This window comes from Streptomyces sp. GESEQ-35 (assembly GCF_017948485.1).
In the GTDB taxonomy this organism is placed as follows: domain Bacteria; phylum Actinomycetota; class Actinomycetes; order Streptomycetales; family Streptomycetaceae; genus Streptomyces.
On record NZ_JAFFSX010000026.1, the window covers coordinates 1 to 57,163 of the forward strand.

The following is a 57,163-nucleotide window of genomic DNA, read 5'->3' on the forward strand; positions in this document are numbered from 1 at the left end:
GAGCGGCTTTGGGCTGGAGCTGCTTTGGCGCGAGTGATCATGGCCCAATAAGCTTGCGGCGAGTCGGGCAGTCTGTGGACCTGCCCGGTAAAGCACGACGTTGGGGCCATGATCTTCGAGGCTCGCCCCAAAGTGGCTGCCTAAAGCCGCGGAGCCGACCGCCCCAGCCACGACGTACCCCCTTCGACGCCTACTCGGCGGCGCAGGCATCTCCCCGCGCGTGGCACGGCCCCCGGCCGGCCTGCGCTCCTGTCTCCGCCCCGCTTCAGCCCGGCCGCCGTCCTCCGCGTCATCCGTCTCCATGACGCTCGGCACAGCGACCCTTCTCACGGCGGCCGGGGTCGCGCCCCGTGTCGTGATGGAGATCCTCGGGCACAGCCAGATCAGCATCACCATGGACGTCTACACGCACGTCGTGCAGGACACCCAGCGCGAAGCCATGAGCCACATGGACCGGCTACTGCGAAAGCGGCGCCCCGGTCGTCAGTGACCGACCCCGTGGATGTCAGAAGTAGATGTCAAAGGCCCCGAACCATGATCGGTCCGGGGCCTTTTGGCTGGTGCCCCCGGCAGGATTCGAACCTGCGACACCCGCTTTAGGTCACCGGCTGGGACGTCCGGCCGGTGAACTGGGGCTTCAGTACATGCCGCGGCACCCTGCAACTGGACCACAGGACGCCCTCATTGACCGTGGCTGTCCTCTGTTCTGGCACGGCCTTGGCAGGAACCTCAGGCGACGACAGTCAGCCACGACAGCGGGTCCGCCGGCCGACCACGCACGCGTATGCCTCGCTGTACCCCCACCGGCCCCAGCCCCGTTGCCTTGGATCGTCGACCAGAGCAAGCCGCGACGTCCTACCCTTCACGATCGCTGACACCTGACGCAGGCTCACCAACGGTCCGAGGACAGGTAGACCTGCCCCTAAGGGGAACGTCAAGAGCCTCCGGAGGCTTGTCTGCGCACCGAGGCGCCCAAATTTCATGGTTCGCCCTCACCTGCGAGGCTTGCGGCCTTAACATGCTATGCAGACTTCCACGTACGGGCGAGGAACCATATGCGAATCAGTCGCGTTCTCATCGAGAACTACCGCAACTTTCGACGCTTGGAAATCGACCCGTTTCCTCCTGCGGCGGTAATTGTGGGAGAGAACGGAGTAGGTAAATCAAACTTCCTGCGCGCTCTGCGACTCGTACTCGACCCGGACCTCCCCGACTCTGCACGATCATTGCGACCAGAAGACATCTGTGACTTCTCTGAAGAATCCTATGAGACCGGAATCACAGTAAAGATCGAGGTCGACATCACAGACTTTGCCGGAAACCAAAAGGCTGAAGCTGCCTTTGATGGATGCTTTTCTGAACGGAAACCCCTGACAGCTCGACTGACGTACCTTTTCGAGCCGCTGGTTAAGACGGATGGGCAGAGCGCGGATAGCCTTACGCCTGATGACTATACCTGGGATATCTGGGCCGGGATCAAAGCCGACCGGGATGGAAAGCGTATCAGGCGAGACGTGAACTTTACGGTGCTTCCTGCGATGCGCGACGCAGTCAGCGATCTTTCACGATGGCGAGACTCTCCCTTGCAAGAGTTGCTGGATGCTCGAAAGCCGAACAAGGTGGCCCTTGTAGACACGGCAAAACGGGTGTCCGTTGCAATGGATCTCCTAGCCGGCGAGCCGGAGATCGCACAACTTGCTAGTGACCTTTCAGGACGGCTGATTGCCATGGCCGGTTCTCGCGTTGACATTAACCCGAAACTCGGGTTTGCATCTAGTGATCCTGACCGCCTCTTGCGTTCTATCCGGGTGTTCGTAGATCAGAAACGCACCCGCAGCGTAGCGGACGCCTCGACGGGGAACGCGAATATTCTTTACTTGGCATTGCTCCTTGAGAGAGCAGCGTCGAGAAGAAATTCCGATGCCGTTTTGGATACCATTCTCGGAGTAGAAGAACCAGAAGCGCACCTTCATCCGGTTCTTCAGCGGCAGGTGTTCAGTTATCTTTTGCGCAACGAGTCTTCATTGATGGTTACGACCCATAGCCCTCATATTGCTGCTGTCTCACGCCTGGATTCACTGGTACTGCTGAGGCCGAGTAAGGACGGCGCTACGGAAGTGACCTTCACGGCGGGCTCAAATTTCGATCCAAAGCTGAAGGCGGACCTTGAACGGTATCTCGATGTAAGTCGCGCTGAACTCCTTTTCTGCTCGGGCGCAATTTTAGTAGAGGGAATCGCTGAGGTATACCTTGTCCCTGCTCTGGCGAAGGCACTGGGATTTGATCTGGATGCGCACGGCGTGGTCGTAGCAAATATTACAGGCACGGACTTCCATCCGTTCAGACAGCTACTCGGACCGGATGCTCTCACTGTCCCTCACGTAATCATTACTGACGGAGACCCTACCAATAAGGAAGGGAAGTATATCCATCTCGGATTGCGCCGTGCGGCGAAATTGATGGAGTCGGTTAAGGCGATGGATTTTTCACGCCGCGTGGATGAAGTGCTCGCAGTGGGAGAGCAAGCAAACACCTCAACCCTCAGAGCCGAAGCCGTAGACGTTGGTGTATTCATCGGCCCGAAGACTCTGGAGGTTGACCTAGCCCCATTGCTCGTAGAGTTGATGATTGCTGCCCATTCTGACTTCGATGTGTCAGACCCCCTTAAGGCTGCCTTTGAGCAAGCTACGCGTGGACTCGTTAGCGGCGACCAAACACACTGCGAGGAGTTTCTCAGGCGTATTGACTCCGTAAGCAAGGGAAGATTCGCTCAGCGTCTGTCCTCGTACGTGGAGAAAGCTGATTTCTCGCACTTCATCTCTCAGATGGAGGCGAGTGTCGCATCTATCATGTCTTCTCCTTCTGTGGATGATAAGGAACGGCTTGTAACGATGAGTCTGTTCTCACAGTCCACCTTCGGACACCTAATTAGTGCACTGGACAGCATTTCTAGAGCTGTCCGGCAGCATGGTCTTTTTGATGCTAAGCCAGCGGAGGGTGAGGTTTCATGACTTCCCGTCCCCTTATGCGCCGCGTTCTGGCTGCGGAAATTGAGGAGCTGAACGATGAGCAAAGGGAGGCTGTTACATATAGAGGAAACCTGGTAGCCCTTGCTGGCCCCGGTTCTGGGAAAACTCGAACTCTGGTCGCCCGCGTCGGTTATCTCCTTGAAACGCAGGTGGAATCCCATAGGGGGGTGGCTGCAATTACCTATACTAATCACGCCGCCCGTGAAATTGTGGATCGCCTCGGCCGGTTGGGAATCAAACCGGGAAATCGCTTGGCATCGAATACACTCCACTCCTGGTGTCTCGCTCATGTTCTTCGACCCTACTCGGCACTTGTCGGCCGTACTTCCCCCGACGATCTAATCATCGTTGATGACAAGACGAAGGAATGGATAGGGATCCTGGAGCAGAGCTTTGCGCGCGCCGGGGTTATGGCCATTCCCAGGTATGAGAAGCCAGCATTTACAAGAGCGAGGCGCCGGCATGCTGTGGGTGACACCGGTGAGCTGCGCGATCCAATGATCGACGCGTCTGCAGTTTTTGATCAACTGATGGATGAGAGGGGCTGGATCGATTTTGATATGATGATTTCTCGTTCACTGTCCCTTCTTCAAGATTTTCCTGATATTGCAAGCCTCGTTGCATCGAAATTCCCGCATGTCGTGGTGGACGAGTATCAGGACCTGGGGCCAGTACTGCACTCGTTGGTTAAAGTCCTGGCTGGTAGCGCACATGTTAGTATTTCTGCATTCGGTGATCCTGATCAGACCGTGATGGGTTTTACCGGGGCGGATCCCAAGTATCTGCAAGAGTTGAGGGAAACATTCCATAATGTTTCCCTCAAGGTGAACTATCGAAGCGGTCAGGCCATCATTGCTGCCAGTCACGCCGTGCTAAAAGAGACGCGCGATCACGAAGCGCGTCCGGGGCGGGACGATGCAGGGGTTATTGAGCCCATCTATGTTGACAGTGGTCTACGGGCACATGCAGAGGTTGTGGCGCGGAAAATCCTTCAGCTGGTAGTTAGTGGAATCCCTGCTCACGAAATCGCAGTATTGTACCCACGTAAAGGCCCTCTGCTTACATCTCTCCTGTCCGCCTTTACTGAATATGGGCTCGATTTCGTTCACGAAAAGGATGAGAAGCTTCCCGAAGGGGAGATGGCCGACTTCATCCGCGCTTGTGCCGCTAGGACCGTGTCAGGCTACCAGCCTCCTGAGATTGATTCGAGTGCAGATGAGGTGCGGACACTCAGTGACTTGTCCCGTCAATATGCGAACATGCGGCGCGAGGCTGGATTGCTTGAACTTCCTGGCCGAGAAGCTGATGCCGCTTTGGCTAGGCTTCTTCAGTCGGAGTCTGATGGACGTCAACGAGATTTGCTGACCTGGTTTGATGAGCTGGTCAACGATCTTGAACTTGATTTGGTGGCCCAGCGAAGCCCCCGGCGACTTGACGCGGAATCTGTTGTTGATTTTCGTGAATGCTGCGTAAATCATGATCTCGAACTAGCCGATATTGTTGTGGGTGCTCTTCGTACTGGACGATTCACTCTGACCACTTATCATGCAGCGAAGGGGAGGGAGTGGCAGGTAGTGATTCTTCCGGGTCTCGTGGACGGCATCATGCCTGGTCGTTTCTGGGACAGGAAACGGAGAACATTCCCGGAGCCCCCGCCTGACAGATTGGCTCAAGATCGCCTTGCATTTTATGTAGGCTTGACGCGAGCTAAAGCGGCTGCTGTCTTGGTTTATGGAGGATTCTGGGAGACCGACTGGGGGACGAGAAACACCTTGGGCGTGTCAAGGTTCATGCTGGATGTCCTCGCGCACTTGTCACCTGGAAAATGAACCGGATCTTCGAAGTGATCGCGGTGTGAACGATTGCCTCATCTGTAACTATCCCTGGCATTAACGACTCATCGCTGAGCGCGTGGCACGGGCGCCGGCCGGGCTGGAGCGGGGCGGAGACAGGAGCGCAGGCCCGGTCGGCGCCCGTGCCACGCGCGGCGAGCGGAGTGAGCCGCCTTGAACCAGTAGAGAAAGTTGTAACTCAGTCGGGTGTGTGGGGCTGTGCAACTTCGCTTGATGCTTGACGCGTTGACGTCACTTGATGCTTGACGGTTCCGTCCTCGGTTTGCTGTCTGCGACTGCTGTCGTGGAGGCGGGCGAGGCCGGTGTTAGTGGAGCTGAGCGTGGTCGAGCAGCGGTATCACGCGGTCATGGAGGTGCTGGCCGCCGGCGCGTCCAAGACGGAGGTCGCGGCCTGGTATGGGGTCTCGCGGCAGTCGGTGCACTCCTGGGTGCGCCGCTATCAGCAGGGCCGACTGGCCGGTCTTGCGGACCGGTCGCATCGTCCCGGGTCGCATCCGTGGCAGATGCCGCCTGAGGTGGAGTCGGCGGGGCTGGAGCTGCGGCGACTGCATCCCAGATGAGGACAGCGCCGGTTGCGTCATGAACTGCAGCGTCGGGGTGTTGAGCCGGTGTCGTCGGAGGCGTCGGTGTATCGGATCCTGGTGCGGCACCAGTTGATCGTGCCGGTGAAGCGGCGCAGACGCCGGGAGGATTACCGGCGGTGGGAACGGCCGGGGCCGATGCAGTTGTGGCAGCTGGACGTGATGGGCGGTTTCTGGCTGGCCGATGGTCGCGAGCTGAAGCTGGTGACCGGGGTGGACGACCATTCCCGGTTTTGCGTGATCGCGTCGGTGGTGGAGCGGGCGACCGGCAGGGCGGTGTGTGCGCCGCATTCGCCGCCGCGTTGGTGGCATTCGGCTGTCCGGAGGAGGTGCTGACCGACAACGGCAAGCAGTTCACCGGCCGGTTCGGCACTCCGGGCCCGTTGACGGAAGTGCTGTTCGACCGGATCTGCCGGACCAACGGCATCAAACACCGGCTGACCAAGCCACGGTCACCGACGACCACGGGGAAGATCGAGCGGTTCCATCAGTCGCTGCGGCGTGAACTCCTCGATGACCATGGGCCGTTCACTGACCGGGCCGCGGCGCAGGCCACCATCGACGACTGGCGCGAGGACTACAACACCATCCGTCCGCATCAGTCACTGGATATGGGCACCCCGGCCAGCCGGTTCCAGTCTGCGCCGGCCGACGGGATGCCTTTGCGGCTTCCGGCCCAGCTGGCCATCCCACCGGCTGCTGGTGGTCGTGAGGTGCGAGAGGTCGAACCCGCCCGGGAGGCGGTGCTGGGCTCCCCGGAGGCGGTGGAGGTGGACCGGGTCGTGCCGCCCAGCGGGAATCTCGCGGTGGCCGGTCAGCAGTTCTGGTTCGGGCCGAAGCATGCGGGCGCCGGGGTGACGCTGTGGATGGACAGCACCACCGTCCACGTCAGCTTGGACGGCAAGCGCATCAAGACCGTTCCCTCCCGGCTGAGCACTGCTGACCTGGCCCGGCTGCGGGCATCCGGCGCCCGCCGGGCCGGTCCCGCCCCGGCAAGCCGGGCCCCGGGCCCGCTCGCGGCCCGCCTGCCGATCGAGGTGGCCCGCACCGTGAATGCCTCCGGAGTGGTGGGCCTGGCCGGACGACAGATCACCGTCGGCGTCCCGCTGGCCGGGCAGCGGGTGACGCTGCGGCTGGATGGGCCGCTGATGCAGGTGGTCGCCGACGGGATGCTGGTCCACACCCTGCCCTGTCCCATTCCGCCCCAGCGCAGGGCCTACATCAGCGACGCCCAGCTCAGCCCGCTGCCGCCCAAAGCCCCGCAGGATGCGGTCCGGGTCGGGCGCAAGGTCTCCGCCCGCGGCAGCATCCAGGTCTGCGGCCAGCAGGTCCAGGTCGGCATGGCGCATGCCCGCACCGTGGTCACCGTCGAGGTCACCGACACCACCCTGCACGTCTTCGACCACGACGGACACTGCCTGCGTACGCTGCCCCGCACCAGCAGCAAGGAGGTGACCCGCTTCAAGGCCTACGGCACAAAGAACTGCACAACAGGCTAGGAGCCGGAAAGCATCAACCGACACACAACCGTCAAAGCTCAACTGAACCTAGACATCGGTCGAGTGGGGCTTGAAGTCGTAAGCGCAGGGTGGGAGTTCGATACCTTGGCGGCGTGCGAGCGGTAGGAAGAGCACGGGCCGGATCGTCCAGGTGATGAGCGTGTTGGCTTGGGTCACCGACACCGTGCACGGCTCGAACCGCAGGAGCGCTCGCCTGGTCCTGATACGGCCGAAGTACAGCCAATGCCATGCTTCGTCGGAGGCGTCCGGGTCCAGTGCTGGCGTGATGGTGCGGAGCGTGGTCGCAACCCATCTGTCTGCCTGGGGTGCTGAGTAGGCGTCGAAGGATGCCCGGAGTGCCGGCTGTCCTGGGGTGTCGGTGAGGTCTTCGATCGTCCCGCATCTGGGTACGAAGCGGCTCGACAAGCTGACCGTCCGGGATGTCCGTGAGTGGCTGACCAAGCTGGCCGGCATCTGCCAGTGCTGTGCGCAGGGCAAGGACGCCAAGCGGTCCCAGGAACGGCGGCGTTGCTGCGCCATCGGGGAGTGCTGCGAGGCGTACCCCTCCCGCCGTGTGATCCAGGCCGCGCGCGACGCACTGCGCGCCGCACTCACCCACGCCTTGGCCGAGGAGGAGATCAACAAGAACGTGGCCTCCCTGGTCAAGGTCCCCAAGCCGCGCCGTCGTCGGGTCAAGCCGTGGTCCGTCATCGAAGCGAGCCGCTTCCTTGCCGATGGCTTGGCGCGCGAAGATCCGCTCTTCGCAGCATGGGTGCTGGTCCTCTGTCTGGGGCTGCGCCGAGGTGAAGTCCTGGGCTTCACCTGGAAGTCGATCTACTTCGACACGGGTGAGCTGCACGTGGATCACCAGATCCAGCGGGCGGGGCGTCAGATCCTCCACCGGGAGACGAAGACGGAGGAGTCGGACGACTTTCTGCCCCTACCGGACTTCTGCCTCAAGGCACTCCGCATGCGCCGCGCTCAGCAGACTGGAGACCGTAAGGCGGCCGGTGATCTCTGGCAGGACATCCGCGGCCTGGTCTTCACGACGAAGTACGGGACGCCCATCGAGCCGGGGAACCTCACCCGCATGTTCGCCCTGCGCGCTCGCCGCGCCGGCCTCCGCGTCATCCCGCTCCGGAACACGCGGCACACATGAAGCTCGCTGTTGGTTGCGCTGAAGGTGCACCCCAAGGTGGCTCAGCGCATCCTCCGGCACTCACAGATCGCCATGACGATGGAGGTCTACGCCGAAGCGAGCGAGGAGGAGGTACGCGCGGCGCTCGGCAAGCTGTCAGCTGCGATGGGCGGCACGCAGACGGCAACCGGCTGACATCAGTCGCTGACATCAACGGTTGCTGTACTTCACTGCTGTACGCCCCTGAAACGCCAAAGACCCCGGAGTGATCCGGGGCCTTCGACCTGTGTGCACTCGGCAGGATTCGAACCTGCAACCTTCTGATCCGTAGTCAGATGCTCTATCCGTTAAGCTACGAGTGCTTGTCTTCTTTTGTTTTTGTCGCCGTTTCCGCCCTTCCGGGCTGCTCGCGGCGACAGGAAGAACATTACATGACTGCCGCCGCCATGTGAAATCCGTTAGCCATACCCCTTGTGAGCTGGGGAAACGGCCTTCAGAGGTGCCGGAACGACCGAAGCCCCGATCGTGTGGACCAGGGCTTCGGTGATCTTGCGCGGAGGCGGAGGGATTTGAACCCTCGATGGGATTGAAGTCCCAAACCGCATTAGCAGTGCGGCGCCATAGACCGGACTAGGCGACGCCTCCCGCACAACCGCCCGCGCGAGCGCGGGTGGTGCGTGCAGATGATGACACAGTCGAGCGTGGTGTCACCAATCGCCCCCCACGGTACTAGGCAGGCAGGCCACAGGGCAAAGGGCTTCGGGTGCGGTGGGGCGGGGCGCAACCGTGGGGGCCGTACGGCGTTAGTCAGGTCATGTTGCAGGTCACCCGGATTCTCCTTACTGCCGTCGTCTCTGTCGCCGCGGCCGGTTCGCTGGCGGCGCCGTCGTCCGCCGCCAGTCATGTCGAGGCCGCTCCGCCGCCCGTCCGCGACGAGGACCGGGGCGGCGATCACCTCACGGTCACGGTCCGGCACGCGGGCGGCGGTGCGGACGGGACGTATGAGCTGTACTGCCATCCCGACGGAGGCAGCCATCCCGAGGCGGGGGGCGCGTGTGCGGCCGTCGACCGGAACACGCGGTGGGGGACGGAGACCTTCGCTCCCGTGCCCGACGGCACCATCTGCACCATGCAGTACGGCGGCGCCGCCACCGCGCATGTCACCGGGACCTGGGGCGGGCGGCCCGTCGACGCGACGTACGGCCGCAGTGACGGGTGCGAGATCGCCCGGTGGGATCGGCTCGTGCCGCTGTTGCCCGACCTCACTCGGGTCTGAGGTCAATTCCGAGGCCCGCCTCAGAACCAAAGGGACCGTAAAAGTCCCGCGAAGGTCTCGCGAGGTGCGGGCGGAGCGAAAACGCGCGGTCACGCGTGCGGCAACGCGGTCCGCGTCACGTCGTCGTCACTTCGTCGTGCGACCTCCCTCTCATCCGGCGTCGCGAGCGCAACCTCAGCCCTTAGACTCCCTCGCGTGACACACCGCGGGCAGGTTGGCAAGATGGCCGGAGCGGTGGGCAAGGTGCGGTAACAGGGAGGAAGCGTCTCGTGAGCAGCAGGCCATCCCGAGGCGCTGCTCGCCTCGCAGCCATACTGGACGCGCTTCCCGATGCGTTGGTGCTGGTCAACGCCAATGGGACCGTCGTGAATGCCAACACCATCGCGCTGGAGGCCTTCGAGGCGCCGGGGACCGCGCTCGTCGGGCGCGGGCTGCTCGACCTGCTTCCGGAGTTCGACTCCAGGCTGATTCCTGGATCGATGCGGCGGCCCGACCACATGGATCCGCGCGGGCAGACCAAGCCGACCCGGATGATGGCGCGCAGGACGGACGGGAGCGAGTTTCCCGTCGAGGTCACCAGCGCGAACCTCGAGAACGGGCAGCAGGCCTACGACAACCACGGCTACGCCTCCGACGAGCTGCTGATGCTCGTCGTACGGGACCTGTCCGGGACCGTCGACACCGAGGCCGAGCTGGCACGGTCCCAGCGGCAGACCGAGATGATCCTGCGGGCCGCGTCCGAGGGTGTGGTGGGGACCGATACCGACGGGCGGATCGTGCTCGTCAATCCGGCTGCCGCTCAGATACTGGGTTATCGGGCCAGTGATCTGGGCGGGCGCGAACTGCACGACCTGATGCTGCACTCGCGCGCCGACGGCACGCCGTTCCCGTACGAGGAGTCCCCGCTCGCCGACACCCTGCGCTCCGGGCGCAAGCACCGGGTGCGCGGGCAGGTGCTGTGGTCGAAGAAGGGCGAGAAGGTCCCGGCCGACCTGACGACCGCGCCGGTGCGGGACGGGGACCAGCTGGTCGGGGCCGTGCTGACCTTCACCGACCGGCGGCCTTACGACAGCCTCGCCGAGGAGAAGTCCGCCGCCGACAAGAGCCATGCGGAGGAGCTGGAGCGGCTCGGCGAGGAGCACGCCTCCGACTTCACCGCGCTGCGCCAGCAGCATGTCACCGAGCTGGAGGAGCTGCGCGAGCAGCACGAGGAGGAGCTCGCGGCCGGCGACGACCGGTACGCCGCGCTCGCCGAGCGCGAGAAGGACCGGTACGAGGCGCTCGCCGGGCGGCATGAGCAGCTGCTGACGCTCCTCGGCGGGTCGCTGCGCGGGCCGCTCGACGAGCTGCGGCGTGACCTCTCGGCGCTCGCCGCGGACGACGCCGGGCAGCTGTGGCCCGAGGCCAACCAGGTGCTCCACCATCTGTCCGCCGGGTACTCGCGCATCACCCAGCTCATCGACAACGTCCTCGCGTATCAGCTGATCGACGCGGGCACCGAGCAGATCGTCCGTACGAAGGTGATGCTCGACGCCGTCGTCGCCGCCGGTGTCGACGGCGCCGTCGAGCTGATCGGGCCGGGGCGCGTGCAGTTCGCCGTACATGCGCCGCCCATCGAGGCCGAGGTCGATCCGGCCCGCCTCGCCACCGCGCTCGCGCATCTCGTCGCCGATGTCGCCGGGGTCGACGCGACCGGGAACTCTCCCGTGTCCGCGGGCGGTTATATGGACAACACGGTCGTGGTGGCGGCCGCGCAGCGCGGTGAGGTCGTACGGATCGAGGTGCGCGGGCCGTATACCGGGGGAGACCCGGTGCACGAGCCGATCGTGCGCGGGATCGTGCGGGCGCACGGCGGTGTGCTTCAGACGCATGAAGTGCCGGGGATGAGCGGCAGTGCGTTCGTCCTCGAAGTGCCGATCGGCGGCGGGGCCGGGGCTGTGCCGGCCCCGGCAGCCGCGACCGCCGAGCCGCAGGAGGCCGAGCAGACCTCCGCCGGTGGGCGGCGGCGGGCCCGGCGGTCCTCCGTGGACGCGTTCCTGGAGAGCGAGGTGCCGGGCGCCGCCGGTGAGTCCGGTGGCTCCGAGGGCTCGGTGCCCACCGGGCGGCGAAGGCGGCGTGCGGCGGAGGAGGCGGCGGCAGCAGGTACCGCTCCGGTTCCGGCGCAGTCTTCGGGCGAGGAGTCCGGGGGTTCCGGCGGTACCGGGCGGCGGCGGGGGCGGTCTGCCGAGGGTGCGGATGCGGGTGCCCAGGGCGGTACGGCGGTCGGTTCCGGCCTCGAACTCGCCGCCGGGGTTTCTGCGGGCGCCGTCGTCACGGCCGCCGAGCATGCCGCCGGCGCCGCGGCCTCAGGGTCCGGCCTGGGCGGTACGGTGCCGCCGCGGGGCGTGCCCACGCCCGACGGGGCCGTACCCGCAGGGCAGCGTGCCCGGCAGGGCGGCGGGGCGCAGCAGGCGTTGCCGCCCGCGCTGCCCGCGGCGTCCGACGGGGCCGCCACCGAGAACGCACAGCCGACCGGGCGACGCCGGCGTGCCCTGGCCGCCGCGAACGAGCGTGCCGCCGCCCAGGAGGCGGCCCCCCGTGCGGTGTTCGCCCTGCCGCCCGCCGAGGCGGACCGGGCTCCGGGGAGCCCCGCGGCGCAGGCGCCCGTACAGGTTCCGGCCCCCGGTGTGTCCGGGGATGCCCTGATGGACAACGGCCGGCATGACGCCGTACCGAACGACCAGTCCGAGGACCACACCCCGCCGCAGCCGCACCCCGCGAACGCGCCGACGGGCCGCCGACGCAGGGCTGTCGCCCAGCCGGCGGCGGAGCCGGCCGGGACTCCCGCGCAGGGGGTTCCGGCGCAACAGGGTGTGCCCGTGCAGGCGGGCCAGGCCGTGGCCGGTCAGCCCGGAGCGGCATTGCCGCCGCAGGGCACCGGGGTTCAGGCCAACGGGCAGGGATCCCCTGGACAAGGTCCGGGACAGGCCGTGCAGATGGCGCCCGGGCAGCCGGCTCCGGCGTCGCAGGCGACCCCGGGCGGGCCGATCCCGGCACAGGTGCCGCCCGGGCAACCGGTCCCGGCTACCCCGGCGCAGCAGGTCGGCGTGCAGGGCGTTCCGGGGCAGCAGGGCGTGGCACCGCCTGGACAGGCCGCGGTACCCGGTCGGCCCGCCGTGGCCGCGGCCCCGCAGGGCACCCCGGCCCAGGCTCAGGCCGTACCGGCGGCTCCCGGTCAGGCGGCCCCGGCGGCGCCGCAGGCAGGTCCCGCACCTGCGGCCCAGGCTGCCCCCGCGCAGAACGCCCCCGCGCTTCAGCCCGGTCAGCCGCTTCCCGCGGAAGCCGTGCCCGGTCAGGCCGGCCCGCCTCAGGGCACCCCGGCCCCCCAGCCATGGCCCACGGCCGACGGCAGTTCCGGTGCGGGCACTCCCGTAGCAGCGAATGCCCTCGGCACCCCGGTGCCGCCGAACCCGACCGGCGCCCCCGTGCCTTCCAACGGCGCCGCCGCCCCCGTACCGCCGAACGCCCCCGAGGACGCGGCCGCACCCCAGCGGGCCGCGCAGCCGCTGCCCGCCGAGGCCGGTGCCGCACCGGTGGACCCGAACTCCACGCAGGGGCGGGCGATCAGTGTGCGGACGTTGGGGCAGGGTGTCCCGTTCAGCAGGCAGGCGGCGCAGGTGCAGCAGGCCGCCGCGCCGACGGCACCGCCGGCCTCGTCGCAGACGGTCGGCGGCAAGCGCCGGAAGCTGGGGACGCCGCCCGACCGACCCGACCAGGCGACCCGGCCGCATACCCCGGGTGAGCCGACGTCGGCGCGCGGGTCCCGGCTGGCGCAGTCCACCGAGGCGGCGGGACGGTCGTACGCCATAGGCGCACCGGACGAGAACGCCGCCGAGGGGCCCGAGCCGCTGGACGGTCCCGGTGGGGCCGTCGAGGTCTCGGAACCGCCGCGGCCGCAGCCGATGGACGACGAGCTGCCGCCGGAGCCGCTGGACAATCCGCGTCGGCTGCTGGTGTGGCCCGCGCCGGACGTCACCACGCAGCAGGCGCTCAGCGACCGTGGGTACCGGCCGGTCATCGTGAACTCACGCGAGGAGGTCGACGCACAGATCGCGGCCTTCCCCGCGGCGCTGTTCGTCGATCCGCTGACCGGGCCGATCACGCGTACGGCACTTCAGTCGTTGCGGCAGGCGGCCGTGGCCGCGCAGGTGCCGGTGATGGTCACGGCCGGGCTCGGACAGGCGACGCGCGAGGCGGCGTACGGCGCCGATCCCGCCGTACTGCTGAAGGCGCTCGCGCCCCGCGACAGTGAGCAGCATCCGCCGCGCGTGCTGCTGATCGAGGAGCACGCGGAGATCGCGCTGGCGCTGACCGCGACGCTGGAACGGCGTGGGATGCAGGTCGCGCGGGCGGCCAGCGATGCCGACGCGGTGACGCTGGCGGGGCAGTTCCGGCCGAATCTCGTCGTGATGGACCTGCTCCAGGTGCATCGCCGCCAGTCCGGGATCGTCGACTGGCTGCGCGCGAACGGGCAGCTCAACCGCACCCCGCTCGTCGTCTACACGGCCGCCGTCGACCAGGCCGATCTGCCGCGGCTGGCGTCCGGGGAGACGGTGCTGTTCCTGGCGGAGCGGTCGACCAGTACCGAGGTGCAGGACCGGATCGTGGATCTGCTGGCGCGGATCGGTACGAACTAGAGGCGTAACGACGTCGATACGGCGGTGAGGTCGGCGTCCGCCGAGCAGGGAACCCGGGGGTTTTCTGCTCGGCGTTCGCCCAGCGCCGCGTCAGAGTTTGGTGACGTCCAGCCGGCCGTCGGCGTACTGCCGCCGCAGCACCTTCTTGTCGAACTTGCCGACGCTCGTCTTCGGAACGGCCTCGATGATCGTCCAGCGCTCCGGGAGCTGCCACTTGGCGATCTTGCCCTCGTCGGCGAGGAAGGCGCGCAGGGACGCGAAGTCGGCGGTGGAGCCCTCCTTCAACACGACCGTGGCGAGCGGGCGTTCGCCCCACTTGTCGTCGGGGACGGCGACCACGGCGGCCTCGGCGACGTCCGGGTGGGACATCAGCGCGTTCTCCAGCTCGACCGAGGAGATCCACTCGCCGCCGGACTTGATGACGTCCTTGGCACGGTCGGTGAGGGTGAGGAAGCCGTCGGCGGAGATGGTGCCCACGTCGCCCGTCTTCAGCCAGCCGTCCTCGCTGAACTTGTCGGCGGGGCGCAGGGGTTCGGTGCCCGGGCCGTTGTAGTAGGCGCCCGCGATCCAGGGGCCGCGGACCTCCAGTTCGCCGGCCGCTTCGCCGTCCCAGGGGAGGCGCTCGCCGCCGGGGCCGCTGAGGCGGGCCTCGACGCTCGCCGGGAAGCGGCCCTGGGTGAGGCGGTAGGCGAACTCCTCGTCGGTGCCGACCGCGTGGGCCGGCGGGCGGGCGATCGTGCCGAGCGGGGAGGTCTCCGTCATGCCCCAGGCGTGGCAGACCCGCATGCCGAGCTTGTCGAACGCCTCCATCAGCGAGGGCGGACAGGCCGAGCCGCCGATGGTGACCTGGGTGAGGGTGGAGACATCGCGGGGCCGCGCCGTCAGCTCGCCGAGCAGGCCCTGCCAGATGGTGGGGACGGCGGCCGCGTGCGTCGGCTTCTCGCGCTCGATCATCTCGGCGAGGGGGGCGGGCTGGAGGAAGCGGTCCGGCATCAGCAGGTTCACGCCGGTCATGAAGGTCGCGTGCGGCAGGCCCCAGGCGTTGACGTGGAACTGGGGGACCACGACCAGCGAGGTGTCCTGGTCGGTCAGGCCCATCGACTGGGTCATGTTGACCTGCATGGAGTGCAGGTAGATCGAACGGTGGCTGAACACCACGCCCTTGGGATCGCCCGTCGTCCCGGACGTGTAGCACATGGCCGCGGCCTGGCGCTCGTCCAGCTCCGGCCAGTCGTACGTCGTCGGCTTTCCGGCGATCAGCTCCTCGTACGCGTGCACCTGCGGGGTGACGTCCGCGAGCAGCGACAGGTCGCCGGGGCCGGACACGACCACGTGCTCGACGGTCTTGAGGTGCGGCAGCAGCGGGGCGAGCAGCGGCAGCAGCGAACCGTTGACGAGCACCACCCGGTCAGCGGCGTGGTTCACGATCCAGGCGAGTTGCTCGGCCGGCAGGCGCAGGTTCAGCGTGTGCAGGATCGCGCCCATGGAGGGGATCGCGAAGTAGGCCTCGACGTGTTCGGCGTTGTTCCACATCAGCGTCGCCACACGCTCGTCGTCCGCGACCCCGAGGTCCTCGCGCAGGGCGTGCGCCAGCTGGGCCGTACGGGCGCCGGCCTCGGCGAAGGAGCGCCGCTGGGGCTCCTCCCCGGTCCAGGTGATCACCTGCGACGATCCGTGGACCGTCGACCCGTGGGTCAGGATCCTGGAGATCAGCAGCGGTACGTCCTGCATGGTGCTCAGCACGGCGTCCTCCCGGGGGCGACATTGCCTACGCGGTAGTAAGGGTTGGGCTGATTCTGCTCACATACCGCGCGGTCTGTCACGAGGCGCGGGTGATCGATCACGTCGATCACGTCACGTTGCGTTCACCGTGGCGGGACGGTACGGCTCACGGGCGTCCGCACCGCTCGTCCGCCGGACAGGCACCGCTCGTCCGCCGGACAGGCCTGCGAGGCGGAGGCCCGGGGATCCGGGCCTCCGCTGTCCAGTCGACGGCTCAGGTTGGGTGGGCGGCGTCCGCTCCCTGCCTACCTGGCGCAGTAGGCAATCGCGGTCACACCCCAGTCGCCTACGATCGGCGAGGTGGTCGTGGCGGCCACCTCGACGGTGCTCGGGGAAAACGCCGTGGTCGGCTTGAAGAACACCAAGTGGGTTCCGGGCGCCCCGGTGGCGCCGGCGACCCCGGTGACGCGGTATCCGATGGGGCAGAGCGCGAACGCCTTCTTGTTCGGCTGCGAGTTCCTGACCTCCGCCGAGGAGACCTGGAAGTCGGGGAACGCGTTCCCCGTCGCGCAGACAGCGAACGAGACCACTCGGTACTGACCGGCGAACCCGTCTGCGTCCTCCTTGGCGATCACGGTGGACGCGGTGGTGAAGCCCTGGCCGTTCGGCACCATTCCCAGGTCGAGCTCGCCGAAGCCACTCTGGATGAGGCCGCCCGACCCGATCAGGCCCTTTCCTGCCGGGCATTGGGCGCGTTGCTGAGTGACCGGCTCCGACGTCCGCACGCTCTGGGTGGTCACGATCTCCAGGCCGGGTGGCGCGACCGCGCAGAACACGAACGATCGCACCATCCAGCTGGCGGTGGTCTTGGTCTGGTCCTCAAGTGCGGTGACGAGGAAACTCTCCCCGGTCCCCTGCGAGATCGGCCGCGACTCGGTGATGACGACGTTGCTGCTGCCACTGACCAAGGCGCCGCCACCGATGACCCGCTTGCCCTGCGGGCAGAACGCCTGCGCCTGTTTGTTGTCCGAGCTGAGAACGGAGTCCGCGACAACGACCTCCACGGAGCCCGGCGGGATGGTGGTCGCCGCCGCCGGTGCGGCGCCGAGCGCCACCATGGCGAGGACGGTCACACCCACTCCCCACACTGCACGGAACCGCTTTAAGTAGTGCAACACGATGTCCCCCTCGGGCCGATGAATGCCATGGGTGGGAGAATTCCCGTTCCGTGGCGAAATGGCGTGAGTAGCCGGTACTCAACCGCCCCCGGAGGCCACTGCTTGCGTCGTGGTCTACGTCGGGGGGTGGGGGTGATCCCGCTCCACGCCGTGTGCTGGTGTGCCGAGGGTCTGGGCCAGTTCGCGCCGGGTGGTGACGCCAAGTTTGGTGTAGGCGTGGTGGAGGTGGTTGTCGACGGTGCGCACCGACAGGGTCAGAGCTCGGGCGATGTCCTTGCTGGCATTGCCGACGGCGGCGAGCAGGGCGATCTCGCGTTCGCGGGCGGTGAGCGCAGCGGTGGTCTGGGCGGTGGTCAGCAATGGTGTGCGGGCGCCTTCGCAGCGGGCCAGGGCTACGGCTGCCCGGCGGGCGGCCGCTGAGGCGCGGCGGGGGTGGTGCGTCCGGCGCCAGGCGGCCGCGGCGGCGGTGGCCGCCTCGGCGGCCAGCAGGTTCGCGCCGATGCCCTGACATGCGTCGGTGACCTGGAGGAGTTGGTCGGGGTCGTCGGTGGTCAGCGCCGTTGCCAGTTGGGCCCGGGCGGGAGCAAACGCCCCGTCGCATCTCTGCGCGAGTTCGGTCAGCCGGTCCGCGGCATCCTTCGCTCCGCCCAGCCGGGCGACGTCGGTCAGCAGCAGTGCCTCGCCGGTGAGGTGGCCGGTCGTGCGGGCGGCGCGGGCGGCGGCGGTGAGCACGGACCGCGCCTGACCCAGGTGTCCGCGAGCGGCCAGCAGCCACGCCTCGCCCAGGCGCTCCTCCCCGGCGGACAACAGGCCCGGGGCGGACGGCGGCAGAGTACGGTGTTCGGCCAGCGTCGTTTCGGCCGCGTCCAGATCTCCCAGCACGGCCGCGCATGCGGCGAGGCCGCCGAGCACCAGGCGCAGGGCCATGGCGTGGTCGATGCTGCGGGCCAGTGCGGCTGCCTCTGCCCACCAGCGTCGGGCGGTGACGGGGTGGCCGGCCAGCCACTCCGTGCGGCCGAGGAAAACCGCCATCCAGACCCTCACCACGGAATCGGCGGCAACGAGTTCGGCGTAGGCACGCTCGCCCTCCCGGAGGGCTTCGGCCGGTCGGCCGGCCTCGCTGAGAGCGAGGACGAGCGGGATGCGCTGAACGGCGGGATGGGAGGCCAGGGCGTGCTCGTCGACTTGCCGGTGGGCGGCGTGGGCGCGCTCCGCCCAGGCCGCGGCCTCGACCGTACGGCCCACCAGTGCCAGCCCGAAGGGCGTCATCCAGGCACCTCGCAGCCAGGCGTTGACGTCGGAGGCGTCGCCGACCTCGGTTTCCAGGTCCTGGAGCAGGGCCAGCCCCTGGGCCGGCCAGCCTCCCACGATCCGCATGAAGCCCTCGTTGATCTTGAGCTTGCGGTGGCCGGCCGGGCTGGTGATCCGGTCCAGGGCGGCGTCGTTGACCGCGAGGGCCTCGGTGAGGGGGGCATTGCTCCACAGCAGGTTCGTCGTCCGGGCCAGAGCGACCGCGAGCTTGTCCTGCTCGCCGATGGCAAGGGCGTCGGCCTGCGCGAGTGTCGCCTCGGCCCGGTCCCAGCGGCCCATCTCGAAGAAGGCGTCGCCGAGCATCAGGCGGGTGGCGGTAGTGCGGTGCTCTTCGGGCAGGGCCTCGATGAGGGCGATGGTCCGGGGGTAGTCGTGCACGTGGCGGGCCAGTATGGCGGCCTGGGTGAGAAGGGCGGGGTCGGCGGTGCCGGTGGCGGCCAGCCGCCAGGTGGCGATGTGCAGCAGGTCACCGCGGCGGCGGGCACCGCGCGCCTCGAAGCGTGCGGCCTGGTCCAGTAACAGGGCACGGCGGCGCAGGACCGGCAGACCGGCGCGCAGCACCTCGCCGTACAGGGGGTGGGCCAGAGACACGACGATGCGCCGGCGGTCCTGGGCAACGCGGATCAGCCCGGCCTGTTCCAGGCCTGCCACCACCTGCGGTGGGGCGAGGGCCTCGGCATCGGCGAGGGGCAGCGGGTCGCACAGCGCCAGCAGTTCCAGGACGGGCCGTCCGGCGGAATCGGCCGTGGACAGCCGGGTACCGATCAACTCGGTCAGCCGCGCGGTACCCGGCAGCCGGCCCTCGCGCAAATGCCAGATCTCCCCGTCCTCGGTCAGATCCCCGGCCGTCAGCGCGCCGAGAACCAGTTCGCGCAGGTACAGGACGTTGCCGCCACTCGCAGCCGACAACTCGTGCAGGGTACGTCGGGCGACCGGCCCGCCAAGCACGGCCTGCAACAGGGCCTCGACCTGCTCCGGGGTCAGTACGGTCAGATCGACCCGGCGTACCGCGTCCCCGCCCCGCAACGCCGCGACAGCCTTCCCGTAGGGCTCGCCGCTACGGACGGTGCCGATCAGCAGGATCATCCCGGTGTCCATCAACTGCCGCAGCAGCACCGCCGAGGCCGGATCCAGCAGATGCATGTCATCGACCAGCAGCACCCACCGCCGCGGACCCGGCCGTCCGGTGGTCAGCCCCCTGACGACCGCGGCGAACCCGGCCACCGGGTCGGACAGATCCACCCCGGTGGGCAGCAGATGCGCGATCGCCCCCAGCGGCACCGCCCCCGCCGCAGCACTCGCCGTGGCCCGCCCCACCCGGCAGCCCGCTGCGGCTGCCCGGTCCAAACACTCCTCAGCCAGCCGGGACTTGCCCACCCCGGCAGAGCCGCCCACCACGAACCCCCGGCACTCCCGGTCCGCCGACGCCGCAGCGAAGGAGTCCAGCTCCGGCCCACGTCCCACCAACGGCCAACGGCCCACCAAACCCCGCACGCCGGCCCCCCAGCAGGACAAGACACGCGAACACCCCCGATGGGCGCCCCCGGCAGCACTCCACCCGCTCAGCGCGATGCACGATCCGCCTGACGCCGTATCAGCCTACGGAGGCCCCGTGGAGCGGACCAACCGGCTTTCCGGCATTTCTCCGAGATGTCGCCTCACCCGCAGCTCGCTCTCCGAGGGCGGTCCGCGACGTGATGTCGGTTTCCGCTTGACGGTGGGGCGGTGCTGCTTGGCCTGCCTGAGCGGAGTCCGGTGCGTGCAACTGCAAGTCCGGGACGCCGAGCCGATCCAAAAGACAGGCCCTAGCGGACCAGCCCCAGCTCCGGGTCCTCGCGCAGCTTGCCGAGGGCGCGTGAGACCGCCGACTTCACCGTGCCCACCGAGACGCCGAGCACCTCGGCCGTCTGGACCTCGCTGAGGTCCTCGTAGTACCGCAGGACGACCATCGCCCGCTGCCGGGCGGGCAGTTTGGAGATCGCCCGCCACATCGCGTCGTGCAGCGCCTGCTGCTCGGCCGGGTCGTCCCCGCCGGGAACCGGCTCGGGCTCCGGCAGCTCGTCGCACGCGAACTCGTCGACCTTGCGCTTGCGCCACTGCGACGTCCGGGTGTTCAGCAACGCCCGGCGCACATAGCCGTCGAGCGCACGATGGTCCTCGATCCGCTCCCAGGCCACATACGTCTTGGTCAGCGCCGTCTGAAGCAGATCCTCCGCGTCGCACGGGTTCGCGGTGAGCGACCGGGCGGTACGCAGCAGCACCGGCTGGCGGGCCTTGACGTACGACGAGAACGACGGGTACGTCAGCGACCGCGTCGCGGGGTTGGAAGCGCTGGTGCAGACGGTTGTGGTCATGGCTCCACGCTATGAGCGACCCCCTCACCGGCGGATCGGCCGCAGGTCCCGAAGCGCAGTCCCCCTCAGGTTGTAGGGGTGGGGTTGCCTGCACCTCCTGAAGGTGGACTGGAGGAGGACACCTACTGCGGGTTTACCCCTGGGGGCTACGACCACGGTGCCGGTTTTCCGTCACTGTGCGGCACCCGGGCGCGTGCTGGGCCCCCGCGCGGCGCCTGTGTCACCCTCCCTCCAGGACCAGCCCCGACGTCGGCACCCCTGTCCCCGCCGTCACCAGAACCCTGCCGGTTCCCGGTATCTGGTTCACGGATGTGCCCCGCAGCTGCCGTACTCCCTCCGCGATCCCGTTCATCCCGTGCAGATACGCCTCCCCGAGCTGTCCCCCGTGCGTGTTGACCGGCAGCCGCTCCTCCGCCATGAAGTCCGCGGCCTCGCCCTTGCCGCAGAACCCGAACTCCTCCAGTTGCATCAGCACGAACGGTGTGAAGTGGTCGTACAGGATCCCCACGTCGATGTCGGCCGGGGTGAGCCCGGTGCGCCACAGTTGGCGGGCCACCACGCCCATCTCCGGCAGGCCGGTGAGGTCGTCGCGGTAGAAGCTGGTCATCTGCTCCTGTGCGCGACCCGCGCCCTGAGCGGCGGCCGCGACGACGGCCTGGGGATTCGGCAGGTCACGGGCCCGCTCCACGGAGGTGACCACGATCGCCTGCCCGCCGTCCGTCTCCTGGCAGCAGTCCAGCAGCCTGAGCGGTTCGGCGATCCAGCGCGAGGCCGCGTGATCGGCGAGCGTGATCGGTCTGCCGTGGAAGTACGCCGCCGGGTTGGTCGCCGCGTACTTGCGGTCCATGACGGCCACATGCCCGAACACGTCCGGGGCCAGCCCATACGTGTGCAGATACCGCTGGGCCGCCATCGCCACCCAGGACGCAGGGGTGAGGAGCCCGAACGGCAAGGACCAGCCCAACGCCGCGCCCTCCGCCGACGGCTCCCGGTGCTGTACGCCGGAGCCGAATCTGCGGCCCGACCGCTCGTTGAACGCGCGGTAGCAGACCACCACCTCGGCCACGCCCGTGGCGACGGCGAGCGCCGCCTGCTGGACGGTCGCGCAGGCCGCCCCGCCTCCGTAGTGCACGCGGGAGAAGAAGGACAGCTCCCCCATCCCGCAAGCCTGGGCCACGGTGATCTCCGGGCTGGTGTCCATCGTGAACGTGACCATCCCGTCCACGTCCCCCGGCGTCAGCCCCGCGTCGTCCAGCGCGGCCCGCACCGCCTCCACCGCCAGCCGGAGCTCACTACGGCCCGAGTCCTTGGAGAACTCGGTGGCGCCGATGCCGACGATCGCGGCCCGCCCCCCGAGGGTGTCCTGAGCCCGGGCGCTCATCGCACACCCCCCGTCGGTACCGTGACCGTCACCGTGCCGGTCACATGTCTGCCGATGCCGTTGTCCCCGACGACCCGGACCGTCGCGGTGTCGCCGTCGAGCCCCTCGACCTCTCCCGTCAACACCATCGTGTCTCCCGGGTAGTTGGGCGCCCCCAGGCGGATGACCACCTTGCGCAGGACGGCCGCCGGGCCGAAGTGGTCCGTGATGTAGCGGCCCACCAGGCCGTTCGTGGTCAGAATGTTCATGAAGATGTCGGGGGAGCCCTTCTGGCGGGCCAGTTCCGCGTCGTGGTGAACGTCCTGGTAGTCCCGGGAGGCGATCGCTCCGGCAACGATGAGCGTGCGGGTGATCTCGATCTCCAGCGGCGGCAGTCGGTCGCCTGTCCTCGGCAGTGGGTCGCCGGCCCTCACCGATCCCATGCGTCGACCTCCTCCCCTTCCTTGATCAACTCGCCCAGTTCCTGGAGCAGTTCGTCGCCGCATCCCAGATACGCGTCCAGCTGCCGGCCCCACAGGAAGTGCCGGTGCACCGGATGGTCCAGGTCGGCTCCCGCGCCGCCGTGCAGATGCTGGCCGGTGTGGACCACCCGGCGGCCCGCCTCGGACGCCCACCAGGCGGCGGTCAGCGCGTGCGAGGTGCAGGCGAGCCCGGTGTCGCGACGCCAGGCCGCCTCGTACGCCGTCACCCGTATCGCCTCCGTGTCCATGTACGCGTCCGCTGCCCGGAGTTGGACGGCCTGCTTCGTCGCCAGCGGTCGCCCGAACTGCTCCCGGGTGTTGGTGTGCGCCACGGCCCGCGCGAGAGAGCCGGCGCAGACACCTGCCTGGAGACCGGCGAAGGCGGTGCGGGCAGTGGCGAGGACATCGGCGTAGGCGTCGGATCCGCCGAGCTGTTCGGCTTCGGCGCCGTCCAGCACGAGCCGCCCGGCCGCCCAGGGTGCCGTGAGTTCGACCGGCTGCCACTCCGCGTCACCGGCCCGTACCAGCCACAGGTTCCGGTCCGCGTCGGCGACCAGGACATGCGTGGCGTCCCGCAGCCAGGGCACGACAGGGACCGTGCCGGTCAGCTCGGCGTGCGTGGAGGGACGTACATCCTGCTGGTGGGGATCCCGTACACCTTGCTGGCGGGGGGCCCGTACGCCTTGCTGGTGGGGAGCCTGTACACCTTGCTGGTGGCCGGCCGGCGGCTCGCCGCGCGCGGACGCTCGTACCCCTCCCTGCGCCGGAAATCCCCCGCCGACCACCACCGAACCGTCGGTGATCCCCGGCAGCAGGCGCTCGCGCTGCTCCGCCGAGCCGTGGGCCGACACCGCCAGCAGCCCGTACACACATGTGGCCGCGAAGGGCACCTGGGCCGTCGTGCGGCCCTGTTCCTCCAGGAGGAGCACCAGGCCCAGCAGGCCCACCTCCTGGACGGCTCCGACCAGTCCGGCGCCGCACAGGGCCTTCCACAGCTCCGGGTCGCTACCCGTGCCTGCCGCCGAAAGCCGCTCGTGCGTGGCGAGGTCGCCGAAGATCCGCGCGGCCAGCTCCTGGGCGGCGGCCTGCTCCTGCGTGGGCGTGAAGTCCATCTCAGGCCTCGCCCCCGTGGACCCGGAAGACCGGCAGCACCAGCGCACCGTCGGCGTCCTCGTACCGCTGGAACTCGAGCCGCACCGGCAGTCCGATGCGGACCTTGTCGTACGGCACCCCCACCACGTTGCTGATCATCCGCACGCCTTCCGCGAGCTCGATCAGGCCGACCGCATAGGGGCCCGCCGCGTCGGCGGCATGATCAGACTCTGTGAATGCCGCGAACGGCGGGTGGTGCATCACCACGTACGAATAGACCGTGCCCTCGCCGCTCGCCTCCACTGTGTCCCAGTCGAGGCCCCCGCACGCATTGCAGCCCGGCAGCCAGGGGAAGCGCAGGGTCGCGCAGCCGGTGCACCGCTGGACGAGGAGCTGCTGCCGCTCCACTCCTTCCCAGAAGCCGGCGTTGTCACGGTTGATCACCGGCCGGGGGCGGGGGGCCTTCGGCTTCTTCCGCGCGGGGGCGTACTTGAGGATGCGGAAGCGGTGTGTGCCGACCAGGTCCGGTCCCACCCGGACGTCCATACGGGTCGTGACGAAATACCCCGTGCCCAGCTTCGTCGTCTTGCGGTCCGACACCGACTCGATCACCGAGTCGAAGGTGATCTCGTCCCCGGGCCGCAGAGGGCGCAGATACTCCTGCTCGCAGTCGGTGGCGACGACCGAGGTGCAGCCCGCCTCGTCCAGGAGGGCGAGCAGTTCGTCATACGCCGGTGAGCGGCCCGCGTGGCCGGAGAGGCCGCCCATCGTCCACGCCTGGAGCATGGTGGGCGGGGCGATGGCGTCCGGTCCCGAATACGCCGGGTTGGTGTCGCCCAGCGCCTCGCACCAGTGCCGGATCATCGGTCCGTTGACCGGATCCCTGCCCGCGCCCACGACGGCGGACGCCCGCCCCTCGTACACCTTCAGCCGCGCCCCCAACTCGTCAGTCACCTCGCTCACCCCCGTCCCTCGTCCGGTCACCGCCGCCCCCTCGTCATCCCGAGCCGCATCGTCGCGACGATCTCGCGCTGCACCTCGCTCACCCCGCCCCCGAACGTGTTGATCTGCGCCGCCCTGTTCAGCCGCTCCAGCTCGCCGTCCCCGAACACCCCCGGCGACCCCGAACGAACCAGCCCTGCCAGCCCGTCCGTCCCGATCGCGTGCTGACATATTCGGTACACCGCCACGGCCGATTCGGTTCCCACGACTTTCACGCCGCTCGCGTCGCCGGGCGCGAGCCCGCCCGCCCCCACATCCCCCACCAAACGCCAGCTGAGCAGGCGCGATGCCGCCAGCCGGGCATGCGCCTCGGCCAGCTGCGACCGCACCCACGGCTCGTCAACCCGGCGCCTTCCGGTCACCGGATCGGGGGTGCGTACGGCCCTCAGCGCGGCCGCGAGGAAATCCTCGGCCTGCATGCCGAGCGCGGCCAGGGCGACCCGCTCGTGATTGAGCTGGTTGGTGATGAGCGTCCAGCCCTCGTTCTCCGCGCCGACCAGGTTCCCGGCCGGGATGCGGACACCGTCGTAATAGGTGGCCGTGGTGGTCTGCCCGCCGACCGTCTCGATCGGCGTCCAGGAGAAGCCGGGGGCGTCGGTGGGGACGAGGAGGACCGAGATGCCGCGGTGTTTGGGGGCGTCGGGGTCGGTCCGGCAGGCCAGCCAGATCCAGTCGGCGTGCTGGGCGCCCGAGGTGAAGATCTTCTGGCCGTCGACGACCCAGTCCCCGGAGCCGTCCCGTGCCGCCCGGGTCCGCAGCGACGCCAGGTCGGTCCCGGCCGACGGCTCGCTGTAGCCGATCGCGAAGACGAGTTCCCCGCGCAGAATGCCCGGCAGGAAGGCCGCCTTCTGCTCCTCGCTGCCGTACTTCATCAGCGTCGGCCCGACCGTGTTCAGGGTGACCATCGAGACGGGCGCGCCCGCCCGGTACGCCTCGTCGAAGAAGACGAACTGCTCGTCCGCGCCCCGGCCTTGACCGCCGTACTCGACGGGCCATCCGAGCCCGAGCCAGCCGTCAGCGCCGATACGACGGCGCAGTGCACGCACGCGCGCGTGCTCGTCCGCCGCGGGCGGCCCGTCGGGCATGAGGTCCCGAAAGTACGTACGCGACTCGGCGCGCAGCCGCTGCTGGCGCTCGGTGGGGGCGAGGTGCACGGTGGCGGCCCTCCGGGGCGTCGTACGGGCGAGGGGTTTCTGACTGTCCGTCAGATACCGTGCCCTGTCAAGGTCGGCCCCGCACAGATCCCATGCACGCGAAAACGCCTGCGCGGCGGTGCCGAAGCACCGCCGCGCGGACGTGTTACCACCCCACAGAGCACACCCCACACAGGAGTTCAGGACCGGCGCCCGAAGGCCGGCCCTCCCGGGCTCACCAGAGGGGCAGGAAGTTGACGGCGACGTTCTCGTTCCCCTGGTTGATGGCCGTGAAGGCGGAGCCGTCGACCTGGGCCGTGTTGCTCTGGTTCGAGGCGCCGGAGCCGACCGCCTGCTGCTGCGTGGTGGACGAGTTGCCGTTGTTGTCGTCGCCGACGCCGCTGCCGATGATGCCCGCGGAGGCCTCGGTGACGGTCGCGTTCGATCCGTCGTCCGCGATGGCGCCGTTGTCCGCCGTCGCGATGCCGGCGAACAGTGCCGCGGCGAGCGGAAGGGCGGAAACGGCGGCGATGACGCGGGCGGTACGGATGCTTGCCATGTTGTTCCTCCAGAACAAAGGACGCACCGGCTGCCGAGCCGGAAGTGCGCGTGGTACGTGAACTACGGCTGATACCAAGACAGTTGGCCGACCGCCTCGGTGTTGTGCACAACGTCGCGAGATCAGAATTGCCCACCGAATCCCCGGCGAACCACCCCGGAAGCCCCGATTCGCCCTCAAGCGTGATGACAAGTCGATAAACCCCTTTGGTCACCTTGAGCCCCAGGGCAGGGCAGGCCGGACACCTCCTCCCCAAGCGCCGCAAGGGGTGAAGCGTTCCGGCGCATTTCCGGCCAACCTGCCCACACCGGCGAGTCGCGCTCGATCGCCCTTCCTTTTTTCGAACGCCTGTACGAACATGGAGGCATGGCCACCACCGACCGGCAGGCCACGACGCTGGCCCTCGCACACGCCCTGTCAGCCGCGGAGCGCGGTCTGGCCGTCATCCCCCTGTCCCGGACGAAACTCCCGGCCCTGCGCTCCCCCCACCGCGACGACCCCACCGCACCCCTCTGCCACGGCGAATGCGGCCGCTTCGGACACGGGGTGTACGACGCCTCGATCAACCCGGCACGCATCCGCGAACTGTTCGCCGCCGCACCGTGGGCCACCGGCTACGGCATCGCCTGTGGCCTGCCCCCACACCATCTGATCGGCATCGACCTGGACACCAAGTCGGGCACGGACTCCTCGGCGGCCCTGCGCGAACTGGCCCTGCGACACCTGTTCACCATCCCCGACACCGTCGTCGTCCTGACCCCCAGCGGCGGCCGCCACCTCTGGCTCAGCGGCCCACCCGACGTCGTCGTCCCCAACTCCGCGGGCCGCCTGGCCCCCGGCATCGACATCCGCGGCGCCGGCGGCTACCTCGTCGGCCCCGGCTCTCGCACCGAGTACGGCGTCTACAGCACCGCCCCCGGCACCGCGCACCTCGCCCCCGCGGCCTGCCCGCCCGCACTCCTGCGCATCCTGCTACCACCGCCCCGCACCCACCACCCCACACCCCCGTCGACCGGCGGACACGGCCAGGGCCTCGTCCAGTTCGTCCTCGCCGCCCACGAAGGTCAGCGCAACACCCGCCTTTTCTGGGCGGCCTGCCGCGCCTACGACGACGGCATCGGCCCCGACCTCGTCGAGCCGTTGGTCGAAGCAGCCCTCAACACCGGCCTCAACGAACGCGAGGCCCGCGCGACGATCGCGTCGGCGGCACGGATGACGGGGCATCAGCCGTGAGGGCGCCGGGCGCGGCACAGGGGGCGCGCCCGGCAGATCGCGACACTGATCCGGTGGAGTCGAGGTGCCGCGCTGCCGGCGGGGGGTACGTCGAACACCGCGTTGGCGCAGGCGGCCACAGGGACTCCCTGCGGCGCGCGGAGAGTGACGAGCGCGAGGGAAGCGCAACGAGGAGAGTCAGCGTGTGCGCGGATACGGGCCGGGGATCGCGGACCGCGGACCGCGGACCGCGGACACTCGCCGAGCTGTACGACGACCGGTACGCGCGTGCGGATGACCATGCCCTGCGGCTGGCCGGTGACTGGCCGGTGATTGGCCGGAGCCCGAGGATCGGAGGCCGAGGAGGCTATGTCCGAGGCCTTTCTCGCCGCCTGGCGACCCGGGAAACGCAGCACGACGGCCCCCGACCGATCTACCTGGTCAGGGGCCGTCAACCTGCGCGGTGGGTGTGGGATTTGAACCCACGGTGACATCGCTGCCACGACGGTTTTCAAGACCTTTCGCCGATCAAGGGCGGCGAGGTCTCCGCCGCAGGTCAGACCGGTACGTGCACCCCGGCGGAGCCGTCGTGATCGTCGCCGTGCCCGCTACGTGCCCCAGGCCCGCGACCGTGCCCGCTGAGCTAGGAGCCCCATAGGGCTGTCTGTCAGTTCACCAGCGAGGACCGGATGCGCTCGATGGCCCGCAAGACTTCGGCTCGGTTCTTCGCGCTCTTGATCCACGACGGCAGTCTGGCAACGAGCGTCATCTTCCGCTTCAGCCCCGTCGAGTCCCAAGGAGGTCGTTCGCGCAGTGGCGCCTGAACGAACTGCCTTATCAGGTCCAGATGCTCGGGGTTGTAAGCCCACACCCAGCCGTGACGCGTCTCGGCCTGCAACCACAGCGGCAGACCGAAGTACGGATCCACAGCCTCCCCTGTGCCCCGGAAGAGACGAAGACCATCAGTGGCATGACGGGCCAAACCGCAGGCGCGGCAGACAAGGCGGCGCTGCGCGAACAGCGAGGGACTCGCCTCCCGAAACACAGGTGCGGCCGGGGCAACGTGCGCGATGCCGCTGCACTTCGGGCAGCGCACGAGCACGTGATCAACGAAGTCGAATTTCGTGTGCCGGGAGTCCCGGAACCGCTGCAACGGGAGCATGACGGCAGTATGCGCCGTGTCCTTGCCGTCGTGGTGGCGGAGGGTCGCACACGGTGAAAGCCTCCGACCGGTCTCGCTGGTCAGAGGCTTTCAATCCCGCGGTGATGCTTCGCGACGCTCAGGCGTGCACGAGCGCCCCGGCGGAGCCGTCTTCATCGTCGTCGGACCCGCTGAGCCAGGAGTCCGCCGCTTCGGCCACCTGGTCATCACGACCGGCGACCGGCCGGGCGTAGTGCCGGGTGGTAACGCTCGCGTTCGAGTGGCCGAGCCGGTGAGCGGCAGTCATCACGCCGTACTGGTCGGCGACCCAGGTCCCGTGTGAGGCCCGGAGGTCGTGTGGGGTGACGTCCGACAGCCCGGCCGCCGCCACGGCGGGGTCGAAGTACGCCTTGCGCCACTGGTTGTAACGCAGCGGCTTGCCACCGGGAGTCAGGAAGAGCAGGGCGTCTTCCCCGTCCGGCAGCGTCTCCAGGTGCCGGCTGAGTCGCTTCGCCAGCGAGGGACCGATCCGCAGGACCCTTTTCTGATGGGACTTGGGGGTGTCGAAGACCAGGGTGCCGTTGGCTTCAGCCAGATTCTCGTCTACGAGGACCAGGCCGCCGGAGACGTCGATGTCCGCCCGCCGCAGCGCGAACGCCTCGCCGACCCGCAGACCCGCATACGCAAGGAGCGCGATCAGCAGGTCATGCGGCTTGGCCGCGCTCTGGACAATCCGCGAGGCTTCGAGCGGGGTCAGGATGTGCGGCTCGGTCTGCGGCATCCTCGGCAGCTTCACGCCCCGGCACGGCGTCTGCGGGATCATGTCGTTGTCGACGGCGGACCGCATGATCTGCGACAGGACCCGGTACGCCTGCCGGATGCGCGAAGCGCTGAGACCCTTGGTCTTCATCCCGCCGACCCACTCAGCGATCGTGATCGGCCGCAGACTCGACAGCTCACAACTCCCGAGCGCCGGATTGATGAGCGAGTTAATCAGCGACCGGTACGAGGCCTGGGTCTTGTGCTTGAGCTGCGGGGAGACGGCAGCGAGCCAGCGGGCCGCCCAGTCTCGTACGGTCGTCTGCCCCTCGGCAGGGTCGATCCAACGCCCCTCTTCGATCTCGATGCGCTTGCGCATGAGCCACCGGTCGGCGTCCGTCGATGTGGCGAACGTTCGATCCGCAGGCCGGAGCATGCCGTCAGGACCCGGGTACCGAGCTTGGTACCGGCCAGAGGGCAGCTTGCGGACACGTCCGAAGTTCCGGCGAGACTTGCGCTTCCCAGCCATCAGGCAGCCCTCCCGAACCCCGTGGGCCTGAGGGGGATCGGCTCCACGGTGTTGGCACTGACGAACGCCTCTACGGCGCTCTCGGGGATGCGGACGTGCCGACCGACCTTGACGAAGGTGATACGGCGTTCCTCGACGAGGCGGCGGGGGAAGCGGACACCGGTGCCGAGTCGCTCGGCGACCTGCTCCACGGTGAGCAGCTGGTCCACGCTCACCACTCCCCCTCGTTCGGCAGTACTGCAAGCGCCTCGCGGGCGGTTTCGCGGTTGAGCTGGAGGTCGCGGGCGATGGTGGCGGCGAGGGCGTATTCGCCGGGGGTGTGGCCGTGGCCCGCGTATTGCCAGTCGGCGAGGACGAGGACGGTGTCCGGCTCGTGGTCGTCGAGGCCGAGGGATGGGCGTTCTTGGGCAGCGCGGTAGTCGGCGCGTGCCTGGCGGAGGGCGCCGAGGGTGGTGGAGTAGCGGCGGGATTTGGAGCTGAAGTGGCCGCGGAAGCCGAGCATGTGGGCCCAGGCCCAGAGGCGGCGGTCCGGGTAGAGGGGATCGAGCGTCTTGCAGGCTTCGATGAGGCGGCGGGTGTGGTCGGGGACCTGGTGGCGGTCGAGTTCGGCGAGTTCACCGATGCGGCGGTCGAGGGTGCCGGTGTTCTCGGCGGCTTTGGTGGCGTACTTGGCGACGTAGGAGGCGACGGCCTGTTCGGTGATGTCGGAGCCGTCGCCGAATGCCTTGACCGGGCGGACGTCGAGTTGGGTGCCCCATCGGAAGGTGCGGGCCGGGTGGTCGTGGGCGGCCGGGACCGAGACCGAGGTGTACGAGTGCGCGGCAGCGGCCTGGATCGCGTCGGTGAGTAGGTCGGCGGTTGCCCAGGCGGGTGGTGGCGTGTCGGGTCCGTTCGGGCCGTCGAGGCGGATCACGGCGTGGAAGTGCAGTGCGCCGCGTTTCTGGAACTCGGCGACCTTGCCGTACGAGAGGCGTGCGTGGTCGGGGAGTTCGCGGCGGGTGAGTCCGGCGCGCGATGCGATTTCGCGGCGCAGGCGGGTGGTGAAGCGCTGCCAGAGGTCGCCTGCGTGGTTGTTGAAGAGGACGGCGCCCGCGTAGTCGTAGGTAGCTGGGTCGAGGGCGGTGCCGAGCGCGGGGTCGTCGGCACTGTGGCGGGTGCCGCAGCGGCAGGTGCCTCGGTCGGGGCGGTTGTGGACCGGGCCGAACGAGGGCGCCGTCAAGGTGGCGAAGACGCGGGGGCGGTCGCGGACGGTGGCGGGGATGTCGCGGCTGTCGTCACCAGCAAGGCCCGCGCGGATCAGGTGGTAGGTGTCTCCGGCGTAGGTCCAGGCGCAGGACGGGCAGCGGGAGGCGCGCCGGTTGCCGCAGGCGAGGCGGAGTCGTCCGCCAGGCTCACTCCCGGTGGAGTAGTGGTGCAGGGTCTCGCCGGTCGTCTTGTCCTTGTGGAGGACCCAGCCGGTGAGGTGGATCGGGTCGGCGCAGCCACCGGTACGGCGGATCTGGTCCTGCCAGCGGGTGTAGTCGGGGGCCGAAGCCACCCTCAGCAGGTCGCCGAGGGTGATCGGGTCGAGCAGCGTGTCAGGCACGGGCGCCCTCCCGCGTGCGGCGGGTGCGGGTGACGCCGAGGCCGTTGCAGGCCGGGCAGTGCGCGGTGATGGTGTGCAGGTGACCGTGCCGGTCGCGGCCGCCGAGGGTAATGGCGGCGGAGGCGAATCCGTCGCAGTTCGGGCAGATGCGGGGCGGCGGTGTGGTGCGGGCGGTCATGCTGGGGGTTCCTTCCGGTTCCACGGGATCGGACAGGGACGGCGCCCGGGCGACGGAGACTTGGCGGTTGAGGCCGCCCGGGGGCCGGTCAGCGGTGCCTGGCGTCGGTGTTGACCAGCGAGCGGATCACCAGGGCGCAGATGGCGAGCGAGACGCCGGTGAGCGCGACCGCCAGGAGCAGAGAGACGAGGACGGCGCCGACGACCAGAACCACGGCGGTGCCGCCGCCGACGAGGGCGATCACGGTGCCGGGGGTGAGTTGGACCACCGGCCGGGACTGCGCCGGGGCCACCGGGGCGGACTGCGAGGCCTGAGCGCTTGGGACGACGGCGGTCGGCTCGATGACGGCCGGTGGGGTGACGCGACCGGTCGGGGTGGGCATAGTCGGGATCTTCGGGCGGAGCATGGTTGAACTCCCTTCTGAGTTGGGCTACTTGACGAAGCTGTTGATGGCGGGGGCAAGGACGCTGTCGGCGAGGAGGAAGCCGCCGAGCAGGAGCACCGCGATGAGCCACGCGGGCGGGCGGATGAGCTTGACGCCGAGGTAGCCGACGACGAGCAGGGCGAACCAGAGCGGGACGTCCATGGGTGGTGGCCTCCTAGCGGACGCGGCAGCGGTGAGTGCGGGCGGCGAGCTGGGCGGCGGACTGGCTGGTGTAGTCGGCGGACCAGCCGCAGCGGTCGGCGGTGCACACGGCGGCGTGCTTGGTCTGGCCGTGCCGGTCGCGGTGGGTGCCGATCTGCACCGGGCCGATGCTCATCACGGAGTGGAAGTGATCGCGGGCAGCCATAACGGGTGGTTCTCCTTCCTGGTCAGGCGAGTTGGGCGGCGATGGCGTCGGCCAGCTGCGGCGGGACGCCGAGACGGGCGCGCAGGGTGTCGGTGTCGATCGGGGCGCCGGTGCGGTCGCGGTGTTCGGCAGCGACCTTGCGGGCGTGGTCGACGAGGGCGGCCGGAACCGCAGGCACGGGCGCCGGGGCAGCGGCCGGAAGGGCCGGAGTTTCCTCCGCCGAGGCAGGCACGGACTCCGGTTCGGGTGCTGGCTTCGTGTCGGCGGAGGCATCGGGCTCGGCGACCGGGGCGGGTGCCGGCGGATCCGCCGTCCGGTGTCCGGCGGAGTGGGCAAGGAGAGTGCCCCCGAGGAAGGCGAGGGCAGGCCATCCGGCGACGCCAAGCCGGAGCGGGGCGGGCGGGTTGGCCAGGTCGAGGAATCCGGCGGTGGCGATGTTGGCGCCGAGCGAGGCGACCAGGGCGATCAGGAACCAGCACCAGGCCAGCCGGGACGGTCCGTCGCTGCGCAGGCGTCGCCAGGCAGCGACCAGGAGCAGGTCAACGCTGACCGGGTAGGCCCAGGCCTTCCAGCCGTCCTGTCCGGCAGCGGCGGCGAGGTCGTGCAGGTGGGCGAAGGACAGGGCTCCGGCGATGACGGCCTGGACCAGGACGGCGTCCACGCGCAGACCGGCCCGGGCGGCCATCAGAGGTCCTCTCCCTGGTAGGGCGGGCTGTCGTTGGGGTCGTAGCCGGGCGGGAACGTCCCGGGCGGCGGCTCGGGCAGCGAGACGGCCAGGGACGGGCTGACAGCCTCAACGAAGTCGAGGTCTGCGCCGGTCGTGTCGGCGTACAGCGCGAGTTGGCCGAGCAGCAGGAGCGTGCGGGCGAAGTCCTCGCAGTCGGGGCACATGGCGGGGGTTCTCCCTTCATCAGGCATGGCAGGGGTAGGGACTTGGCGTGAAGGCGGTCGCGCCGAACCGACGATCGGGGAAGGTCAGGCCGTAGCGGGGGCCGTCTTGGAGAGCGGCACGGCGGCCGAAGGAAGGGCGGGCAACGCGGGCCGGAAGGGCGCCAGTTCGGGCAGGTCCGGGGTGCGGTCGGCGTAGCGGTTGCAGATGTTGACGGCCTGCCGCAGCGAGGTGTGAGCGGCGCGGATGCGGTGCCAGCCGCCGGTGGAGTCGCCCGCGATGGCGACGCCGCGCATCTCGGCGGGGATCTGGATGGCGGCGAGGACGGCGTCCGGGGAGATGTCGCCGAAGGCCATGTTCGCCGAGGATTCGTCGTTGACGCGGTGGGCTGTGCGGCCGGTGAGCTGGGCGCGGAGCATGGTGATGCCCTTGCCGAGTTCGGAGCCGAAGCGCTGCCCGCAGATCTCCAGGTAGATCCCGGAGGCACGGCCGAGCTGGGCGAGGCGGGCGAGCGCGGTGATGATCCGGTCCCGGCGCTTCTCCTCTTCCTTGTTGGCGAAGAGGGCGAGTTCGGCGACCTCGTCGACGAGGATCACGATCGGCACCGGCCGCAGGTGTTCGGGCAGGTCCCAGATGTCGGAGGCGATCTTCGCGTCGGGGACGTCGGAGGTGATGCGCTGTTCGGCGCGGATGAGTTGGTAGACGCCCTCCATGTGCGTCACGAGTGCATCGAGCAGCTCGGCGGCGGTGTTGGGGTTGTCGGCGAGGGCGGAGAACCGGCGGGCGAGCGGGAAGAGTTCAACGCCCTGCTTGCAGTCAATGCCGACCAGGGCGACATCCATCGGGGCCAGCCCGGCGACCAGGTTGCGCTGGTAGACGGACTTGCCGGACTCGGTGGCGCCCAGGGTGAGCGCGTGGGGTATCGCCCGGTAGTCGCGGTAGTGGACGGAGCCGTCCTCGCGAAGGGCGACCGGGACCCGCATCGGGCGGACATCGGTTTTGGCGGGCATCTGCACCCGCTTGAGGACGTCGTAGCCGGTCATCCTCAACTCAACGACGCCGGAACGGAGTTCACGCGAGCTGACGCCGTACATCGAGAAGGAGTGCCGCAGCCGGTCCGAGGCGGCGGCGACATCGAAGGCGTCCTGTCCGGGCCGGAGCTTGAGCCGCAGGACCAGTCCGGTCCGGGTGGGACGCAGCCACAGGATGCGCGGCGGACGGGACTCCGGCATGGGCCGGTTGGCGAGCCGGGCGAGGGTGAGGCGCCAGCGCGAGGGCGGGACCGTCAGCCCGCAGGCGTCCATGACCGAGCCGTAGCGGACCAGGACACGCGCCACAGCGAGGGTGACCCCGAAGGTCATCCAGTACCAGGCGGGGCGCCGCCACCGCAGGAGACCCGCGGTGACGACGACCAGCATGAGCGCGACCGTGAACCAGGTCATGGTCAGGCCGCCTTGGGCGTCGACGCTGCGGCGGCGAGCGAGGTGACGGCGACCGCGCGGAAGGCGATGCCGTGCCGCTTCTGGCCGTTGAACTCGTTCTCCCACGGCCGGGCGATCAGACCCGTGAGGGCGACCGGCGTGCCCATGGCCAGCTCGCCGGAGATGCCGGGCTCGGGGACGGTGATGGACAGGATCTCGACCTCGTCGTTCGCCGCGAACATCACGTCGACGGTCATCAGCTTCGCGCCGCTCTCGGCGTCCATGGCGATCTCGCCGGTCCGGCGGTCCTTGACCTTGGGCTGCGGGTTCTTGGCGACCATCACGGTCGCGGTGGAGGTGTCGACGGGAATCTGACGCACAGCAGATCACTCCTCTATAGATGCTTGACTCCGTCACTCATGTATATGAGTGACATGAAGAAGAGTGCATGACTCCTGTACATGAGTCAACCCGCCGCGAAGAAGAACTCGCGACGGGCTGCGGGAAGTTGAGCGGACGTCAGTCGGCGGCGGGAATCCGATACTCAAAAACGAACTGGTCAGCGGCCATGAGCGTGTCGCAGACCTCCACGACGAGGCCCTCCGTCGTCCGTGCCTCACGGATCAGATGAACCACCGGCGCACCGGGGCTGAGCACCAGCTCGGACGCCTCTGCCTTGGTGGCCGGACGCGCTTGCAGCGTCTCGACGAACTCAGCGAACTCATGCCCGTGGTCTTCGAGTCGGGCATAGATGCCACCGCCGCCGGGGTTCTCGGCGAACAGCTCCGGGATCTCCTTGACGACGTCCCACGGGAGGTACGACGTCGCAGTCTCGACCGGTGTGCCGTTGCGGAAGTAGAGGCGCCGCCGGGCGAGCACCTGAGTGCCGGCGGGGACGCCCAATCGCTGGGCCGCATCCTCCGGGGCTTCCATCGGCCCGATGTAAAGGACGCTGACCTTGGCCGTGGCGCCGGATTGCGCGGACTCGGCGAGGTACGCAGCCTGACCACCTTGGCGGAGCGAGCGCCGGAAGCGGTCGGAGGAGCGATGCCGTACCGGCGGCCGGTCCTTCACGATCGAGCCCTTGCCGTGCCGAGTCTCCACGAGCCCGCTCGCGCGGACCTCGACCATGGCCTTGCGGATCGTCCCGCCCGAGACGCCGTAGCGGTCGACTAGATCGGCCTCACTCGGCACCATGTCGCCAGGCTTGAGGATGCCCGCCCGGATCTGCTGCACGATCTCGTCAGCGATCTGCACGTACCGGGGTACGGACCGCTCACCTCCTACCGCGGTTCCCATAGTCCTTCACTTCCTCCTATGCTCCTGTGCATGAGTACATCACGGGAGACAAGGCCGACACCATCGCTGCACTCGGTATCCGTAGCCGGGGCCGTGGTGCGCGAAGACGGCCGTCTCCTTGCGATCCGCCGCGCCGACAACGGCACTTGGGAACTCCCCGGCGGTGTACTCGAACTCGACGAGACGCCCGAGGCAGGCGTCGCCCGCGAGGTCCTGGAAGAGACCGGCATCCACATCGAGGTGGACGAACTCACCGGGGTCTACAAGAACACGACCCGAGGCATCGTCGCCCTGGTCTTCCGCTGCAAGCCATCCGGCGGCACCGAGCGCACGTCTAGCGAGTCGACGGCCGTCTCCTGGCTCACGTCCGAAGAGGTCAGCGAGCGTATGTCCGAGGTCTACGCAATCCGCCTGCTGGACGCCTTGGATGGCAACGGCCCGCACGTCCGGAGCCACGACGGCAAGCGCCTCGTCCCAGCGGGATAGAACTTTCCCTACTTCATCAAGTGCCCGCGCACGGCGCGGGCGCGCGCCGCCTCTGCGGCGCGGCCTGCCTCCTGTCTCCGCCCCGGCTGGCCGCGCCCGGCGGCGCGCTCTGCGGCTGCCGGGCTGAAGGGGAGACACCCTCTGTGGCTGGGGCGGTCGGCTCCGCGACTTTAGCCAGCCACTTTGGCGCGAGCCTCGAAGATCATGGCCCCAACGTCGTGCTTTAACGGGCAGGTCCACAGACTGCCCGACTCGCCACGAACTTACGGGGCCATGATCACTCGCGCCAAAGCAGCTCCCGGCCAAAGTCGCTCCACCGACCTTTTTCGCACACTACTATTTGATGGACTTCCCCAATACATCCAAGATCCTACCAGCGGCTGGAGAGTCCGCAGGCAAAACAAGATAGAGCACGGCAGTAGCGATCAACATAACTCTTGCGCTTAGCGCCAATTCAGGTGATTCTTTCACCCCCGGCAAGAGGGGAATGGCGAACGCCCCAAAGAGTAGGCAGACACTAGGAAATACCTTCCTCCACACAAGGAGGGCGCGCGACACAAGGCTGACATCCGCCGATTCCAAAATCACATCCCAATCACCCTTCACCAGCATCAGGGCCAACCGCACCAGGGAGGAATGTGCGGCGGAGAATCCGCTCGCATTGTTAGCCCTGATAATCAGCCTCTTACACGCCCGTATCTCAGATGCCAACGCCAGCAAATCGCGGCGATATTCAGCCCTAGCTTGCCGATCAAGCAGCCCCACTCGACGAGTCCGCCAGGCCACAGCCTCTACTCTCTTCGCTGCTGCCTCCAGCTCAGAGACAAGGGCACGGGAGCGCGGCGCATCATACCAACGGAATTTCCACAGATCAGCATAACTAGCGACTCGAACGATATCGATCAACGCTCGATCCAACGGACGAACCCTGTGCGCGAGTGGAAATAGCAGCAGAGTGATAAGAGAATCACTCAGCCAGGAATTGATCAAAAAAATTCCACCCAGGAAGGCGGCCAGCGAGGGCGACACAAGCAAAGCGTCTGACTCATCAAACCAGAGCTGCCAAGCTAGCAAAGCAACACCAAACAGGAAGAGCGCGACATCAATAACGAAGATCACCAGCGAGGCTCTTCTTTTATCCCCGCCGGACAACCTCTCCACCTTGAAATTGAACGACGAATGCCACTTCCAGAAAATGGGGAAAAGTGAAATCGAAATCACAAAAACTGCTGTCGCGATGAAGGATGAGGAAGATTCGACAATACCGGTCAATTCATATGAGAGTAATTCAAAAGGGACGGCGAAAAGTGCAACCAATGCGATCGCGACAGGCATTTTCGCCAGCCTCACCTTCCTCTTCTCTTTAAAATCTTGAGAGGCGAGATAGTACTTCCGAAGGCGAACATTCGAAGAAATCACGGCCCTACGCAGAAGGGCTCGATCGTCGTCATCGTCCACATGCAAGGCCCCCGCAAGACGTCTTCCAGTCTCAACGGCGTCCCTCAGGTCATCCAGGGTCGGACGGCTAGTCACATACGAGATTCTGACGTACTTGCGAACCACGTCAACGGCAGTCTCAACCAGGAGGTCGTTGAGGAGCGGAGGAGTCGGGCGCTGGCAGCATGGCCGTGGGATGATCAGACTTTCAAGGCCCGAGAAGCAAGCCTAAGCAGGGTGGCATGCAAGGCGTCGGCTGAGACGTGTGACCATTCATGGACAGCCTAGCCCCGACTAATCGCAGACGTGTCCCTGATCAGCGACGTTACCCGAGACCGAAGGGCTCTTCGGAGCCGTTGCCGTACAGCAGCGAAGTACAGCAACCACGCCGACAAGCATCGACCGTTGATGTTCCCCGCAGCCTTCCTGACCAGCCCAGCAGACCTCAGCGACCGCCCCGCCCGTAGTTCGCATCGAGGGGGCAGGTCTGCCGGGGGGCTTGACTCGGCAATTGAGACTCCGTCGACCTAGGGCGTCACCGAACCGCGATCGGCCGCAAGGTTCACACCTTGAACAGTGTTGAAGCCCAGACCGCCACGGCCCGGGCTTCAACCTTCAGAGTTACTTGATCTTCTTGTTGACGGCGAGAGCCTTCACGACCTCCGGCACATCACGGCTGTCGCACTTACGAAGCGCGACTAGGCCGATCGTGAGACGTACCAGGGGCGGGACAACGAGTCCCAGAAGGATCGTGATTTCGAGCAGCACTGACTACACCCTTTGAAGAAACGGGATGCAGTCGAGCTGAGAAAAAAGAGGGCTCGCAGGGCCCAGCGCACCAGCTCAACCCACACAGGACATACTCTGAAGTAGGCGAGCGGTCATAATTTCGCACTTAGGCCTGCGAGTCAAGGAGGTCGCTCGCGGGCTCGTGCCCCTCGCATGCCCGATCAAGCAGCGACTGACGGGGAACGGCGGCGACCACTTCAAGAACCCGCAGCTCAGCGTCGCGCCAGCTCAGCCCCGATCCGCATACGCGATCTTCCAAACTGGGGCTCAAGCCTTCGGGTGGTCCCTTGAATGGGTCATTGAGTAATCCGATCTCCTGATGGCGACCCCCCAAAGGGGAGAAAATTGGCCGTGGTCGTCCGGCTGACTGGCTGAGATCGGCGCGGACATGGCCCGTTTCCCCTCGGCCGCCCACCTGGCCTCTTGGGCCGGGATGTGTCCGGGCAACCACGAGTCCGCCGGCATGCACACTTCCGGCAAGTCCCGGCCAGGCGACCCGTGGCTGAAGAATGCGCTCGGACTCGCCGCCACCGCGGCGGCCCGCGGCAAGAACACCTATCTGGCGTCGCGCTATAAACGCATCGCGATCCGCCGCGGCAAGAAGCGGGCCCTGGTCGCCCTCGGGCACACCATCTTGACCTCGATCTGGCACATGCTCATCAACGACGCCGAGTACGCCGACCTCGGAGCGGACTACTTCCTCCAGCGAACCGGCCGGGCGCGCCAGACACGGCGCCTGGTCAGCCAGCTCAACATGCTCGGCTATCAAGTGTCCCTCCAATCGGCAGATGCGGACTGAGCTGCGACGTCAGGGGATTTTCGAATCAGACTCCGCCGACCGCGAGCTAGCCGTCCTGCAAGGGCAACGGTGGCGATAGATGATCGAGGTCTAGCTCTTCACTGCGCCTGTATCGCTCGAAAGAAAACTCTTCACTGGTGGATAGATCGCCACGGATCTGCCCACCCTCTACAGCTGCCAGGATGTCTGTTGCTGCGCTTGCCGACGGAACGCACATGGCGGCCAGAGAGTCAGCAAAGCCACCCCACAACCAGTACCGCACGATCGAGTCCATCTCGGCATTTTCACGCTTCAAGCGTTGCGCGATATCCGCAGGCTTACGCCGAATTTCCCCATTCGCGTCGTACAGCCAATCAGACAGCTCCACTGGAAGATCGGGCAGCTCGTCTGGCTCGAAGCTGGGAATAACACCGGCCTTCAGTACGACACACAGCGCCAAAGCGTACGGGGTGGACTTCCACCCTTCCTCACACTCCAGCCGAAGTGAAACCACATGATCAAGAGCCCAACCCACCGGGCTCTCAAGATTGCCCTCGCGCCCCTCAACGAGTTTCTGTAGGGGGCGAACCCACGGCACCACTTCATCCGGGAAAGCAAAGCGCGCGAAGCGTCGACCAACTCGTTGACCAAAACGCCTTACGTCATCAATCTGAAGAATTCCGTGTCGGGCGCCAACCTCAGAAAGAACCGACTTATCCAGTGTGGCTATGAATGACAAGTCAGCGAAACTCTGCGGACCGAGCTCTGGAATATGCACAAGGTTCGGCTGTCGACCGCTCCGCGCAGGCTTTGCTTTATCCTCTTCGAGCACGACTACACAGGCCACGTGAAATGTCGGACGGCTGCGGAGAACCAGGTCGCATGTCTGCGTGACGACCACTACGCCGTTGGGAGTGGGTTGTTGGCGGATGATGCCGTTGGCGGTCACGACCGGAACCTGCATTAGATCAAGAACGTCGCCTTGTCGGTACTCATCCAGGTCTTCCGGCACCTCATCGACGGACGCACAGCGCCCCTTGTCTGGCGTTGGCCGCAGGGAAGCCCACCCTAGACTGAAGATCCTTTTTATCGGTGAGAGCAGGCGTCTGGCGCTCGATTCACCGCCGACTCCCCGCTTCGGCGTACGGCCATGCTCACCCATGCTGTGGCGAACTCCCGACGTTCAGTCAGCATCCTGTCCAATTAGCTGACTTGCAGTGTAGCCGACACCATTCACCGCTGCCCCGGGACGACGATGCTGGGCCTTGAACGCCTCCGCGGGACTTAGCCCGCCGGCACTGGCGGCGAGCAACCAAGTACGTACGCGTTCCGGGTTGTTGACAGGTGCATTGCGAACCAGTGAAACAAGTTCAGTCGCTAGCTCGATGTGCCGAGCATTCATCCGGCCGCCAGAAGCCCAGAGGTGAACGGACCTTCGACTCACACCGAGGATCTTGCTCAGCTGCTCCCAAGTGAGACCTGACTGGTCATGTAGATCTTGGATGAGTTCAGCTGTGTTCGGCTCAGGGGCATCCTCAACCGTCGCGACGGGGGTGTTGCTTGCCAAGTCAGCCTGGCGCGTACCCACCGTTGACATGGGCAGTGTCGCCGCGGGATCAAGGGGACTAGTCGTATGGTCGCCCAACGCAAGAGCGTTTGCAGCTGGTGCGCCAATGAAACATGAGGTGGTCATGGATGCCGCAAGGAAAAGGCCTGTCGCCCAAATCCTTGGAGTGGGTATCGCCGAATTTGGCGCGGAGTGTTGAAGCGCGCCAGAGACGCCTTCCACATCAAAGGCTGAAGCGGGATGCCCTCCAGCCGCGGTGGTCATTTCCATCATACGTCACCCCCAAATTCCCTCAGAAAGTCCAGGGTGACCGCCCATCGAAGAAATCGGTAAGCGCGCTCAGCCAGAGCTAGCGCCTCAGCCTGGATGGCCGTGGGCGAAGGGTTAATTGCATCATTTTGCAGATAGGCGTCAAGATCCAGGACGTAGCTGCGCTGGGGGAGCACTGGAAGGCCAGGATCAAAGCCAGAATTTTCGGGCAACTGCCCCCATTGCCCAACCAGGCCAGTGCCGCCACCCAGGATGAAGGACGCTTGCGAGACGGCATGCTGCAATTGAGCATTTCCGAGCGAGGTGGAAGACAAGCCGAGAATTTCAGCCCTGAATAGGTCACTCAGGCGATGCAGCAAATCTCCAGTGATTTGATTCGTGTAGCGCACTCCAATGCGATTAAACGAGGGAACTTTTACGATTCTGTGCAGCACTTCAACAATAGAGAGAAGTTCCTTGCAGAAATCGCCGCGCCCACTGTAATTCGACGTTTCAAGGGAGATTGCCCCGTTTGTCAACGTGACTGTTCTAGTCCTGTCCGCAGACCTTAGGCGCCAAACAGTTTGTGATGTTGGTTGAGACGCCACCTGCCCGCCCCCTACCAGCAGATTTAGCTCAGTCGAGGAATCCGAGTACGGGTAGACGTCGCTGAGTGCGACCGTGAACTCGCCAGCAGTCGAGGGCGAGTCCAGAACGGACATCCGTTCAAAGCGAAGCTGGCTCAGCACCCTGACGAGGGGCGCTCTCGGCAGATCCACTTCGTCGTACGGCTCATCGCCGAACGGCTGGCTAAGTTGGCGAGGTCCCATACTTCACACGTTACTTCACACCCTCCATCGCCGTCACGAGGGTTGCTAGAGTCTGTGCGCCAGCTGGGTGTATGATGCGCCGCTTCGTTGACACTTCCGTTGCCAAACCACGAGGCAGATGGATTGGATGCTTCCGGCAAACCTCCTAGGCGTGAGTGTGTAACTGCGTGACAACGCTTGCAGACAGCAGCAGAGAGGTGCGCACACTTACGGGCCATCGCTCCAGGTGAAGGACACACCAGGCCAGGCAGAGCGCCGTCGAAGTTGCTTCGGGACGAAGTAGTCGCTCGGTCGAGGCATGGGTGCTCGCGATGGGGGCCCAGCTCGTCCAAAACCCACCCACACCGAGGCTTTCGACGCTGGCATGCTGGCAGGTCCGAGTATCGGACCGCAGCCCCAGGGGGACAGCGTGATCGTGAACCGGAGTATCGGCAGCGAACAGCCTGATGAGTACGACGAGCTAGAACAGCACCTCACCCAGAAACTCAACGTCCCGCTCGACTGGCCTGAAGATAGCGGCCTCACTGTCGGCCACGTCGCCAAAATCGCCGTTGCTGCAACCTGTGACACCGCGTACAGCCAAGCTGCCAACGGTCACTTGATCGACCTGTTCGCGGCGCTCCCGCTGCCGGGAACCCCAGAAGGGGAAGGCTTTTGGAAGCGCATCGGCGATGCCGGGGACGACGCGGCCCTGAACATCGATCCTGCCAACATGGGCGGCCCGTTCTTCGACCGCATCCATGGCGGCAACGAGAGAGGCATCGCCTACCGCGTCTTGAGCTTCCTGGAGGAGCTGACGCCCTCTCAGCGAACGGCCATAGCAGAGGTCATCGGCTCAGTCCTCGACAACGGCACCATCGGCGTTAGTGGCCGCTACGGGGGCGAGCTGTGGCTACGGGACGCAGAGATGAGTGCATGGCGCGTCGCGCTGGCCAGTCGGCGGGAGTTCGAAACGGCACAGGACCGTGAGCGATTCTTCGAAGCATGGCGCCGCGCCTGACCGCCTGGCGCACCCCAAGTTGCAGTACAGCAGAGAAGTACCGCAACCACAGCAACCGACCCCCGTCTGACAGGATCCGCACAAGGCTCCTCAACGACCGGTCTGACCCTCACTGACCGATCCACTTAAGAGCTACGGATCAGAAGGGTTGCGGGATCGTCACGGACCCGCCGCCACAGATTGCTCTTGTCGACGCAATCTCCGAGGGGCGTGGCTGAGGCCGGTAGGGGTACAACGAGGCACACGCGAGCCTGATCGGTCGGCGAACCCGCCATCGTGGCTGGCTGTCGTCGGCTGAAGGGCACACAGGCGAAAGAAGGTTCTCTCCACGCCGCGCGCGGCGCATCAGCCGGGCCTCCACAACTCGGCGGGGAAGGGAGCCCGGGTTCGTATCGGGCTCCCTTCCCCGCATTCACTGGAGGTCACGGCCGTCAGGTGCCGTTGTCCCCCGTTCCTTCAGATGCCGTGAGGTTCGTCAGCGGTCAAAAGGCGACCGCGGCTGGTAGCGACGCGAAGTACGTCTCGCAAGGCCCCGGTCAGTTCCGTCGCCAACCGCCGTACGTTTTCCGGATCCGCGTACTGGTCGTCGAGGGTTTCCGAGGCCTGTTCCAGCAGTTCGGCCGCCGTGCCGAGTTGGACGGCTTCGATGTTGTCCGCCAGTCGGGACATGTAGCCGTCCCGGTCGTCGGTGCTCAGGTAGCAGGGCTTGCCCTCTGGACCCGACCACGGGAGAAGCCGCAGTTCGTTCCGAGCCGTCATGCTTGGATCTGCCTCTCGTCGGTCATGAGCTGGGTGGCGAAGACCGCGTCGACACGATCCCCCGGGAACACCAGGAGGGCGGCTTCGACGATTCGCCCGGTGGCGTCGGTTGCGATGCGCGTGATCCCGAGGACTGGCGCGGCGTGACCGATCCGGAGTGCCGAGGCTTCGTCCGGTGTCGGTGTCCGGGCGTATGCCGTCTCCCGGACAGCGGCCGGCGGCGGGCCGAGGACGGCGAATCTCGTGGCCGCCTCCCAGCATGAGGACGTGTCGTCGAAGTCTCCGACGGGTGTCAGGTCGCGTGGGATGTAGATGCGGGCCAGCCCTTGCGGTGACTCTCCCGCGTGGCTGATGCAGGAAAGCTCGGTGAGAGGACTGCCCTCGGACACCTTCAGCAAGGTTGTGAGATGCCCGTGAGCCTGCACTGTGGCGCTGCGAACGGTGACACGCAGAGCCGGTTCGGCAGCGGTCCACGGGTCCAGCGTTCCCCATCCTCCGACGTACATGATCTTGCGGTGGGGTCGGCGGACGAAGTTCCCCTTGCCGTGGATCTTTTCGACGAGGCCTTCGCCCTGGAGCACCGCGAGGGCCCTCCGCAGTGTCACCGTGCTGACCCTGTACCGGTCGGCTAAGTCGGCTTCGGACGGCAGACGCTCGCCAGGCCGGATACGGCCGGTCGTGATCTGGTTCCGGAGATCGTCGGCGATGTCCTTGTGGCGAGACGGCACGGCCCCGGTCACCGCCTTCTCAGCGTCCGCACGGCCACCAGCCGGGTACGCGTGTGTATGGTCAGCAACTCGCCTGACTCGAAGACCAGTTGCCTGGCTCCCTGAGGCAGTTGGAAGAGATCGCCCACCCGGCAGGCCTGGCCGCCGAGTTGGATGATGTCGCCGCGCTGCACGGTCGTCGCCGTGACCTCGACGCTGGAGACCAGCGCGCCACCGAGGGCCCGTTCGTTCACCGTGCCACCTCCGCAGGCGCGGACTGGTCGCATGCCGAATGGCACGGACAGTCGCACGCTTCGTGGACCACCGGGAGGTCGACCGACGCCGATGCCGGGGAGAACTCCGCGCAGGCGGGGTGCGTGCCGATGCGGCAAGCGGTCGAGCGGTAGGGGACAGCCGAGACGTCCGTGATGGGCGGCCGTTGTCGAGAAGGCATCAGTGGACCCCCGCGAGGGTCGACCATGCGTCGGCCGGCAAGTACGGAGCGATGACCACGGAGCGCGCCCGCAGCCGCTTCTCCCAGGCCAGCACATACGGGCGTACGAGCGCGTTGTCCTCACCCGTGAGCGAGTGGCGATGGTCCAGCCCCATGGAGGCCCGTTCCAGGACGACTGTCGACGCGTCAGCAGACGCAGGGGAGGCGGAAGAAGCCGATAGTCGGGCGGGCGTTAAGGGGCGGCGGTGCCTGCCTTTGGGGAAGTGGCGCGCCTTGGTACGAAATACGGCGCGGCGGATACGGTTGAGCACGCTGCTCAGCTCCTATCGCTGATGGCTCGGGCCCCCGACATCGCCCGTCGTGGGGACCGCTTTGCGTACGACCGCCCAGAGGGTGCGGCCGTTCAGGCTGGTGGCGAGGAGCCCGAACTGATCCGCCTCGGCCACCACGTCTAAGACCTCCCGCCATGTCTCGGCGGAGACCGGTTCCGGCACCTCCGCTTCGACCGACGTGTGTCGGGGGTGTTCCTCCACTCGCGTGAGGAGCCCGAGGGCGGACAGCCGGGCGGCGATGGCCGCCGCGCTAACTCCCGAAGCGGGCACAGGGCAGCCTCCGTCACCAGCGATCACTTTGAGTGAAGCTAGTTAACTAGATTAGAGCTAGTGGACTAGATTTTCCATATGCCTGAGCAGCCGCCCTATCTCCGCATCGCCGACGAACTCCGGCGACGCATCGCGGAGCACGTGTGGGAGCCGGGCGACCGCCTCCCCTCCCGCGCCCAAATCGGCCAAGAGTGCGGCGTGGGCGAGAACGTGGTTCGGCGGGCGCAGGAGTTGCTGATCTCCCAGGGCGTTCTGGAGGGCCGCGCTGGATCGGGCACGTACGTCGCCGAGCCTCGCCAGCGGGTGCGGGTAGTCCGTTCCTCAGCGCGCGAGCAGCCTCAAGGGTCGCCGTTCCGGACAGACATGAAGGCCGTGGGCAGGCAGGGCACTTGGGAGAGCCGGACCGACGCCAAGGTGCCGGCGCCGACAGACATCGCAGCCCGACTGGGCGTTGCCGTAAGTGACTTGTGCGTCCGCACGACGTACGAGTTCCTGGCCGACGGCAGGCCCGTGCAGCTGTCGACGAGTTGGGAGCCGTACGACCTCACCGCCGGCACGCTGGTGGTCCTCCCCGAGGGAGGCCCGCACGCCGGGGCCGGAGTCGTGAACCGGATGACCGCGATCGGCGTCACGGTCAGCCATGCCGTGGAGCAGCCCGAGCCGAGACAAGCGACCGCCGAGGAGGCATCGCTACTCGGCATCCAGAAGGCCGCGCTCGTCACGCACATTCGGCGGACCTACTACAGCGACCAAGGCCGGCCGGTCGAAACAGCAGACATCGTGGTGCCCGCCGCCCACTGCGAAATCGTCTACGAGATCCCGATCAACCGTTAGCGGGCGGGCAGCTGGCCGCCTACTGGATCTTTGGAAGCCGTGCTTCAGACGTGCCCAACGCGTGCCCAACGCGTGCCCCATCCGTGCCCGATCGAGCGGGAAACCAGGGGGAACGGCAGGGTCAGATGGGCAGCGGGCAAAGCAACAGCCCCCGACCATATCGCCTGGTCAGGGGCCGTTCATCTGCGGTGGGTGTGGGATTTGAACCCACGGTGACATCGCTGCCACGACGGTTTTCAAGACCGTTCCCTTAGGCCGCTCGGGCAACCCACCCCGCGCTGCCGCTGATCGGCTGCGCGGGGACAAGAGTAACGGGTTGGCACGCGTGCGTGGTGGTCAGCTGTCTCCGACGCGGGAGCCGAGGGTGAGGTCGACGGTGCGGGTCTGGCTGTCGCGGGTGTAGGTGATCTTGACCTTGTCGCCGGGCTGGTGGGTCCAGATCTCGCCGATCAGGGTGGGGCCGGAGTCGATCACCGTGTCGTCGAGCTTGGTGATGACGTCGCCGGGCTTGAGGCCGGCCTTGTCGGCGGGGCCGCCCGCCTCGACCGCGTCCGAACCGCTGGTGGCCTGGTCGACGATCTTGGCTCCGTCGGTGGTGTCCTCCGTGGAGACAGAGGCACCGATCTTGGCGTAGACCGGCTTGCCGTTCTTGATCAGCTGCTGGGCGACGTACTTGGCCTGGTTGATCGGGATGGCGAAGCCCAGCCCTATCGAGCCGGACTGGGTGGTGCCGCCCAGGCCGCCGTTGCTGGTGGACTGGATCGCGGAGTTGATGCCGATGACGTTGCCCTGGGCGTCCAGCAGCGGTCCGCCGGAGTTGCCCGGGTTGATCGAGGCGTCGGTCTGTAGCGCGCTCATGTAGGACGCGTTGCTGCCGGTGCCGTCGCTGGAGGCCACGGGGCGGTTCTTCGCGCTGATGATGCCCGTCGTCACCGTGTTGGACAGGCCGAAGGGCGCGCCGATGGCAATGGTGGAGTCGCCGACGGCCACCTTGTCGGAGTCGCCCAGCGTCAGGGGCTTCAGGTTCGACGGGGCGCTCTCGAGCTTGATGACCGCGACGTCGTAACCCGCCGCGTGGCCGACGACCTCGGCGTCGTACTTCTTTCCGTCCGGGAAGGTCGCCGTCAGCTTGCCGCCGTCGACCGCTTCGGCCACCACGTGGTTGTTGGTGACGATGTGGCCCTGCGTGTCGAAGACGAAGCCGGTGCCGGTGCCGCCCTCGCCGCTGGAGGACTCGGCCTCTATGGTCACGGTGCTCGGCAGGGCCTTGTCGGCCACACCCGCGATGGTGCCCGCGTCGCGCTTGACGGAGCCGCCGCTGTCGGAGGCGGAGACGGTCGTGGAGTCGCCGCCGTCGTTGTTCTTGGCGAGGGTGTAACCGAGGCCGCCGCCGAGGCCGCCCGCGACCAGCGCGGCAACCAGGATCGCGGCAACCAGGCCACCGCGCCCGCTGCGCGGCTTGGGGGCGGGCGGCGGATAGCCGGCGCCCCAGCCCGAGCCTGCCCCTCCGTCGCCCCCGTCGGCGTACGAGCCCACTCCTGAGGCGCCTCCGTCCGCGTACGTCGGAGTGGCCGGCGCCGGGGGCGGCCAGGAGGCGTCCGGGGCGGAACCGGTGCCCTGTGGAGTGTCGGGGCCGGGTGATCCGGCCGACGCGTAGGCGGGCGCGGTGTGGGCCGGCTCATGTTCCGGGGCGCCCGGGGGCACCACCGGTATGGGAGCCGTCGGCGCGGCCGGCTGCGCGGAAGCTGCAGGAGATTCCACCGGCACGGGAGGTGCGGACGGGGCCGGGGGTACCGAAGTGCCCTCGTTCTCGGTGCTCACAGCTCTTCTCCTCGATCCACGGCTGTTGTTCTCGGTCGCACTCGGTCACGCTCTTTCACGCTGTCGTCGGTCCGGCGCGATTCAGCTGTGCATGTGCTTTTGTATGCCGCCAGCTTTTCCCAACGGCCGTCAGAGCACCATAAGCGGTTCCTGTGGGTCCGAGGCCATCCCTTATATGGGACCTTTCGGGCGCAGGGGCCGCATCTCGACGCTCCCCGCCACCACGCGCGCGTGCGACCGAGGTCTCGCGCGCGTGCGAGGGGGTCGCGCCCTCACGTCTACCCCGTTGCGGTGGCACCATGACGCGGTGACCCCTGCACGGCAGCACCGGATTCAAGTCGTCGCCCACCGCGGGGCCTCCGAAGAGGCTCCCGAGCACACCCTGGCCGCGTACAAGAAGGCGATCGAGGACGGTGCGGACGCCCTCGAGTGCGATGTGCGGCTGACCGCCGACGGCCATCTCGTCTGCGTCCACGACCGCCGCGTCAACCGCACCTCCAACGGCCGCGGAGCGGTCTCCGCCCTGGAGCTCGCCGAGCTGGCGGCCCTGGACTTCGGCTCCTGGAAGAACCGGGACTCCTGGCGGATGCGGGACGAGGAGCCCGACTGGGAGCATCTGCCCGAGGACCCGGAGGACACCTCCGTCCTGACCCTGGAGCGGCTGCTCGAACTCATCGCCGACGCCGGCCGCCGGGTGGAGCTGGCCGTCGAGACCAAGCACCCCACCCGCTGGGCGGGCCAGGTCGAGGAGCGGCTGCTGCTTCTCCTGAAGCGCTTCGGGCTGGACGCGCCCGCCACCCCGGCGGAGTCCCAGCTACGGATCATGAGCTTCTCGGCACGCTCGCTGCACCGTGTGCGAGCCGCCTCGCCGACGCTGCCGACGGTCTATCTGATGCAGTTCGTCTCGCCCCGGCTGCGTGACGGACGGCTGCCCGCGGGTGTCCGGTTCGCGGGCCCCTCGATCCGGATCGTGCGCAACCATCCGGCGTACGTCGAGCGCCTGAAGCGAGCCGGCCACCAGGTCCACGTCTGGACCGTGAACGAGCCCCAGGACGTCGATCTCTGCGTCGACCTGGGCATCGACGCCATCATCACCAACCGTCCGCGCGAGGTGCTGCGCCAACTCGGTCGTTGAGCCATGAAACGAAGCTTGACCCCCACAGGCGTTCTACAGCATTCTCCGATACCGGCCACACCGGCGAAATTCAGCCACGCGGTTACAGGGAGTGCTCCGGCGCGTTCGAACCGTATTCGATCGTTGCGAATGCGTCACTGAACGTGCATTGGCCGGTTTCCGGTTCAGGCCAATGGGGCATCCACACCGTGGCGTGGGGCAAAGGAGGTCTCGGGGGTGGCGTTGGTGGTGGCACAGGAGGTGCCCACGTCGTCGAGCATGGCCGTAGCCCATGGCCCTGCGGGCGTGGGTGAAGCGAGACACCGTATGCGCGATCAGTTGCGCACGGGTGGCGTGGCGGAAGCGGTCATCGACGATGCCGTATTGATTCTTTCCGAACTCTTGAGCAATGCGTGCAAGCACGGCCGGCCGCTGGGCGACGCCCTGGCCGGGGACGGCGACGTCCGGGCCGCATGGCGGGTGGACACGCGCGGCAGGCTCACGGTCGAGGTGACGGACGGTGGTGGGCCCACCCGCCCGGCTCCGGCCACGCCCTCGGTCACCGCACACGGCGGCCGCGGGCTGAACATCATCACCGCACTGGCCGACGACTGGGGCGTCCGGGACGACGCACGCGGCGAGGTCACGGTGTGGGTCGTGGTCCACGACGACGTGCACAACACGGCCGCAGGCCGCCGGCGCGACGACTTCGCTACGCGTGTCACCGCTCCTCGGGTGTCCGCGATACCCGACCTGGACTTCGCGAACGCCTTCGACGACCGGGACTGAAGCACCGGTTCCACAGGACGGCGAGGGTCCTCCCGCTCGGGCGAAGCCGAGAGTGGGGGAGGGTCGGCCGCGTTGTCCACAGGGTTCCCGTCGGTCGTGGCGTAAACGGCTAGGCTCCCGCCGTACGAGACGAGCCGTAACCGGGAGACACCCAAGATGGCCAAGAAGCGACTCCAGACCAAGGCCCCGCGGCCGCAGCTCACGGATGGTGAGATCCCGGTTGTCGGTGCCCGCGAACCCTGCCCCTGCGGCAGCGGCCGCCGTTACAAGGCGTGCCACGGCCGGGCCGCCGCGCAGGCGGTGACCGAGCTGGTGCAGCGCCCGTTCGAGGGCCTGCCCGGCGAATGCGACTGGGTGGCGCTGCGCGAGCTGGTCCCCGCCGCCACGGTGGAGCTGACGCTCAAGGGAGGCCTCCCCGAGGACGTCCCCTCGGTCACGCTCGCCACGGTCCTGCCGATGGCCTGGCCCGCCCTGCGCCGCGACGACGGCTCGGTCCTGCTCGGCCTCCAGAACGACACGGCGTCGGGCGACATCAGCCGCGACCTCGCCGACACCCTCCAGCGCGCCCTCACCGCCAAGCCGGGCACGCCCGTGCAGAGTCGCCGCGCGCCGGCCGACGGTCCGCGGCTTCAGGATCTGCTCGACCCGGAAGGCACGTTCGAGCCACTCGTGCACCCGGGCTTCGAGTTCTGGGTCCCGGACGCGGAGAACGCCACACCGGAGGTGACCGCCTCCCTGGAGCGGGCCAACGCCGCGGCCATCCCGACCGTGAAGCTGACCGGCGTGGACGCCGCGTACTGGTGCGAGACGCCGGAGAAGAACCACCTGCGGTGGGTCATGCCGCACCCGGAGGAGCAGCTTCTGGACGCCCTCGCACGGCTGCACGCCGCCGGCGGGGCGAGCCTCGGGGAGGGCACCCGGCTGGTGGGTTCCTTCCGCGGTCACGGGCTCACCGTCCCGGTCTGGGACCTGCCGAGCGGAGTCACCGCGCAGGACATCGAGAAGCCGGCCGCCGAGTTCGCCGAGCGTCTCGCCACCGCGCTGGCCACGGACGCCCCGCTCACCGCGGACGAGCGCCGCGCGCGCGGCGGCCTGACCAACCGACAGGTCACGCTCAGCTGACGCACAGCTCCGGCTGACCGGTCGGTCAGCCGGAGCAGGCCTTGACGGAACGGTCGGCTCCGTCCACAACTCCCCGTTGCGGCAGGCGAGTCGGTGTCCGAATAGCCAAGCAAAACGCGAGATCGAATTTGCGAACAGCCGATCTCTTGTTACCGTTCCAGTAGCCCGGTTGCTGGTGCATCCCCCGTCGCCAGCAACCGGGTCTTTCTGTGCGCGCTTCCCCAAGAGGGTTCGAAGCCGGGCGCGGGGGAAAACCCCCGTCGTCCGTCAACCGCCCGCAGGCGCCCCGGAGTTGCTCCCCGACCGCAGCAGCAGCGGTCCCTGCCCGGCCCGAGCCGCGAACTCCGCAACCGCGGTGTAGGCATCCAGGTTTCCCCGCGTGCGCTCACGCGGCGTCTCACAGGTGGCGGGCTCGTCGTCGGTGCCGATCATGCAGCGCATCTGAAGCGTGCGGCCGCCCGGACCCATGAGGCTCAGTACGGAGTCCAGCGCGCCGCCGGTCACGTTGCGGTAGTAGGTACGCGCCCAGGTGGTCTCCCCCTGGGTCATCACACAGGTCTGTGCCTCGATGCCGTCGGGTGAGGTGAGTTCGGGACCGCAGCGGGCGGCTGTGGCCAGGCCCAGGCCGAGCAACCCCGGAGGGTCGGTGGGTTCGGCGGAGGGGGCCTTGGCGTCAGCGCGACGGGACGGCCGTACGTCGTCGGCGTCCTGGTCACCCACGGGCCCCGCGGACGCAACAGCCAGCGGCAGCGCGATCGCGCATGCCGCCACGCCCGCGAGGGCGAGCAGGCGAATGTTCATGAAGGGGACGATAACGACCGGAATGGGGCGCTCGGTTCCACGCGCGCCCGACACCCTTACAACTCGGGCGCGCTCACACCCGTACGAGTGAGTGCTTCAACCACGGCGTCCACCACGGCCTCGACGTCGGGCACCCACGGGGAGGCCGAGCCGGGCAGTGGTGCGCGCTCCCAGCGGATCTGTCCCTGACCGGTTTCGGACGGGGGCAGTGCCAGATAGCCGCCCTCGCCGTGGAAGCGGAGGGAGCCCGGGACGAAGTCCTGGGCGTACAGCAGTTCGCCCAGCTGCTCCATGGAGTACGGCTTCACGAGCAGCGCCCACCGGGTGGGCGAGGCCACGACCGGGCCGAGGCGCATGCCCATGCGGTCGAGCGCGTCCAGGGCGCGGGCGGCCGGCAGGGCGGGCAGGGACACCGCGCACGGGGCCGTCCCGCCGGTGGCCAGGACGATCGGCGCGGCGGGCCGGTTGCTCCACCACCAGCGCACCATGCGGGCGTCGGTGGTGGCCGCGAGGAGGCCGGGGTCGAAGGGGTGTGCGCCGGGCACCGTGCAGTCCGGATCAGGGCAGGCGCAGCGGGAGCGCCCCTGCGGATCCGCCGCCACGCCCGGGAGTACGGGCCACTGCCATTCGGCCGCGTAGGTCAGGGCCGCGCTGATCAAGTCAGGCCCCCCGTCGCTGCGCTGGGACAGGAGCCTGCGTCGCCTTCCGAGGATCTCGCGCATGAGCGCTCGTTCCTTTCCGTTGCACCGCTGGCAACACCGTGGACCACATCACACCATGTGTCGATCACTTCACTGTGCGTACCTATTGGCGCATCACACCCCTGCCTCAGGCATGGGGAACCCCTATGGGCCGAGCGTTGCAGCTTCCGCGGCAGCCTCGTCCATACTGCGTCGTTCAAAAGCACGGGCGTGGCGTGGGGTGGCGAAGTCTGGCGTTTTGCTGTCGCGCGTGTTTCTCTTCGCCTCCGCCACGGGAGGATGGGGCACGGTCGTCGGTGGCTAAGACGCCCGGGTCCGTCGCCAGGTTCCGGGTGATTCCCAACCACCCCTGGCCTTCACCGAGTACGTACCCATCACGACCGCTGTGACGCTCTGTGGAGCAAGGCCAGTCGACCGCAATAGGCCGTTACCCGAGGCAGTTTTAAGCCAACTTTGCTTTTCCGCAAGAGGTCTACCGAAACCCCACGGACACCAGGAATCCCAGCAGGACAATGCTGGACATCCCCTCACGAGTGCGTGTACATGTGGAGACACTGCTAGCGGCGCAGAATGACATGGGGGTTTGCGATGCTATCGAGCAATACGCACCGGTCGGAAAGCCGGACGCCATGAACGCCCCGCACGCTCCGAAAGTGGCCGGAATCGATTCAACGGTTCCCTCGCCCGCACACACTGTCGCGCCCGCGCCCGCGGCCTCCGAAAACACTGCCACCACAGCCGTTCCCCCTCCCAACCCACCAGGCGCACTGCTCCAGGACCGCCTCGCCGGCTGGGTCTCGGATCTCACGACCCTCCACGAACTCACCGAACGCCTGGCCCGCACGGACGCACTGGCGGACGCCCTCCAGGAAGTGCTGCGCGCCGGAGCCGCCCTCGTGGGCGCCCGGCGCGGTCTCGTCGTGCTGGAACCCGGCGACGGGCTGGGACCGGACACAACCATCGGACTGGGTCTTGCCCGCGCCGATCTCGGTCACATCGAGACCGTGCCGCGCGGCGCGATGCCCTTCGGCCGGATCCTCGACGGCCTGCCCGGCAGCGAGAGCGAGATCGCCCAGCCCGATCTGTTCGCCGAGGACGGCCTCGACCCCCGGCACCGCGAGGTCGCCGCCCGCCTCGGCTACGCGGCCAGCTACGCGCTCCCCCTGTCCACCACCACCGCCGGCTGCCTCGGCGCCGCCGTATGGCTCTACGACGAACCCGCCGAGCCGGTCGAGCGACAGCGGCACCTCGTCGGCCTGTACGCCCGCTACGCCACCGAGCACCTGGCCCGGCTGGTCGAAGTCGAGCGCACGCGCGCGTGCCTGACGACGATGACCGAGGAACTGCTCCCCTCGCGGCTGCCCCGGGTGGCCGGCATGCAGCTCGCCGCCCGGCACCGCACCGGCCCGCGCGGCGGCGGCGACTGGTACGACGCGCTGCCGCTGCCGGACGCCGCGCTCGGCCTCGCCGTGGGCTCGGTGACCGGCTCCGGCCCCAGCGCCATCGCCGCGATGGGACGACTGCGGGCGTCCCTGCGGGCGTACGCCGTGATGGAGGGCGAGGACCCCGTCGCCGTCCTGTCCGACCTGGAGCTGCTCCTCAGGCTCACCGAGCCCGCCCGGTCCGCCACCGCCCTGTTCGCCTACTGCGAGCCCGCGCTGCGCAAGATCACGCTGGCCGGGGCCGGGCACAGCCCGCCGCTGCTGATCGGCGAGCGGCGCACGGAGTTCGTGGAGACCTCCGTGTCCGCGCCGCTGGGCATGCTCGCCTGCTGGGAGGCGCCGAGCGTGGAACTCCAGGTGGAGCCCGGGGAGACGGTGCTGCTGTACACCGACGGGCTGCTGCACCGCACCGGCGACCCCACCGACCGCGCCTTCGCCCGGCTGCACGCCGCGGCGGCCGGCGTGCCCAGGGCGCTGCGCCGGGACCCGGACGCCATCGCCGACCACATCCTGCGGACCGTGCTGCCGGACGGGCAGGACGAAGCGGAGTCGGCGGAGGACGTCGTACTCCTGGCCGCTCGTTTCGAGTAACCGGCCGCTCGTTCCGCGTAGCTGCCGGTAACAGGTCTTCCGGCCCTGGGCCCCCTTCCTCGCGACCGTACGATGGACGGGGTCCAGTGCCGTATCTAGGAGGATGACCGTGGCCGACGAACTCACCCCGGAGACCCCGGAGACTGAGTCGGAGAAGCCGATCAAGCAGCGCAAGAACGGCCTGTACCCGGGCGTGTCCGACGAGCTGGCCGAGAACATGAAGTCCGGCTGGGCCGACACGGAGCTGCGCGACCTGCGGCCGATCGCGCAGGCCGCCGAGACCGCCGCCCGCCGGGCCGCGCTCTCCGCGCGCTTCCCGGGCGAGCGTCTGGTGATTCCGGCGGGCAACCTGAAGACCCGCTCGAACGACACGGAGTACCCCTTCCGGGCGTCGGTCGAGTACGCGTACCTCACCGGGAACCAGACCGAGGACGGCGTGCTCGTCCTGGAGCCCGTCGCGAACGGCCACAAGGCGACGATCTACCTGCTGCCGCGCTCCGACCGCGAGAACGGCGAGTTCTGGCTCTCCGGCCAGGGCGAACTGTGGGTCGGCCGCAGGCACTCGCTGAGCGAGGCCGAGAAGCTGTACGGCATCCCGGCCGCGGACGTGCGCGAGCTGGCCGCCGCGCTGACGGAGGCCACGGGCCCGGTCCGGGTCGTACGGAGCTACGACGCCGGTATCGAGGCCGCGCTGCACGACAAGGTCACCGCCGAGCGGGACGCGGAGCTGCGGGTCTTCCTGTCCGAGGCGCGGCTGGTCAAGGACGAGTTCGAGATCGGCGAGCTCCAGAAGGCCGTCGACTCGACCGTGCGTGGCTTCGAGGACGTGGTGAAGGTCCTCGACAAGGCCGAGGCGACCTCCGAGCGGTACATCGAGGGCACGTTCTTCCTCCGCGCGCGCGTCGAGGGCAACGACATCGGCTACGGCTCCATCTGCGCGGCCGGGCCGCACGCCTGCACGCTGCACTGGGTGCGCAACGACGGACCCGTGCGCTCCGGTGAGCTGCTGCTGCTGGACGCGGGCGTCGAGACGCACACGCTGTACACCGCCGACGTCACGCGCACGCTGCCGGTCAACGGACGGTTCAGCGAGATCCAGAAGAAGATCTACGACGCGGTGTACGAGGCTCAGGAGGCCGGGATCGCGGCGGTGCAGCCGGGTGCGAAGTACCGGGACTTCCATGACGCCGCGCAGCGGGTGCTGACCGAGAAGCTCGTCGAGTGGGGGCTGGTCGAGGGGCCCGTGGAGCGGGTGCTGGAACTGGGGCTTCAGCGGCGGTGGACGCTGCACGGCACCGGGCACATGCTCGGGCTGGACGTCCATGACTGTGCGACTGCGCGGACCGAGACGTATGTCGACGGCACGTTGTCGCCGGGCATGTGTCTGACTGTTGAGCCGGGGCTGTACTTCCAGGCCGATGACCTGACGGTGCCGGAGGAGTACCGGGGAATCGGTGTGCGGATCGAGGACGACATTCTGGTGACGGAGGGTGGGAACCGGAATCTGTCGGGTGGGCTTCCTCGGCGGTCCGATGAGGTTGAGGCGTGGATGGCTCGGCTCAAGGGTTGAGTCGGGGCGCTTGAGCGACCGGCAGGGCGTCCAGGAACAGCGCCCCCGCCAGCAGCCCTGCACTCCCCCTCGGGCTCCACGCGCGCGTGTGGAGGTCGGTGTCGAAGGCCAGCAGTGCTTCTCGGCCCGCCTCCGTTGCCGTACCGCCTGCTTCCATGACGCCCCTTGCGCCCGCCTGGACGTGGCGCAGGCCCAGCGGGCCCGCCGTGTAGAGCAGCTCGGTGTCCTGGAGGGTGGACATCACGGTGAGCAGGGCGTCGAGCTGGGCCTCGCCCTCCGTGGCGCCGGCCGAGCGGGACGTGGTGAGCGCGTCCAACGCCCGCCGTACGTGCGGGAATCCGGCGCGGGCCTCGCCGCGGGCGCCCGCCGCGCCGTACTTGGCGGACACCGAGGAGCCCCGGGAGGGCCTGCGCGGGGCTCGCTTGTCGGGGTGGGCGGCGATGCGTTTTGCGGCGGCGGCCACGTCGCGACCCCCGGCCCGGGGGTCGAGGGCGGCCGCGGCAACCAGCAGGCCGAGCGCCCACAGGGCACCCCGGTGACCGCCGCCCGCGAGCCCCACCGAGTGTTCGGTGCAGCGTCCGATCGCGCCCAGCTCGGCACGCAGCCCTGGCGTGGGCTCGCCGGTGCGGCGGGCCGCCGCGGCCATCGCCGCGAGGCCGGGCGCGAGCGCC

Annotated in this window: 50 protein-coding genes, 4 tRNA genes and 3 pseudogenes (1 of these 57 cut by a window edge); 17 read left to right on the forward strand and 40 right to left on the reverse strand. The window is 68.0% G+C overall.

Translation table 11 applies throughout. The features are described 5' to 3' along the window. Positions 1-276: 276 nt before the first annotated feature. Positions 277-490, forward strand: a pseudogene (locus tag KCH87_RS36655) (tyrosine-type recombinase/integrase); the annotation flags it as partial. 68 nt (positions 491-558) lie between these two features. Here KCH87_RS36655 and KCH87_RS36660 read toward each other — a convergent pair. Beyond that, positions 559-636: transfer RNA gene (locus tag KCH87_RS36660), tRNA-OTHER, on the reverse strand. A 419-nt stretch (positions 637-1,055) separates the two neighbouring features. Between KCH87_RS36660 and KCH87_RS36665 the strand changes: the two genes are divergently transcribed. The 3 genes and pseudogenes from KCH87_RS36665 (at position 1,056) to KCH87_RS36675 (ending at position 6,962) form a co-directional block, all read left to right on the forward strand. Then, entirely contained in the window at positions 1,056-3,011 is a 1,956-nt protein-coding gene (locus KCH87_RS36665; protein WP_210592185.1) for an ATP-dependent endonuclease, read from the forward strand. Further along, positions 3,008-4,858, forward strand: coding sequence for an ATP-dependent helicase (locus tag KCH87_RS36670; RefSeq protein WP_210592186.1), 1,851 nt, complete (start codon positions 3,008-3,010; stop codon positions 4,856-4,858). The genes KCH87_RS36665 and KCH87_RS36670 overlap by 4 nt, the downstream gene beginning before the upstream one ends. A 338-nt stretch (positions 4,859-5,196) precedes the next feature. Beyond that, positions 5,197-6,962 (forward strand): annotated as a pseudogene (locus tag KCH87_RS36675) (IS481 family transposase). A gap of 48 nt (positions 6,963-7,010) precedes the next feature. Here the strand turns inward: KCH87_RS36675 and KCH87_RS49635 are convergent. Beyond that, positions 7,011-7,388, reverse strand: coding sequence for a hypothetical protein (locus tag KCH87_RS49635; protein WP_247197357.1), 378 nt, complete (start codon positions 7,386-7,388; stop codon positions 7,011-7,013). Between KCH87_RS49635 and KCH87_RS36680 the strand changes: the two are divergent. Further along, a pseudogene (locus KCH87_RS36680) lies at positions 7,342-8,295 on the forward strand (tyrosine-type recombinase/integrase); the annotation flags it as partial. The gene KCH87_RS49635 and the pseudogene KCH87_RS36680 sit on opposite strands and share 47 nt — an antisense overlap. A 94-nt stretch (positions 8,296-8,389) precedes the next feature. On the opposite strand, the gene KCH87_RS36685 reads toward KCH87_RS36680, so the two are convergent. Both KCH87_RS36685 and KCH87_RS36690 read right to left on the reverse strand, forming a co-directional pair. Then, positions 8,390-8,462 (reverse strand) — tRNA-Arg (locus KCH87_RS36685). Between the two features lie 192 nt (positions 8,463-8,654). After that, positions 8,655-8,745: transfer RNA gene (locus tag KCH87_RS36690), tRNA-Ser, on the reverse strand. A gap of 169 nt (positions 8,746-8,914) precedes the next feature. Between KCH87_RS36690 and KCH87_RS36695 the strand changes: the two genes are divergently transcribed. After that, entirely contained in the window at positions 8,915-9,376 is a 462-nt protein-coding gene (locus KCH87_RS36695; protein WP_210592187.1) for an SSI family serine proteinase inhibitor, read from the forward strand. Between the two features lie 269 nt (positions 9,377-9,645). Then, the gene (locus KCH87_RS36700) at positions 9,646-14,052 is read left to right on the forward strand and encodes a PAS domain-containing protein (RefSeq protein WP_210592188.1); all 4,407 of its coding nucleotides are present in this window, start codon (positions 9,646-9,648) and stop codon (positions 14,050-14,052) included. 90 nt (positions 14,053-14,142) lie between these two features. On the opposite strand, the gene KCH87_RS36705 is transcribed toward KCH87_RS36700, so the two are convergent. From KCH87_RS36705 to KCH87_RS36750, 10 genes are all read right to left on the reverse strand, one after another. Continuing rightward, entirely contained in the window at positions 14,143-15,783 is a 1,641-nt protein-coding gene (locus KCH87_RS36705; protein ID WP_210592327.1) for a long-chain fatty acid--CoA ligase, read from the reverse strand. 296 nt (positions 15,784-16,079) lie between these two features. Beyond that, entirely contained in the window at positions 16,080-16,907 is an 828-nt protein-coding gene (locus KCH87_RS36710; protein ID WP_210592189.1) for a hypothetical protein, read from the reverse strand. Between the two features lie 159 nt (positions 16,908-17,066). Further along, positions 17,067-19,727 (reverse strand): LuxR C-terminal-related transcriptional regulator, encoded by a 2,661-nt coding sequence (locus KCH87_RS50235; RefSeq protein ID WP_308298999.1) that lies wholly within the window; start codon positions 19,725-19,727, stop codon positions 17,067-17,069. Positions 19,728-20,068: 341 nt separating this feature from the next. Continuing rightward, positions 20,069-20,617, reverse strand: coding sequence for a SigE family RNA polymerase sigma factor (locus KCH87_RS36720; protein ID WP_210592190.1), 549 nt, complete (start codon positions 20,615-20,617; stop codon positions 20,069-20,071). A gap of 220 nt (positions 20,618-20,837) precedes the next feature. Further along, positions 20,838-21,998, reverse strand: coding sequence for a lipid-transfer protein (locus KCH87_RS36725; RefSeq protein WP_210592191.1), 1,161 nt, complete (start codon positions 21,996-21,998; stop codon positions 20,838-20,840). Beyond that, positions 21,995-22,420, reverse strand: coding sequence for a MaoC/PaaZ C-terminal domain-containing protein (locus tag KCH87_RS36730; protein WP_210592192.1), 426 nt, complete (start codon positions 22,418-22,420; stop codon positions 21,995-21,997). Before KCH87_RS36730 ends, KCH87_RS36725 begins: the two co-directional genes overlap by 4 nt. Next, positions 22,408-23,571, reverse strand: a complete 1,164-nt coding sequence (locus KCH87_RS36735) for an acyl-CoA dehydrogenase family protein (protein ID WP_210592193.1) — start codon at positions 23,569-23,571, stop codon at positions 22,408-22,410. The genes KCH87_RS36730 and KCH87_RS36735 overlap by 13 nt, the downstream gene beginning before the upstream one ends. 1 nt (position 23,572) lies before the next feature. Then, on the reverse strand, positions 23,573-24,514 hold the full coding sequence (locus tag KCH87_RS36740) for an OB-fold domain-containing protein (protein ID WP_210592194.1): 942 nt from the start codon (positions 24,512-24,514) through the stop codon (positions 23,573-23,575). 17 nt (positions 24,515-24,531) lie between these two features. Then, the gene (locus tag KCH87_RS36745) at positions 24,532-25,707 is read right to left on the reverse strand and encodes an acyl-CoA dehydrogenase family protein (RefSeq protein ID WP_210592195.1); all 1,176 of its coding nucleotides are present in this window, start codon (positions 25,705-25,707) and stop codon (positions 24,532-24,534) included. Between the two features lie 214 nt (positions 25,708-25,921). Further along, a complete protein-coding gene (locus KCH87_RS36750; RefSeq protein ID WP_210592196.1) occupies positions 25,922-26,245 on the reverse strand; it encodes a hypothetical protein in 324 nt (107 codons plus the stop codon). A 366-nt stretch (positions 26,246-26,611) separates the two neighbouring features. Between KCH87_RS36750 and KCH87_RS36755 the strand changes: the two genes are divergently transcribed. Beyond that, positions 26,612-27,478, forward strand: coding sequence for a bifunctional DNA primase/polymerase (locus KCH87_RS36755; RefSeq protein WP_210592197.1), 867 nt, complete (start codon positions 26,612-26,614; stop codon positions 27,476-27,478). A gap of 646 nt (positions 27,479-28,124) precedes the next feature. Here KCH87_RS36755 and KCH87_RS36760 read toward each other — a convergent pair. The 13 genes from KCH87_RS36760 to KCH87_RS36820 all read right to left on the reverse strand — a co-directional run bounded on the left by KCH87_RS36760 (position 28,125) and on the right by KCH87_RS36820 (position 36,049). Next, positions 28,125-28,619, reverse strand: a complete 495-nt coding sequence (locus KCH87_RS36760; RefSeq protein ID WP_210592198.1) for a hypothetical protein — start codon at positions 28,617-28,619, stop codon at positions 28,125-28,127. A 118-nt stretch (positions 28,620-28,737) separates the two neighbouring features. Beyond that, the gene (locus KCH87_RS36765; RefSeq protein ID WP_210592199.1) at positions 28,738-29,886 is read right to left on the reverse strand and encodes a site-specific integrase; all 1,149 of its coding nucleotides are present in this window, start codon (positions 29,884-29,886) and stop codon (positions 28,738-28,740) included. Next, positions 29,886-30,104, reverse strand: a complete 219-nt coding sequence (locus tag KCH87_RS36770; protein WP_210592200.1) for a helix-turn-helix domain-containing protein — start codon at positions 30,102-30,104, stop codon at positions 29,886-29,888. The genes KCH87_RS36765 and KCH87_RS36770 overlap by 1 nt, the downstream gene beginning before the upstream one ends. Beyond that, positions 30,098-31,471, reverse strand: a complete 1,374-nt coding sequence (gene repSA, locus KCH87_RS36775; protein WP_210592201.1) for a replication initiator protein RepSA — start codon at positions 31,469-31,471, stop codon at positions 30,098-30,100. Before repSA ends, KCH87_RS36770 begins: the two co-directional genes overlap by 7 nt. After that, positions 31,464-31,649 carry a hypothetical protein gene (locus tag KCH87_RS36780; protein ID WP_210592202.1) on the reverse strand — a complete coding sequence of 62 codons (186 nt, stop codon included), beginning with the start codon at positions 31,647-31,649 and terminating at the stop codon, positions 31,464-31,466. The genes repSA and KCH87_RS36780 overlap by 8 nt, the downstream gene beginning before the upstream one ends. A gap of 88 nt (positions 31,650-31,737) precedes the next feature. Then, positions 31,738-32,055 carry a SpdD-like protein gene (locus tag KCH87_RS36785; RefSeq protein ID WP_210592203.1) on the reverse strand — a complete coding sequence of 106 codons (318 nt, stop codon included), beginning with the start codon at positions 32,053-32,055 and terminating at the stop codon, positions 31,738-31,740. Between the two features lie 24 nt (positions 32,056-32,079). Then, a complete protein-coding gene (locus tag KCH87_RS36790; RefSeq protein ID WP_210592204.1) occupies positions 32,080-32,235 on the reverse strand; it encodes a hypothetical protein in 156 nt (51 codons plus the stop codon). 13 nt (positions 32,236-32,248) lie between these two features. Next, complete coding sequence (locus KCH87_RS36795) at positions 32,249-32,440, reverse strand: mobile element transfer protein (protein ID WP_210592205.1); 192 nt, start codon at positions 32,438-32,440, stop codon at positions 32,249-32,251. 22 nt (positions 32,441-32,462) lie between these two features. Then, a complete protein-coding gene (locus KCH87_RS36800) occupies positions 32,463-33,125 on the reverse strand; it encodes a DUF2637 domain-containing protein (RefSeq protein WP_210592206.1) in 663 nt (220 codons plus the stop codon). Then, positions 33,125-33,331 (reverse strand): hypothetical protein, encoded by a 207-nt coding sequence (locus tag KCH87_RS36805; protein WP_210592207.1) that lies wholly within the window; start codon positions 33,329-33,331, stop codon positions 33,125-33,127. The genes KCH87_RS36800 and KCH87_RS36805 overlap by 1 nt, the downstream gene beginning before the upstream one ends. Before the next feature lie 84 nt (positions 33,332-33,415). After that, on the reverse strand, positions 33,416-34,771 hold the full coding sequence (locus KCH87_RS36810) for an FtsK/SpoIIIE domain-containing protein (RefSeq protein WP_210592208.1): 1,356 nt from the start codon (positions 34,769-34,771) through the stop codon (positions 33,416-33,418). A gap of 2 nt (positions 34,772-34,773) precedes the next feature. Continuing rightward, positions 34,774-35,130 carry a hypothetical protein gene (locus KCH87_RS36815; RefSeq protein ID WP_210592209.1) on the reverse strand — a complete coding sequence of 119 codons (357 nt, stop codon included), beginning with the start codon at positions 35,128-35,130 and terminating at the stop codon, positions 34,774-34,776. Between the two features lie 139 nt (positions 35,131-35,269). Then, the gene (locus tag KCH87_RS36820) at positions 35,270-36,049 is read right to left on the reverse strand and encodes a GntR family transcriptional regulator (RefSeq protein ID WP_210592210.1); all 780 of its coding nucleotides are present in this window, start codon (positions 36,047-36,049) and stop codon (positions 35,270-35,272) included. A gap of 18 nt (positions 36,050-36,067) precedes the next feature. Between KCH87_RS36820 and KCH87_RS36825 the strand changes: the two genes are divergently transcribed. Next, positions 36,068-36,535 (forward strand): NUDIX hydrolase, encoded by a 468-nt coding sequence (locus KCH87_RS36825; RefSeq protein WP_210592211.1) that lies wholly within the window; start codon positions 36,068-36,070, stop codon positions 36,533-36,535. 336 nt (positions 36,536-36,871) lie between these two features. On the opposite strand, the gene KCH87_RS36830 is transcribed toward KCH87_RS36825, so the two are convergent. Continuing rightward, positions 36,872-37,993, reverse strand: coding sequence for a hypothetical protein (locus tag KCH87_RS36830; protein ID WP_210592212.1), 1,122 nt, complete (start codon positions 37,991-37,993; stop codon positions 36,872-36,874). 1,144 nt (positions 37,994-39,137) lie between these two features. On the opposite strand from KCH87_RS36830, the gene KCH87_RS36835 reads away from it, so the two are divergent. Then, positions 39,138-39,560, forward strand: a complete 423-nt coding sequence (locus KCH87_RS36835; protein ID WP_308299006.1) for a transposase — start codon at positions 39,138-39,140, stop codon at positions 39,558-39,560. 46 nt (positions 39,561-39,606) lie between these two features. Here the strand turns inward: KCH87_RS36835 and KCH87_RS36840 are convergent, their stop codons facing one another. Beyond that, the gene (locus tag KCH87_RS36840) at positions 39,607-40,551 is read right to left on the reverse strand and encodes a hypothetical protein (protein ID WP_210592213.1); all 945 of its coding nucleotides are present in this window, start codon (positions 40,549-40,551) and stop codon (positions 39,607-39,609) included. An 824-nt stretch (positions 40,552-41,375) separates the two neighbouring features. Further along, a complete protein-coding gene (locus KCH87_RS36845; protein WP_210592214.1) occupies positions 41,376-42,185 on the reverse strand; it encodes a TIGR04255 family protein in 810 nt (269 codons plus the stop codon). A 409-nt stretch (positions 42,186-42,594) separates the two neighbouring features. Here KCH87_RS36845 and KCH87_RS36850 point away from each other — a divergent pair, with 409 nt between their 5' ends. Continuing rightward, positions 42,595-43,185 carry a hypothetical protein gene (locus KCH87_RS36850; protein ID WP_210592215.1) on the forward strand — a complete coding sequence of 197 codons (591 nt, stop codon included), beginning with the start codon at positions 42,595-42,597 and terminating at the stop codon, positions 43,183-43,185. A gap of 456 nt (positions 43,186-43,641) precedes the next feature. On the opposite strand, the gene KCH87_RS36855 is transcribed toward KCH87_RS36850, so the two are convergent. The 5 genes from KCH87_RS36855 to KCH87_RS36875 form a co-directional block, all read right to left on the reverse strand. Further along, a complete protein-coding gene (locus KCH87_RS36855; RefSeq protein WP_210592216.1) occupies positions 43,642-43,944 on the reverse strand; it encodes a hypothetical protein in 303 nt (100 codons plus the stop codon). Further along, complete coding sequence (locus KCH87_RS36860; protein ID WP_210592217.1) at positions 43,941-44,684, reverse strand: GntR family transcriptional regulator; 744 nt, start codon at positions 44,682-44,684, stop codon at positions 43,941-43,943. Before KCH87_RS36860 ends, KCH87_RS36855 begins: the two co-directional genes overlap by 4 nt. Beyond that, a complete protein-coding gene (locus KCH87_RS36865) occupies positions 44,681-44,905 on the reverse strand; it encodes a hypothetical protein (RefSeq protein WP_308299000.1) in 225 nt (74 codons plus the stop codon). The genes KCH87_RS36860 and KCH87_RS36865 overlap by 4 nt, the downstream gene beginning before the upstream one ends. A 199-nt stretch (positions 44,906-45,104) precedes the next feature. Next, positions 45,105-45,260: a hypothetical protein gene (locus KCH87_RS49645; RefSeq protein ID WP_247197359.1), complete on the reverse strand. Its 156-nt coding sequence runs from the start codon at positions 45,258-45,260 to the stop codon at positions 45,105-45,107. A 168-nt stretch (positions 45,261-45,428) separates the two neighbouring features. Then, positions 45,429-45,707 (reverse strand): hypothetical protein, encoded by a 279-nt coding sequence (locus KCH87_RS36875; RefSeq protein ID WP_210592220.1) that lies wholly within the window; start codon positions 45,705-45,707, stop codon positions 45,429-45,431. Positions 45,708-45,785: 78 nt separating this feature from the next. Here KCH87_RS36875 and KCH87_RS36880 point away from each other — a divergent pair, with 78 nt between their 5' ends. After that, complete coding sequence (locus tag KCH87_RS36880; protein ID WP_210592221.1) at positions 45,786-46,541, forward strand: GntR family transcriptional regulator; 756 nt, start codon at positions 45,786-45,788, stop codon at positions 46,539-46,541. A gap of 186 nt (positions 46,542-46,727) precedes the next feature. Here KCH87_RS36880 and KCH87_RS36885 read toward each other — a convergent pair. Then, positions 46,728-46,814 (reverse strand) — tRNA-Ser (locus KCH87_RS36885). 63 nt (positions 46,815-46,877) lie between these two features. Further along, a complete protein-coding gene (locus KCH87_RS50240) occupies positions 46,878-48,362 on the reverse strand; it encodes a S1C family serine protease (protein ID WP_210592222.1) in 1,485 nt (494 codons plus the stop codon). A gap of 307 nt (positions 48,363-48,669) precedes the next feature. Between KCH87_RS50240 and KCH87_RS36895 the strand changes: the two genes are divergently transcribed. The 3 genes from KCH87_RS36895 to KCH87_RS36905 all read left to right on the forward strand — a co-directional run bounded on the left by KCH87_RS36895 (position 48,670) and on the right by KCH87_RS36905 (position 51,387). Beyond that, positions 48,670-49,497 (forward strand): glycerophosphodiester phosphodiesterase, encoded by an 828-nt coding sequence (locus KCH87_RS36895; protein ID WP_210592223.1) that lies wholly within the window; start codon positions 48,670-48,672, stop codon positions 49,495-49,497. A 216-nt stretch (positions 49,498-49,713) separates the two neighbouring features. Continuing rightward, entirely contained in the window at positions 49,714-50,265 is a 552-nt protein-coding gene (locus tag KCH87_RS36900) for an ATP-binding protein (RefSeq protein ID WP_210592224.1), read from the forward strand. Between the two features lie 156 nt (positions 50,266-50,421). Then, entirely contained in the window at positions 50,422-51,387 is a 966-nt protein-coding gene (locus tag KCH87_RS36905; RefSeq protein ID WP_210592225.1) for a DUF5926 family protein, read from the forward strand. 267 nt (positions 51,388-51,654) lie between these two features. Here KCH87_RS36905 and KCH87_RS36910 read toward each other — a convergent pair whose 3' ends face one another. Next, a complete protein-coding gene (locus KCH87_RS36910) occupies positions 51,655-52,188 on the reverse strand; it encodes a hypothetical protein (RefSeq protein WP_210592226.1) in 534 nt (177 codons plus the stop codon). 56 nt (positions 52,189-52,244) lie between these two features. Continuing rightward, positions 52,245-52,910, reverse strand: a complete 666-nt coding sequence (locus tag KCH87_RS36915) for a bifunctional DNA primase/polymerase (RefSeq protein WP_210592227.1) — start codon at positions 52,908-52,910, stop codon at positions 52,245-52,247. A 491-nt stretch (positions 52,911-53,401) separates the two neighbouring features. Between KCH87_RS36915 and KCH87_RS36920 the strand changes: the two genes are divergently transcribed. Together KCH87_RS36920 and KCH87_RS36925 are read left to right on the forward strand one after the other, a co-directional pair. Continuing rightward, positions 53,402-54,922 carry a PP2C family protein-serine/threonine phosphatase gene (locus KCH87_RS36920; protein WP_210592228.1) on the forward strand — a complete coding sequence of 507 codons (1,521 nt, stop codon included), beginning with the start codon at positions 53,402-53,404 and terminating at the stop codon, positions 54,920-54,922. A gap of 103 nt (positions 54,923-55,025) precedes the next feature. After that, complete coding sequence (locus KCH87_RS36925) at positions 55,026-56,492, forward strand: aminopeptidase P family protein (RefSeq protein ID WP_210592229.1); 1,467 nt, start codon at positions 55,026-55,028, stop codon at positions 56,490-56,492. Here the strand turns inward: KCH87_RS36925 and KCH87_RS36930 are convergent. After that, on the reverse strand, positions 56,482-57,163 hold the 3' portion of the coding sequence (locus tag KCH87_RS36930) for a triphosphoribosyl-dephospho-CoA synthase (protein WP_210592230.1). The gene runs 155 nt beyond the window's last position; only the last 682 of its 837 coding nucleotides appear in the window; its start codon lies beyond the right edge, outside the window; its stop codon occupies positions 56,482-56,484. The two genes, KCH87_RS36925 and KCH87_RS36930, sit on opposite strands and share 11 nt — an antisense overlap.

Bases quoted from the DNA above. Each gene is read 5' to 3' on its own strand.
- KCH87_RS36665 (WP_210592185.1), top strand. From the start codon at position 1,056: ATGCGAATCAGTCGCGTTCTCATCGAGAACTACCGCAACTTTCGACGC.
- KCH87_RS36670 (WP_210592186.1), top strand. From the start codon at position 3,008: ATGACTTCCCGTCCCCTTATGCGCCGCGTTCTGGCTGCGGAAATTGAG.
- KCH87_RS36695 (WP_210592187.1), top strand. From the start codon at position 8,915: ATGTTGCAGGTCACCCGGATTCTCCTTACTGCCGTCGTCTCTGTCGCC.
- KCH87_RS36705 (WP_210592327.1), bottom strand. From the start codon at position 15,783: ATGCAGGACGTACCGCTGCTGATCTCCAGGATCCTGACCCACGGGTCG.
- KCH87_RS36720 (WP_210592190.1), bottom strand. From the start codon at position 20,617: ATGACCACAACCGTCTGCACCAGCGCTTCCAACCCCGCGACGCGGTCG.
- KCH87_RS36725 (WP_210592191.1), bottom strand. From the start codon at position 21,998: ATGAGCGCCCGGGCTCAGGACACCCTCGGGGGGCGGGCCGCGATCGTC.
- KCH87_RS36730 (WP_210592192.1), bottom strand. From the start codon at position 22,420: ATGGGATCGGTGAGGGCCGGCGACCCACTGCCGAGGACAGGCGACCGA.
- KCH87_RS36735 (WP_210592193.1), bottom strand. From the start codon at position 23,571: ATGGACTTCACGCCCACGCAGGAGCAGGCCGCCGCCCAGGAGCTGGCC.
- KCH87_RS36750 (WP_210592196.1), bottom strand. From the start codon at position 26,245: ATGGCAAGCATCCGTACCGCCCGCGTCATCGCCGCCGTTTCCGCCCTT.
- KCH87_RS36755 (WP_210592197.1), top strand. From the start codon at position 26,612: ATGGCCACCACCGACCGGCAGGCCACGACGCTGGCCCTCGCACACGCC.
- KCH87_RS36760 (WP_210592198.1), bottom strand. From the start codon at position 28,619: ATGCTCCCGTTGCAGCGGTTCCGGGACTCCCGGCACACGAAATTCGAC.
- KCH87_RS36765 (WP_210592199.1), bottom strand. From the start codon at position 29,886: ATGGCTGGGAAGCGCAAGTCTCGCCGGAACTTCGGACGTGTCCGCAAG.
- KCH87_RS36780 (WP_210592202.1), bottom strand. From the start codon at position 31,649: ATGACCGCCCGCACCACACCGCCGCCCCGCATCTGCCCGAACTGCGAC.
- KCH87_RS36785 (WP_210592203.1), bottom strand. From the start codon at position 32,055: ATGCTCCGCCCGAAGATCCCGACTATGCCCACCCCGACCGGTCGCGTC.
- KCH87_RS36790 (WP_210592204.1), bottom strand. From the start codon at position 32,235: ATGGACGTCCCGCTCTGGTTCGCCCTGCTCGTCGTCGGCTACCTCGGC.
- KCH87_RS36795 (WP_210592205.1), bottom strand. From the start codon at position 32,440: ATGGCTGCCCGCGATCACTTCCACTCCGTGATGAGCATCGGCCCGGTG.
- KCH87_RS36800 (WP_210592206.1), bottom strand. From the start codon at position 33,125: ATGGCCGCCCGGGCCGGTCTGCGCGTGGACGCCGTCCTGGTCCAGGCC.
- KCH87_RS36805 (WP_210592207.1), bottom strand. From the start codon at position 33,331: ATGTGCCCCGACTGCGAGGACTTCGCCCGCACGCTCCTGCTGCTCGGC.
- KCH87_RS36810 (WP_210592208.1), bottom strand. From the start codon at position 34,771: ATGACCTGGTTCACGGTCGCGCTCATGCTGGTCGTCGTCACCGCGGGT.
- KCH87_RS36820 (WP_210592210.1), bottom strand. From the start codon at position 36,049: ATGGGAACCGCGGTAGGAGGTGAGCGGTCCGTACCCCGGTACGTGCAG.
- KCH87_RS36825 (WP_210592211.1), top strand. From the start codon at position 36,068: ATGCTCCTGTGCATGAGTACATCACGGGAGACAAGGCCGACACCATCG.
- KCH87_RS36845 (WP_210592214.1), bottom strand. From the start codon at position 42,185: ATGGGACCTCGCCAACTTAGCCAGCCGTTCGGCGATGAGCCGTACGAC.
- KCH87_RS36855 (WP_210592216.1), bottom strand. From the start codon at position 43,944: ATGACGGCTCGGAACGAACTGCGGCTTCTCCCGTGGTCGGGTCCAGAG.
- KCH87_RS49645 (WP_247197359.1), bottom strand. From the start codon at position 45,260: ATGGGGCTGGACCATCGCCACTCGCTCACGGGTGAGGACAACGCGCTC.
- KCH87_RS36880 (WP_210592221.1), top strand. From the start codon at position 45,786: ATGCCTGAGCAGCCGCCCTATCTCCGCATCGCCGACGAACTCCGGCGA.
- KCH87_RS36905 (WP_210592225.1), top strand. From the start codon at position 50,422: ATGGCCAAGAAGCGACTCCAGACCAAGGCCCCGCGGCCGCAGCTCACG.
- KCH87_RS36910 (WP_210592226.1), bottom strand. From the start codon at position 52,188: ATGAACATTCGCCTGCTCGCCCTCGCGGGCGTGGCGGCATGCGCGATC.
- KCH87_RS36915 (WP_210592227.1), bottom strand. From the start codon at position 52,910: ATGCGCGAGATCCTCGGAAGGCGACGCAGGCTCCTGTCCCAGCGCAGC.
- KCH87_RS36920 (WP_210592228.1), top strand. From the start codon at position 53,402: ATGCTGGACATCCCCTCACGAGTGCGTGTACATGTGGAGACACTGCTA.
- KCH87_RS36925 (WP_210592229.1), top strand. From the start codon at position 55,026: ATGACCGTGGCCGACGAACTCACCCCGGAGACCCCGGAGACTGAGTCG.